General features: G+C 70.8%; 53 protein-coding genes and 1 pseudogene. 36 read left to right on the forward strand and 18 right to left on the reverse strand.

The genetic code is table 11. The features are described from left to right. Positions 1–87: 87 nt before the first annotated feature. The 9 genes from ACZ6SA_RS47755 to ACZ6SA_RS47795 form a co-directional block, all read right to left on the reverse strand. Entirely contained in the window at positions 88–612 is a 525-nt protein-coding gene (locus ACZ6SA_RS47755) for a hypothetical protein (RefSeq protein ID WP_347649311.1), read from the reverse strand. A 4-nt stretch (positions 613–616) separates the two neighbouring features. Further along, positions 617–1,729 carry a hypothetical protein gene (locus tag ACZ6SA_RS47760; RefSeq protein WP_465835996.1) on the reverse strand — a complete coding sequence of 371 codons (1,113 nt, stop codon included), beginning with the start codon at positions 1,727–1,729 and terminating at the stop codon, positions 617–619. Between the two features lie 23 nt (positions 1,730–1,752). Then, complete coding sequence (locus ACZ6SA_RS47765; RefSeq protein WP_347649309.1) at positions 1,753–2,169, reverse strand: FixH family protein; 417 nt, start codon at positions 2,167–2,169, stop codon at positions 1,753–1,755. Further along, positions 2,166–3,506: a hypothetical protein gene (locus ACZ6SA_RS47770; protein WP_465835997.1), complete on the reverse strand. Its 1,341-nt coding sequence runs from the start codon at positions 3,504–3,506 to the stop codon at positions 2,166–2,168. The genes ACZ6SA_RS47765 and ACZ6SA_RS47770 overlap by 4 nt, the downstream gene beginning before the upstream one ends. A gap of 114 nt (positions 3,507–3,620) precedes the next feature. Then, positions 3,621–4,808, reverse strand: a complete 1,188-nt coding sequence (locus tag ACZ6SA_RS47775) for a sensor histidine kinase (protein WP_465835999.1) — start codon at positions 4,806–4,808, stop codon at positions 3,621–3,623. Next, the gene (locus ACZ6SA_RS47780) at positions 4,805–5,509 is read right to left on the reverse strand and encodes a response regulator transcription factor (protein ID WP_347649306.1); all 705 of its coding nucleotides are present in this window, start codon (positions 5,507–5,509) and stop codon (positions 4,805–4,807) included. The genes ACZ6SA_RS47775 and ACZ6SA_RS47780 overlap by 4 nt, the downstream gene beginning before the upstream one ends. Positions 5,510–5,667: 158 nt before the next feature. Then, on the reverse strand, positions 5,668–6,450 hold the full coding sequence (gene thyX, locus ACZ6SA_RS47785) for an FAD-dependent thymidylate synthase (RefSeq protein ID WP_132331865.1): 783 nt from the start codon (positions 6,448–6,450) through the stop codon (positions 5,668–5,670). A gap of 64 nt (positions 6,451–6,514) precedes the next feature. Further along, a complete protein-coding gene (locus tag ACZ6SA_RS47790) occupies positions 6,515–6,829 on the reverse strand; it encodes a DMT family transporter (RefSeq protein ID WP_347649305.1) in 315 nt (104 codons plus the stop codon). After that, positions 6,826–7,452 (reverse strand): FMN-dependent NADH-azoreductase, encoded by a 627-nt coding sequence (locus ACZ6SA_RS47795; protein WP_347649304.1) that lies wholly within the window; start codon positions 7,450–7,452, stop codon positions 6,826–6,828. The genes ACZ6SA_RS47790 and ACZ6SA_RS47795 overlap by 4 nt, the downstream gene beginning before the upstream one ends. A gap of 74 nt (positions 7,453–7,526) precedes the next feature. On the opposite strand from ACZ6SA_RS47795, the gene ACZ6SA_RS47800 reads away from it, so the two are divergent. From ACZ6SA_RS47800 to ACZ6SA_RS47810, 3 genes are all read left to right on the forward strand, one after another. Further along, a complete protein-coding gene (locus ACZ6SA_RS47800; RefSeq protein ID WP_465836003.1) occupies positions 7,527–8,081 on the forward strand; it encodes a TetR/AcrR family transcriptional regulator in 555 nt (184 codons plus the stop codon). A gap of 95 nt (positions 8,082–8,176) precedes the next feature. After that, positions 8,177–9,361, forward strand: a complete 1,185-nt coding sequence (locus tag ACZ6SA_RS47805) for a sensor histidine kinase (RefSeq protein ID WP_465836005.1) — start codon at positions 8,177–8,179, stop codon at positions 9,359–9,361. After that, positions 9,358–10,044: a response regulator gene (locus tag ACZ6SA_RS47810; RefSeq protein WP_465836007.1), complete on the forward strand. Its 687-nt coding sequence runs from the start codon at positions 9,358–9,360 to the stop codon at positions 10,042–10,044. Before ACZ6SA_RS47805 ends, ACZ6SA_RS47810 begins: the two co-directional genes overlap by 4 nt. A gap of 26 nt (positions 10,045–10,070) precedes the next feature. Here ACZ6SA_RS47810 and ACZ6SA_RS47815 read toward each other — a convergent pair whose 3' ends face one another. Then, positions 10,071–10,574: a hypothetical protein gene (locus tag ACZ6SA_RS47815; RefSeq protein WP_465836009.1), complete on the reverse strand. Its 504-nt coding sequence runs from the start codon at positions 10,572–10,574 to the stop codon at positions 10,071–10,073. 205 nt (positions 10,575–10,779) lie between these two features. Between ACZ6SA_RS47815 and ACZ6SA_RS47820 the strand changes: the two genes are divergently transcribed. From ACZ6SA_RS47820 to ACZ6SA_RS47830, 3 genes are read left to right on the forward strand one after another with little or no spacing between them, the layout of a single operon-like run. After that, the gene (locus ACZ6SA_RS47820; RefSeq protein WP_465836011.1) at positions 10,780–11,475 is read left to right on the forward strand and encodes a hypothetical protein; all 696 of its coding nucleotides are present in this window, start codon (positions 10,780–10,782) and stop codon (positions 11,473–11,475) included. Beyond that, positions 11,472–12,152 (forward strand): DUF4166 domain-containing protein, encoded by a 681-nt coding sequence (locus ACZ6SA_RS47825; RefSeq protein ID WP_465836013.1) that lies wholly within the window; start codon positions 11,472–11,474, stop codon positions 12,150–12,152. The genes ACZ6SA_RS47820 and ACZ6SA_RS47825 overlap by 4 nt, the downstream gene beginning before the upstream one ends. Then, entirely contained in the window at positions 12,149–12,775 is a 627-nt protein-coding gene (locus tag ACZ6SA_RS47830) for a TetR/AcrR family transcriptional regulator (RefSeq protein WP_347649297.1), read from the forward strand. The genes ACZ6SA_RS47825 and ACZ6SA_RS47830 overlap by 4 nt, the downstream gene beginning before the upstream one ends. 242 nt (positions 12,776–13,017) lie before the next feature. Here the strand turns inward: ACZ6SA_RS47830 and ACZ6SA_RS47835 are convergent, their stop codons facing one another. After that, entirely contained in the window at positions 13,018–14,196 is a 1,179-nt protein-coding gene (locus ACZ6SA_RS47835; RefSeq protein WP_465836015.1) for a DUF455 family protein, read from the reverse strand. 267 nt (positions 14,197–14,463) lie between these two features. Between ACZ6SA_RS47835 and ACZ6SA_RS47840 the strand changes: the two genes are divergently transcribed. After that, positions 14,464–14,772 (forward strand): hypothetical protein, encoded by a 309-nt coding sequence (locus ACZ6SA_RS47840; protein WP_465836017.1) that lies wholly within the window; start codon positions 14,464–14,466, stop codon positions 14,770–14,772. 8 nt (positions 14,773–14,780) lie between these two features. Here ACZ6SA_RS47840 and ACZ6SA_RS47845 read toward each other — a convergent pair whose 3' ends face one another. Next, complete coding sequence (locus ACZ6SA_RS47845) at positions 14,781–15,782, reverse strand: helix-turn-helix transcriptional regulator (RefSeq protein WP_465836019.1); 1,002 nt, start codon at positions 15,780–15,782, stop codon at positions 14,781–14,783. Between the two features lie 236 nt (positions 15,783–16,018). Here ACZ6SA_RS47845 and ACZ6SA_RS47850 point away from each other — a divergent pair, with 236 nt between their 5' ends. The 15 genes from ACZ6SA_RS47850 (at position 16,019) to ACZ6SA_RS47920 (ending at position 32,510) form a co-directional block, all read left to right on the forward strand. Beyond that, on the forward strand, positions 16,019–17,290 hold the full coding sequence (locus ACZ6SA_RS47850; protein WP_465836021.1) for a helix-turn-helix domain-containing protein: 1,272 nt from the start codon (positions 16,019–16,021) through the stop codon (positions 17,288–17,290). Further along, positions 17,287–18,279: a threonine ammonia-lyase gene (locus ACZ6SA_RS47855; protein ID WP_465836023.1), complete on the forward strand. Its 993-nt coding sequence runs from the start codon at positions 17,287–17,289 to the stop codon at positions 18,277–18,279. The genes ACZ6SA_RS47850 and ACZ6SA_RS47855 overlap by 4 nt, the downstream gene beginning before the upstream one ends. A gap of 94 nt (positions 18,280–18,373) precedes the next feature. Then, on the forward strand, positions 18,374–18,526 hold the full coding sequence (locus tag ACZ6SA_RS47860; protein ID WP_443156654.1) for a hypothetical protein: 153 nt from the start codon (positions 18,374–18,376) through the stop codon (positions 18,524–18,526). Positions 18,527–18,701: 175 nt separating this feature from the next. Further along, positions 18,702–19,943 carry a coproporphyrinogen-III oxidase family protein gene (locus tag ACZ6SA_RS47865; RefSeq protein WP_465836025.1) on the forward strand — a complete coding sequence of 414 codons (1,242 nt, stop codon included), beginning with the start codon at positions 18,702–18,704 and terminating at the stop codon, positions 19,941–19,943. Further along, positions 19,936–20,736, forward strand: a complete 801-nt coding sequence (locus ACZ6SA_RS47870; protein ID WP_465836027.1) for a class I SAM-dependent methyltransferase — start codon at positions 19,936–19,938, stop codon at positions 20,734–20,736. The genes ACZ6SA_RS47865 and ACZ6SA_RS47870 overlap by 8 nt, the downstream gene beginning before the upstream one ends. A gap of 1 nt (position 20,737) precedes the next feature. Next, on the forward strand, positions 20,738–22,087 hold the full coding sequence (locus ACZ6SA_RS47875; RefSeq protein ID WP_465836029.1) for a radical SAM protein: 1,350 nt from the start codon (positions 20,738–20,740) through the stop codon (positions 22,085–22,087). Continuing rightward, on the forward strand, positions 22,084–23,601 hold the full coding sequence (locus ACZ6SA_RS47880; RefSeq protein ID WP_465836031.1) for an amino acid--tRNA ligase-related protein: 1,518 nt from the start codon (positions 22,084–22,086) through the stop codon (positions 23,599–23,601). Before ACZ6SA_RS47875 ends, ACZ6SA_RS47880 begins: the two co-directional genes overlap by 4 nt. Then, complete coding sequence (locus ACZ6SA_RS47885; protein WP_465836033.1) at positions 23,598–25,055, forward strand: DUF885 domain-containing protein; 1,458 nt, start codon at positions 23,598–23,600, stop codon at positions 25,053–25,055. The genes ACZ6SA_RS47880 and ACZ6SA_RS47885 overlap by 4 nt, the downstream gene beginning before the upstream one ends. Further along, entirely contained in the window at positions 25,045–26,262 is a 1,218-nt protein-coding gene (locus ACZ6SA_RS47890) for an MFS transporter (protein WP_347649652.1), read from the forward strand. The genes ACZ6SA_RS47885 and ACZ6SA_RS47890 overlap by 11 nt, the downstream gene beginning before the upstream one ends. Beyond that, complete coding sequence (locus ACZ6SA_RS47895) at positions 26,259–27,308, forward strand: hypothetical protein (protein ID WP_465836036.1); 1,050 nt, start codon at positions 26,259–26,261, stop codon at positions 27,306–27,308. Before ACZ6SA_RS47890 ends, ACZ6SA_RS47895 begins: the two co-directional genes overlap by 4 nt. After that, a complete protein-coding gene (locus tag ACZ6SA_RS47900) occupies positions 27,305–28,321 on the forward strand; it encodes a hypothetical protein (RefSeq protein WP_465836038.1) in 1,017 nt (338 codons plus the stop codon). Before ACZ6SA_RS47895 ends, ACZ6SA_RS47900 begins: the two co-directional genes overlap by 4 nt. Position 28,322: 1 nt before the next feature. Further along, on the forward strand, positions 28,323–29,267 hold the full coding sequence (locus tag ACZ6SA_RS47905) for a hypothetical protein (protein WP_465836040.1): 945 nt from the start codon (positions 28,323–28,325) through the stop codon (positions 29,265–29,267). After that, positions 29,267–30,148 (forward strand): radical SAM/SPASM domain-containing protein, encoded by an 882-nt coding sequence (locus ACZ6SA_RS47910; protein ID WP_347649648.1) that lies wholly within the window; start codon positions 29,267–29,269, stop codon positions 30,146–30,148. The genes ACZ6SA_RS47905 and ACZ6SA_RS47910 overlap by 1 nt, the downstream gene beginning before the upstream one ends. A 156-nt stretch (positions 30,149–30,304) precedes the next feature. Further along, the gene (locus tag ACZ6SA_RS47915) at positions 30,305–30,973 is read left to right on the forward strand and encodes a TetR/AcrR family transcriptional regulator (RefSeq protein WP_347649647.1); all 669 of its coding nucleotides are present in this window, start codon (positions 30,305–30,307) and stop codon (positions 30,971–30,973) included. 151 nt (positions 30,974–31,124) lie between these two features. Further along, positions 31,125–32,510 (forward strand): tannase/feruloyl esterase family alpha/beta hydrolase, encoded by a 1,386-nt coding sequence (locus ACZ6SA_RS47920; protein WP_465836043.1) that lies wholly within the window; start codon positions 31,125–31,127, stop codon positions 32,508–32,510. Here ACZ6SA_RS47920 and ACZ6SA_RS47925 read toward each other — a convergent pair. Continuing rightward, positions 32,503–33,396 carry a LysR family transcriptional regulator gene (locus ACZ6SA_RS47925; RefSeq protein WP_347649645.1) on the reverse strand — a complete coding sequence of 298 codons (894 nt, stop codon included), beginning with the start codon at positions 33,394–33,396 and terminating at the stop codon, positions 32,503–32,505. The genes ACZ6SA_RS47920 and ACZ6SA_RS47925 overlap by 8 nt on opposite strands. 133 nt (positions 33,397–33,529) lie before the next feature. On the opposite strand from ACZ6SA_RS47925, the gene ACZ6SA_RS47930 reads away from it, so the two are divergent. Both ACZ6SA_RS47930 and ACZ6SA_RS47935 read left to right on the forward strand, forming a co-directional pair. After that, positions 33,530–34,717, forward strand: a complete 1,188-nt coding sequence (locus ACZ6SA_RS47930; protein ID WP_465836045.1) for a CaiB/BaiF CoA transferase family protein — start codon at positions 33,530–33,532, stop codon at positions 34,715–34,717. A gap of 18 nt (positions 34,718–34,735) precedes the next feature. Next, positions 34,736–36,133, forward strand: a complete 1,398-nt coding sequence (locus ACZ6SA_RS47935) for an SLC13 family permease (protein WP_465836047.1) — start codon at positions 34,736–34,738, stop codon at positions 36,131–36,133. Between the two features lie 140 nt (positions 36,134–36,273). Here ACZ6SA_RS47935 and ACZ6SA_RS47940 read toward each other — a convergent pair whose 3' ends face one another. After that, the gene (locus ACZ6SA_RS47940) at positions 36,274–37,809 is read right to left on the reverse strand and encodes a pectate lyase family protein (protein WP_347649642.1); all 1,536 of its coding nucleotides are present in this window, start codon (positions 37,807–37,809) and stop codon (positions 36,274–36,276) included. A gap of 253 nt (positions 37,810–38,062) precedes the next feature. Between ACZ6SA_RS47940 and ACZ6SA_RS47945 the strand changes: the two genes are divergently transcribed. Then, on the forward strand, positions 38,063–38,734 hold the full coding sequence (locus ACZ6SA_RS47945) for a GNAT family N-acetyltransferase (RefSeq protein WP_347649641.1): 672 nt from the start codon (positions 38,063–38,065) through the stop codon (positions 38,732–38,734). Positions 38,735–38,744: 10 nt separating this feature from the next. Beyond that, on the forward strand, positions 38,745–38,870 hold the full coding sequence (locus tag ACZ6SA_RS47950; protein WP_465836050.1) for a hypothetical protein: 126 nt from the start codon (positions 38,745–38,747) through the stop codon (positions 38,868–38,870). A gap of 92 nt (positions 38,871–38,962) precedes the next feature. On the opposite strand, the gene ACZ6SA_RS47955 is transcribed toward ACZ6SA_RS47950, so the two are convergent. Further along, complete coding sequence (locus ACZ6SA_RS47955) at positions 38,963–39,472, reverse strand: CGNR zinc finger domain-containing protein (protein WP_465836052.1); 510 nt, start codon at positions 39,470–39,472, stop codon at positions 38,963–38,965. Positions 39,473–39,567: 95 nt separating this feature from the next. Here ACZ6SA_RS47955 and ACZ6SA_RS47960 point away from each other — a divergent pair, with 95 nt between their 5' ends. Beyond that, positions 39,568–40,437 carry an alpha/beta fold hydrolase gene (locus ACZ6SA_RS47960; RefSeq protein WP_443156543.1) on the forward strand — a complete coding sequence of 290 codons (870 nt, stop codon included), beginning with the start codon at positions 39,568–39,570 and terminating at the stop codon, positions 40,435–40,437. A 100-nt stretch (positions 40,438–40,537) separates the two neighbouring features. Continuing rightward, a complete protein-coding gene (locus ACZ6SA_RS47965; RefSeq protein WP_465836054.1) occupies positions 40,538–40,975 on the forward strand; it encodes a glutaredoxin domain-containing protein in 438 nt (145 codons plus the stop codon). Between the two features lie 44 nt (positions 40,976–41,019). Here the strand turns inward: ACZ6SA_RS47965 and ACZ6SA_RS47970 are convergent, their stop codons facing one another. Beyond that, a complete protein-coding gene (locus ACZ6SA_RS47970; RefSeq protein ID WP_465836056.1) occupies positions 41,020–41,910 on the reverse strand; it encodes an NAD(P)-dependent oxidoreductase in 891 nt (296 codons plus the stop codon). Between the two features lie 28 nt (positions 41,911–41,938). Here ACZ6SA_RS47970 and ACZ6SA_RS47975 point away from each other — a divergent pair, with 28 nt between their 5' ends. From ACZ6SA_RS47975 to ACZ6SA_RS47985, 3 genes are all read left to right on the forward strand, one after another. Further along, positions 41,939–42,310, forward strand: coding sequence for a winged helix-turn-helix transcriptional regulator (locus ACZ6SA_RS47975; RefSeq protein ID WP_347649635.1), 372 nt, complete (start codon positions 41,939–41,941; stop codon positions 42,308–42,310). A gap of 104 nt (positions 42,311–42,414) precedes the next feature. Next, on the forward strand, positions 42,415–42,648 hold the full coding sequence (locus ACZ6SA_RS47980) for a hypothetical protein (protein WP_465836058.1): 234 nt from the start codon (positions 42,415–42,417) through the stop codon (positions 42,646–42,648). A 238-nt stretch (positions 42,649–42,886) separates the two neighbouring features. Next, complete coding sequence (locus ACZ6SA_RS47985; RefSeq protein WP_465836060.1) at positions 42,887–43,528, forward strand: class I SAM-dependent methyltransferase; 642 nt, start codon at positions 42,887–42,889, stop codon at positions 43,526–43,528. A 131-nt stretch (positions 43,529–43,659) separates the two neighbouring features. On the opposite strand, the gene ACZ6SA_RS47990 is transcribed toward ACZ6SA_RS47985, so the two are convergent. After that, positions 43,660–46,491, reverse strand: coding sequence for an ATP-binding protein (locus ACZ6SA_RS47990; RefSeq protein ID WP_465836062.1), 2,832 nt, complete (start codon positions 46,489–46,491; stop codon positions 43,660–43,662). A 242-nt stretch (positions 46,492–46,733) separates the two neighbouring features. Between ACZ6SA_RS47990 and ACZ6SA_RS47995 the strand changes: the two genes are divergently transcribed. From ACZ6SA_RS47995 to ACZ6SA_RS48010, 4 genes are all read left to right on the forward strand, one after another. Next, positions 46,734–47,090: a VOC family protein gene (locus ACZ6SA_RS47995; protein WP_347649631.1), complete on the forward strand. Its 357-nt coding sequence runs from the start codon at positions 46,734–46,736 to the stop codon at positions 47,088–47,090. 100 nt (positions 47,091–47,190) lie between these two features. Next, positions 47,191–47,802: a glyoxalase gene (locus ACZ6SA_RS48000; RefSeq protein ID WP_465836064.1), complete on the forward strand. Its 612-nt coding sequence runs from the start codon at positions 47,191–47,193 to the stop codon at positions 47,800–47,802. 47 nt (positions 47,803–47,849) lie between these two features. Continuing rightward, positions 47,850–48,302 carry an iron chaperone gene (locus ACZ6SA_RS48005; RefSeq protein WP_347649629.1) on the forward strand — a complete coding sequence of 151 codons (453 nt, stop codon included), beginning with the start codon at positions 47,850–47,852 and terminating at the stop codon, positions 48,300–48,302. Between the two features lie 46 nt (positions 48,303–48,348). Further along, positions 48,349–48,732 (forward strand): DUF7134 domain-containing protein, encoded by a 384-nt coding sequence (locus tag ACZ6SA_RS48010; RefSeq protein ID WP_465836067.1) that lies wholly within the window; start codon positions 48,349–48,351, stop codon positions 48,730–48,732. Positions 48,733–48,776: 44 nt separating this feature from the next. Here ACZ6SA_RS48010 and tnpA read toward each other — a convergent pair whose 3' ends face one another. Then, positions 48,777–49,205 (reverse strand): IS200/IS605 family transposase, encoded by a 429-nt coding sequence (tnpA, locus tag ACZ6SA_RS48015; protein WP_347649627.1) that lies wholly within the window; start codon positions 49,203–49,205, stop codon positions 48,777–48,779. A gap of 23 nt (positions 49,206–49,228) precedes the next feature. Between tnpA and ACZ6SA_RS48020 the strand changes: the two are divergent. Then, positions 49,229–49,447: pseudogene (locus ACZ6SA_RS48020) on the forward strand (RNA-guided endonuclease TnpB family protein); the annotation flags it as partial.

The following is a 49,447-nucleotide window of genomic DNA, read 5'->3' on the forward strand; positions in this document are numbered from 1 at the left end:
TTCCCCCCGCCCCTCCCCCCCTCCCCGAGCCAAAGACGACACTCTCCCTCCCCCCCCCCCCTCTCCCCCCCCCCCCCCCCCCCGCTTTCAGGCTGCCGCCGATTCGCGCGGGCGGACGCGCCGCCATCCGACGACGATCAGGGCGACCAGGCCGAGCAGCGGTCCGGTGCTGATGGTCCAGCTGATGCCCAGTGGTGGGCCGGGCTGCTCCAGCAGGTCGAGCGTCAGCTCGCCGGCTCCCCGTCCTTTCGGGCCGTCGACGGCGAACCGGAACGACCACTGGCCCTGCTCGTCGAGCGACTGGACGTCCAGGCCCCACACGTCGCGTCGGCCGGGGTGGCGGACGAGCGGCATCTCGTGGCCGACGCCGTCGGGGCCGGTCACGGTGAGCGTGCCGCTCTTGCCGTCGATGCCGCCGTCGGGCATGAACGTGAAGTCGAGCGACTGCATGGCTTTCAGCGGCCACACGCTGAATCCGACGGTGACCCGGTAGGGCCCGGCCTGAACCTGTTCGGTGTGTACGGCCTTCACCGGCTCTTCGGCCTGTGCCGTTGCTGTCAAGGTGAGCATGAGCCCGATGACGCCGAGCACCACGATGACGATCTTCCGCATGGCGCTACCGCCCTTCCCTGGCCGGGGCGAGGAACTGCAGGATCTCGGCGAAGCGGACACCGAGGAAACCGGCGGCCACGCCGAGCGCCGTGCCGGCGGCAGCCGTCGCCGGCAACACGGGGAGCTCGTCGAGCGTGCCGCCACCCAGGAGCAGCGCGGACTGCCCGGCCACCGCGACGGTGACGACCAGCCCTCCCACGCCACCCGCAACCATGGCGGAGCCCACGGCACGCCCGTCGTCGGTACGGGCCAGCACCGGCCCCACCACGGCCGCGACCGGCAGGAGGATCATCGGTATCAGGGCGGGCCCCACCGGCACGCCGCTCGGGTCGTCGCGGAAGGGCTGGGCGATCGCGTCCGCGTACACCCGGGTGGCCCACGGGCAGAACCACCAGAAGGCCGCCTGGAGCGCGACCAGGATCGAAGCGATGCCGATCGCGCCGGCCGCCCGTCGGACCAGGCGTGCGCCCACCACGAGAATCAGCACGGACATGAAGGCCATCCCGGCCGTACGGAGGTCGACCACGCTCACGCCGAAGGCGCTCAGCCCTTCGACCACGATCGAGCCGAACCCGAGGAGCAGCGCCAGCCCGATGACCGCGGTGATCGCCCCCCACCTCCGGCCGACGGCGGCGGCGGACACCATCACCGCTCCGGCCATGGTCAACGTGATGGCCAGCAGGAACCCGATGTGCGGAGGGGATTCGATCACCGCGTCGAAGCCGTACAGGCCATGCCACCACTCGTCGAGAAGGCCGTAGACCAGGAACAGCGCGGCGCCGACGCCCGAGACCAGGTAGCCGATCGGAGCGGCGAACGTACGGCCGAACACGCCGATCGCGGCGCCGCCGACGGCGGGGTCCACCGGGCGTCCACGCCGTTCGGCCATGGTGGTCGCCAGCACCACGACCAGGCTGGCGATGCCGGCGATCGTGCTGCCGGAATACAGCACGAGATGTGGCGCGGTGAAGAAGGTGTCGGGCCCGACGTCGTAGTGCCATTGGATGTCCCAGACCATCCCGGTCAGCGACAACATCGCACCGCCGAGGACGAAGGCCGCCGCGGGCAGCCCTTTCGAGCCGGCTTCCGGCCTGCGGGTCGTTGGAGTGCTGGTCATGCTGATGTCCATATGTCGTCCTTTCATGGGACCAGGAGGGTGAAGGCGGCGTGCTGAACGTCGTTCGCGCTGCGCAGCGTGACGTTGAGCCGCCAGTAGCCGGTCATCGCCAAGACGGTGTCCTTCGCGCGGTAGCGGCCAGGACCGGTCCGTACGGCCGTGACAGGCGGGTACGCGTGGCCCATCTGGGGCATCACGGGCTGGAGGGTGACGTCGTCCAGGTCGGCGGATGCGCCGTCCCTGGTCGTGACATCGAGGTCGAACGTGTTGGGGCCCTCGCGTGGCCCGTCGGTGGACAACCGCACGGTGTACGCGGCGGTGGCGGCCGTCATCGTCGTGCCACCGGCGCCGGCCAGCCAGGGCGGGACCACCAGCAGGCCTGCCGCGATCATCGCCACGGCCGCCGCCACCAGGGCGAACTTGGTCTTCGTGCGCATCATGCCGGCCTTCCTGGCTCGGGTACCTCCACGGTCATGGGCGCGGTCCGCACCGCGTAGCCGCGCTCGGCCTGCACCCACACGAGGTAGCGGCCGGGCAGCGGAAAGGTGTAGGTGAACGGCACGTCGGGTCCGAACGCGGCGACGCTCTCGTCCGGCTGATCCGGCCGGTTCGGAATCATCGCGTGCACGTGAGCCCAGATGGGCGCGTCCGCGATCCCGTGGCCGACGGGCCCGGCGACGATCATGTGGCCGGCCATCCCCAGCCACGGCTGCAGGTCGCGCGTGCCGAACCTCGCGTTGAAGGTGCTGGGCGAGCCCGCGGGGGCGATGCTGCGGTCCACGCGGAAGTTCTCCGTGGCCGGCGCCGTGCCGCCCGCCGCATCGAGGGTGATCGTGGTGCGGAGCTGTTGCCTGCCGCCCCCGCGCCGGGCGAGCTCGGCTATGACCGCGTAGCGGCCCTTCTCCGGCGCGGCGAACGTCACCCGGTAGTCACCGGGCGCCACACGGACCGGGTGAAGATGCCAGAGCCCGCCCGCGGGGGACACGACGACCAAATGGATCAGCGCGCTGTCGTGCAGCAGCAGGTCGTCGACGGGGTGCCCGGTCGAGCCGTCGGTCAGCGCCAGCCGCAGGGCCCCGTCACGCATGTCCGTGACCAGGTTCACCGGCGGGCGCGAGCCGTCCACCGGGGCCAGGCGCGCGGCGCCGTACGGGTCGGCGATGCTGTCGGCGGTCGGGTCCAGCCGCGAGCCCGGCGGCGGGAGCGGCGGTGCGCTCCACGAAAGGATCACCGCCGTCACCGCCACGGCCAGCGCCGCCACCGCGCCCGAGGCGGGCACCAGCGCGGTCATACCCGGCCGGCGGACCGCGACCACCAGCGTCGCGATCATCAGCACACCCGCCCCGACGAATCCCGCGTTCGTCGCCTGCTCCAGCGGCGACAACACCTGTGCGGGCACGACGAACGGGATCGTCGCGATCCGCGTGCCGTCGTCGATCGTCAGCTCCCACAGGCCGGCGCCCGACACCGAGAGCGCGCCGGCGCGGTAGAAGCCCGGCCGCGCGCCCAGCCGTACGGAGGTCGCGCCCGTCTGCCGGCCGTCCTTACCGAGCCGCAGCGCCAGTGAGCCGGGCGGGCTGCCCGCGTGCGCGACCACGTCGACGTGGAGCGGACCCGGCACCGGCTCCATCCGGCGGATCACCACCGTCAGCTCGCGGTCGCCGAGGGACTGCGCGACGTGGATGTCCCCGCCGTCGGCCGCTCCGTCGGCGAACGCGGGGGCCGCCATGACCCAGGCGACGGCGAGGGAGCACAGGAGCGCCGCCACCGCCTTCACGACGGCCCCGCTTCTGCACGGTGTTCTCTGGTGAGGTGATGACCATCCATGTCCGGCATGCAACCGGAGGGCCGTGTGGCCCGTACGACGCGGACCGTGAAGCCACCGTGAAGATCAACCGCGGCCGGCCGGCCCGTCCTGCCGCAGGGGAAGACGGACGGTGAAGGTCGCCCCGCGGCCCGGTCCCCCGGAGGCGGCGGTGAGGTCGCCGCCGTGGGCGCGGGCGATCCCGCGGGCGATGGTCAGGCCGATGCCGCTGCCGCCCGCGGGAGCCGGGCGGCCGGGGTGCTCCACCCGCTCGAAACGGTTGAAGATGCGCGTGAGGTCGTGCTCGTCGATGCCGATGCCGCCGTCCTCGACGGCGATCTCGACGTACGGCGCCGGCGCCTGTCCGGTGCGCACGCTGACCGACACCCGGTCGCCGGCATCGCAGGCACGCAGGGCGTTGCCCATCAGGTTGACCAGGATCTGGGCGATGCGGCCAGGGTCGAGCACGGCCGTGACCGGCGGACGGGGCACGACGGCGAGCGTGACCCCGCCGTCGTCGAACTGCGGGCGCAGCCGTTCGGCGGTCCGCCCGGTCAGGGCGACCACGTCGGTGGGCGCGACCTGGAGGGCGAACGCCCCCTCCTCGGCCCTGGACAGGGTGGACAGGTCGTCCGCGAGACGCCGCAACCGGGCCAGGTCGTCGGTGAGGGAGGCGAACATGGCGTCGTCGCGGGTGAAGATGCCGTCCGCCATGCCCTCGATCTGGCCGCTGAGGATGGTGATGGGCGTACGCATCTCGTGGGCGATCTCCGAGACCAGGCGGGCGCGGCGCCGTTCGACGTCGGCCAGCGCCGCCGCCAGCCGGTTGACGTCCTCGACCAGCGCGGCGAGCCCCGGCTCGCGGGGGACGTCGAGGACGCCGTCGTAGTCGCCGTCGGCCAGGCGGTGGGTCGCGGCCCTGACCTGGCGCAGCGGCCGGAGCAGGAACCGGGAGAAGACGAGGGACAGCAGGAGTGCCGCGGCCATGCCGACGGCCAGCGCGGGCCAGAGCAGTTCGAGGTCCACCTCGCCCTCGCGCCGCGCGGCCAGCGCGGCGAGCAGCCTTTCGAAGTCCGTACGCCCGGCGGCGGGGGAGGTCTGACCACCGGTGCCGTCGACGACGCTGGCGGCGACGTTCATCGCCGTGAGCGCCACGACCAGGACCGCCAGGTGGGACAGCACCAGGCGGACGGTCAGCGGCAGCGGCGGCAGCCGGCGCACCAGGCGGGCCGCCCAGCGTGTCGCCCCCGCGCTCGCGGGTTCTCCTGGAGTCATCCGGCGGGGCGGGCCAGGAAGCGGTAGCCGATGGCGCGCACCGTGCCCACGAACCGCGGGGTGCTCGCGTCGTCGCCGAGCGCGCGCCGCAGCGTGCGGATGTGGACGTCCACCACGCGCTCGTCGCCGAAGAAGTCGTGGCCCCACACGTGCTCGATGAGCCCGCGGCGGGTGAACACCCGGCCCGGGGCTCGGGCCAGCGCCACCAGCAGGTCGAAGTCGAGCGCGGACAGCTCCGGCGTGTGACCGGCGTCGACGGTGACCGTACGGGCGTCGGGGTCGATGACCAGGCCGTCGAAGCGCAGGGCCCGGTCCTCGGCGGCCTGATCGGGGATCTCGGCGCGGCGCAGGATGGCCCGCGCCCGCAGCGCGAGTTCGCGGGCGCTGAACGGCTTGGTGACGTAGTCGTCGCTGCCCGCGGTGAAGCCGATGATCCGGTCGACCTCCTCCGTCCGGGCGGTAAGCAGGATCACCGGCACCTGGCTGGTCGCCCGGATCCGGCGCAGGACCTCGAACCCGTCGAGGCCGGGCAGCATCACGTCCAGCACGACCAGGTCGGGCTGTTCGCGTGCGACCGAGGCGAGGCCGAGCGGCCCGTCCGGAGCCTCCAGGACTTCGAAGCCGTCCGCCTCCAGGTAGCCGCGGAGCGTCATCCGGATCTTGGGCTCGTCGTCGACGACCAGAATGCGCTGTGTACTCATGCTGCCTCTGCCATCGGTCAGCGGACGGATCTGCGCCTTAGGGGGAGCCGCAGGCACCACACCGGTGTTGTCCATACCCGGACAGCCAACCGGAGCATCATGTGGCGCGTACCCGCCGGACCGTGAAGCTTCGGTGAAGCCGGGGGGCGTCCGCCGGGTCAGACCTTGCGCCAGCCCGGCACCCAGGCTCCGTCCTCCACCACGTAGTCGCCGAAGAGGGCGGGCGCCTCCTCGCGCATGAGCTCACCGATGCGCTGGAACAGCAGGCGGATCTCCTCCTCCGCGCCGACGGCGGTGCGAGCCTCGATCGTGTGCCGCAGCGTGCGCACGTTGGCGGTCCACACCAGCCCGGTCGCCAGGCCCTCGGGGGCGAACCTGCGCATGAACGACGTGCGGTGCTTCTTCTCCGAGAACGGCACGCCCTCCTCGTCGAGCCCGAAGTGGCCGGCCATCCACCGCTGGAACTGCTCCAGCTGCTCCAGGACGGCTGTGGCCCGCTTCATCAGCTCGTCGTCCTCCTGCGCCCATTCGGGGAACCAGAACGGCAGCTCGTCCAGGCGTACGAACCGCAGCGACTCCTGGGAGATCGCCACGCCGGGACGGTGCCTGACCAGCTCATGGGTGAGGACGCGGCTCACGTTGTGCAGCACGAAGCTGAAGCTGATGTGCTCGAGGACCGAGCCGTGCGCGCTGGCCAGGATGTTACGCAGGTAGTCGTCCTGGTCTTTCCTGATCCGGACCACGTTGGGATTGAGCCCTGGCTCGAAGGAGCGGTAGCAGAGCCGGCCGGCGAACTCGGCGAGGTTCTGTGCGTCGAGGTCGCCGCGGTCGAGCCGCTCCAGCCAGCTCTCCCCGCCGACCTCCGCGAGATAGCGGGCCAGCTCGTCGTAGTCGAGCGACGGACGGGCGACGACGAAGACCTGGGGTTCGACAGTGCGCATGGAAATCCCCCGTATGGAGCGACCGCGTGGTGACGGCCCCAGTCAACCAGGTCCCTGCTCGGCTTCACGTGGTGACCCTGGCCAACACTATCCCGCCGACTATCAGGGCGAGCGCCACCATCCTTCCCGCCGACACGGGGTCGTCGTTGACGACGATGCCCAGGGTGATCGCCCCCACGGCGCCGATACCGGTGAAGACGGCGTACGCGGTGCCGACCGGCAGCGTGTTCATGGCCTGGGACAGCAGCCAGACGGCGGCGGCCATGAGGACCAGGCAGATGAGTGTGGGCAGTGGCCGGGTGAAGTTGTGCGTCGGCTTGATGCTCTGTGACCAGGCCACTTCGATCAGACCGGCCAGCATCAGGATCAGCCAGTTCATCGGGCCGCCTCCTCGAGTGCCGCGGCCAGTGACTTCTCGTGCTGCTCGCGCAGGTGCGCCAGCGCCGGGTCGAGGCGGGCGTTGACCAGTTCGGCGTGGATGAAGGTCGCGTTCTCCACCTGGAAGTGGCCTTTGAAGAAGTCGCGCAGGTAGCGCTCCTGATGGTCGTACGGCTCGCGGGGCGTGCCGGGGCCGTACGCGCCGCCGCGCGCGCTCGTCACCACGAAGGAGCGGCCTTCGAGTGACATCCGGGGAAAGGTGATCTGGTCGAGCCAGGCTTTGAGCGTCGAGGGGATCGAGTAGTTGTACATCGGCGTGCCGATGAGGATGACGTCGGCCGCGACCACCTCGTGGAGCAGCGGCTCCACGACGGCCCACGCCTGGCGCTGGGCGGGTGTGCGGACGGCCTCCCGATAGCGCGCGATGTCGGTGATCTCGTGCTTCAGGATGTGGTCGCACAGCTCCGTCCACGCCTCGCCGATGTGCGGCACGGGGTGTGCGGCCAGGTCGCGGTGGACGTACGCGGCCTGGGGGTGCGCCGCGCGCCAGGTCTCGGCGTACCGGCGGGAAAGCTCGCGTGAGAACGACGCCCGGCGGGCGCTGGAGTCCAGGTGCAGCAGCATGATCTCTCCTCATTAAGTGGACACAGTGTCCGTTTGAGTATAAGTGGACGATGTGTCCACATACAATCGAACGCATGGAGAGAGCCGACGCCGCGCGAAACCGGGCGCGGATCCTTGAGGCGGCCGCGCAGCTGTTCTCGCAGCGGTCCCCGGAGGACGTGACGATGGACGACATCGCCAGGAAGGCCGGGGTGGGCCGGGGCACGCTCTATCGCCGCTACCCCGACAGGGCCTCGATCGCCGTCGCCCTGCTCGACGCGCACGAGCGGGAGCTGCAGGAACGCCTGCTGCGCGGCGAGCCGCCGCTGGGCCCGGGCGCGCCGCCCGCCGAGCGGCTGGCCGCCTTCTACGCTGCCATGGTGGACCTGCTGGAGGACCACTCTCACCTGGTGCTCGGCTCAGAGGTGGGCCGCTCCCGCTTCGAGACGGGCGCATACGGCTTCTGGCGCGCCCACGTGCGCGCCCTCCTGGCCGCCGCCGGCACGCCCTGCATGGACGCGCTGGCCGACGTCCTGCTCGCCCCCCTCGCCCCCGAGGTGTACGGCTACCAGCGCACGGTGCTCGGTCTCACGCCGGAGCGGATCACCGAGGCGCTGACCAGGCTCACGAAGACCCTCGACCCGCCGTGAAGGTGTGCGGGGCCGGAGCCGCGGGGCGAGCCCGGCGCCACGGCCGGCGCGGCACCCTGGCGCCCGGTGGCGGTGGGCGCAGCTAGTCTTGCCGGGTGTTCGCGAACGTCCCGGGCGCCGTCCGCTCCTGGCCGGGCTTCTGGCGTGCTCGCTCCACGTTCGCCAAGGACGGCACGCTGGCTGTGCTGCTCACGCTGCTGGCGTTCGTACCCACGCTGTCCGCCATCGCGGCGCAGCTCGGCGACCTGCCACGACGCCCGGCGGACGCGCCGGCCGTGGCGCTGGTCCTGGCCCAGTCCGCGCCGCTGGCCGTGCGCCGTCGCCGGCCCGCGGCCTGCCTGGCGGTCATCGGCGCCGCCTTCGCCGCGCACCAGGCGCTGTCCTACCCGCCGACGTTCGCCAGCATCGGGCTCTATCTGGCGGTGTACGCGGCCGGAGCCCACCAAGAGCGGTTCCGTCCCGGCCTCGCCGCGGCGGCGAGCGCCGGCTATGCCACGCTGGCGGTCGTCCTGAGCAGCCTCGGGTCGCCCACTCGCGTCCAGGATTTCCTCGCGTTCTACCTGACGCTGGTGGTGATCTGGATGGCCGGCGTGGGGATGCGCCGCCGGCAGGCGGAGGAGGCCGAACGCCGGCGGCTCGCCGCGGACGTGGCCAAGGCCGCCGAGCGGGCACGCATCGCCCGTGAGCTGCACGACGTGGTCACGCATCATGTGACCGCCATGGTGGTCCAGGCCGACGCGGCACAGTTGGTGGTCGGAGCGGCGCCCGACCGGGCCGAGGCCGGGCTCGCCTCCATCGGCGACACCGGGCGGCGGGCTCTCACGGAGCTGCGGCACCTGCTCGGCGTGCTGGAGGCGACCGGCGAGTCGGGCGCCGCGGACGACCGCGCGCCGGCGCTGGACAGGATCGGCGACCTCGTCGAGCGGGCCCGCGCGTCCGGCCAGCCCGTCGAGCTGTTCCAGTACGGCGAGCCGCGCCCCCGGGCCGTGGACGTGGAGCTGGCCGCCTACCGGGTGGTGCAGGAGGCGCTCACCAACGCGATGAAACACGCGACAGGACGGCCCACCCGGGTCACGGTGCACCACGATCCCGACCGCATCGCGATCGAGGTGACCAGCGACGGGCCCGCCGGCGCGGCCCTCGCGCTGCCCTCGGGCGGGCGCGGTCTCGACGGGCTGCGCAGGAGGTTGCGCACGCTCGATGGCGATCTGGTCGCCGCAGGCGGCCCCGACGGCGCTTTCCGTGTCCGCGCCTCCATCCCCACCAGGAGCCAGGCATGACCGACACCCCGATCAAGGTGCTCATCTGCGAGGATCAGGAGCTCGTGCGGGCAGGCTACGTCACCGTCTTCTCCGCCCAGCCCGACATGGAGGTGGTCGGTGAGGCCGCCGACGGCCGCGCCGCGGTGGAGGCCGCGCGGCGGCTGCGCCCGGACATCGTCGTGATGGACATCCGGATGCCCGTCCTCGACGGCATCGAGGCCACCAGGCAGCTGGCCGGGCCCGGCATCGCCGCTCCGGTGAAGGTGCTGGTCGTCACCACGTTCAACGTCGACGAGTACGTCTACGAAGCGCTCAGGGCCGGGGCCGCCGGCTTCCTGCTCAAGGACGCCAGACCGGCGGAGCTGGTCAACGGCGTGCGGACGATCGTCCGCGGCGAGTCCCTGCTGGCCCCCGCGGTCACCCGCACCCTCATCGGCCACTACGCGGCCCGCCTGCGCCCCGCCGACACCGCCAACCCGGCCAGGCAGGAGGTCGTACGCGCGCTGACCCCCCGCGAGCTCGAGGTGCTCGTACAGATCGCCGGCGGCCTGTCGAACGCGGAGATCGCCGCGGAGCTGTCCATCACCGTCGAGACCGTGAAGACCTACGTGTCACGGATCCTGATGAAACTCGACCTGCGCGACCGCGTGCAGGCGGTCGTCCTCGCCTACCGGGTCGGGCTCGTCCCCGCCGCCGGCTGAGCCACGACCCGGTTCGCGCGGCGCCGTCAGCCGCAGTTGCCCCACTCGTCGCGGCTGCCCGTGGCGAGTGGGCCGCCGTGGCCGCCGCTGCTGATCGAGCCGAGGAACCGCACGCAGTGTCCTGAGGTCTTCTGGGTGATCGCGGCGTAGTGGCCGTACTGGCCCTCGTCCTGCACGACGCCCTCGGCGCCGCTGCCCGAGCTGCGGTAGTGGAGCTCGGCGTTGGTCCAGGTGGGGGTGCCGTGCCAGCTCTCCTTGCGGGTCACCACGCAGTTCTCCCCGTACGTGCCGCTCCACAGCAGGTACACCGTGCCGTACCTGGAGCCGTTGCGGTTGACGGCGGAGCGGGAGTCCTGGTTGGTGTAGGACCCGGATGACCAGCCGCATCCCTCCGACGAGCGCACGATGTCGGACAGGGAATGTGCTGAGGCCGGTGCGGGCGCCAAGCCGATCACTGCCGCTGAGAGCAGGAAAGCGGCTGCCCCTGTGCCGGCGGACCGCCGCAGTGGGCGGCGTGAGATTGCGAACATGACCTGCTCCTCGATGTGCCGATTCGTTCGGTCCCCCCTGGAACCGGCCTCCACGTTAGATCGGTAACTAGTGGAAATACTCGGTCATATCGGGACACATACCGAGCGGATAAGGTCATGCGCTTGCGACCCGCCCCCTGTTCGAGCGGGCGCTCAAATCGTACACTTCGGTTTTGAGCGATCGCTCAAACAGGGAGAGGCGGCCATGCAGCTGTACGTCGAGGCACGCATACGCGCCGACCTGGACCTGCTCTGGCACCGCACCCAGGATCCGGCACACCACCAGCGCTGGGACCTGCGCTTCACCCACATCGACCACCTGGCCCGCGCGGAGGGGGAGCCGCAGCGGTTCAGGTACGGAGTCCGCCTCCTGCCGGGCCTGCTCGTCTCGGGAACGGGCATCGCGGCGGGAGAGAAGCGACGCCCCGACGGCACCCGCACCTCGGCTCTCCGCTTCGCCTCCCCGCACCCCCTCTCACCGATCGCGCGAGGCCGCGGCTACTGGCGCTACCTCCCCGGCGGGGACGGCATCCGCTTCGTCACCGGCTACGACTACGAGCCGCGCTGGGGGCGCCCCGGCCGGATCGCCGACCGCCTCGTCCTGCGCCCGCTCATGGGGTGGGCCACGGCCTGGTCGTTCGACCGGCTGCGGTTGTGGTGCGAGCGCGGCATCACGCCCGAACGGTCGCTGCGGCACGCGCTCGCCGGCGTGGCGGCACGCGCGCTGGCCGTCGGAGTCGCCGCGGCGGTGGCGCCGCCGGCCGCCGTGCCGGTGGCGATCGCCGCGCTCTGGCTGCCGCCGTCGCGTGACGCTCCGGCGGCCCGGCGCTGCCTGCGCCGCCCGCCCGGAAGCGGAGCCGCCACCCCGCCCGCCCTCCTGAACTCCTTGAGGTGGTCATGACCTCGATCTTCCAGCAGGCCCTGGGCGCCGGCTTCGACCGGCTGCACCCGCGCATCCAGCGACGCTTCTCCGCAGGCCTCGGCAGCGGCGAGGCCTGCGTCGGCCGCGGCGTGATGGATCGCGTCTGGCACGGAGGCGCCTGGCTGCGGCCCTTCCTGGCGCTGGGCGGCACACGGCACATCCTGGTGCCGCGCAGCGGCCGCGACATCCCCTTCACCATCGAGAACGTCCCCTACCGCGACTCCTTCGGCCGCGAGACGGTCACCTTCGTCAGAACCTTCGCCTTCCCCGGCCGGCCGCAACGCTTCGACGCCACGATGATCTTCAGCCCCGAGCGCGGCTGCGTCGTCGACTACCTCGGCACGCACCAGCACCTCGCCACCGACCTGCACGTCCGGGCGGACCCGAGCGGCGCCCTGGTCATCCGCTCCGGCGAGCAGCGTTTCCGCGAGGGCCCGGTCGACGCCCGCGTGCCGGCCCTGATCAGGGGCGACGCCCTGGTCAGGGAATCGTACGACGACGAGGCGGGGCGCTTCCGCATCCAGGTCACCGTCTCCAACCGCTACTTCGGGCCGCTCTTCGGCTACGAGGGCTCCTTCACGGCCGAGCACATCGACGTGGCCGCCCATGGCGTACGCACCGATCTGCGGCCGGTCCGCGAGGAAGCGCGAGCATGAGCAACGACACGCGGACGAAACTGCTCGAAGGCGCGCTCGCGACGCTCACCGAGCAGGGCATCGCCAAGACCTCCGCGCGTGCCGTCGCCGCCGCGGCGGGGGTCAACCAGGCGCTGGTCTTCTACCATTTCGGCAGCGTCGACGAGCTGCTGGCCGCCGCCTGCCGCCACGGCGCCGAGCAGCGGGTCGCCGCCCACCGCGACCGCCTGAACGACGTGCGCACCCTCGGCGAGCTCCTGGCGCTGGGCCGGGACCTGCACGCTGCGGAGCGCGACGGCGGCCACGTCGCCGTCCTGGCCCAACTGCTGGCCGGCGCGCAGACGCAGCCACGGCTGGCCCCCGCCACCGCCGCCGGGCTCGCGCTGTGGACCGAGGAGATCGAGCAGGTGCTCGTACGGGTGCTGGCCGGGAGCCTGCTCGCGGAACTCGTCGACGTCGCCGGGCTGGCCAGGGCGGTCTCTGCCGCGTTCGTCGGGCTGGAACTGTTCGAAGGCGTCGACCCGGCCGGCGCCGGCCATGCCTTCGCCGCACTCGACCAGATCGCCGACCTGGTCACCGCGCTCGAAGAACTCGGGCGGCTCACGCGGCCGCCCGCCCGCGACGCTCCACCGACCGCCGGCTAGCGGGCTCCCGGGCGACACGTGACGGGCTTCGACCGCTGGGGGTGGCACGGCGTGCAGGCCCTGGTCACCTCCGAATACTGGACGGAGCACGGCGACTCGGGTGCCGGCGCGACGATCGTGGCCGCGCGTGGCGGGCTGCTGGCCGAGGTCACGTGGGCCTGGCCGTTCGAACCGGGCGGCGAAACCGGACCGGCGCCCCGCCGGAACGGCGGACGACCGACGGGCAAGGAGTTTCGCACGACTCAGGTGCCGGGGCGTAGCTCGGCCAGTTCGGCTTCGGTGAAGCCGGCCAGGACACGATCCTCGACGTTGAGCGGCATCGGGCTGACGGTGGGCCAGTTCGCGGCGGCCAGGAGCCGGCGGGTCTCCGCGTCGAGGGCGGCGACGGCTTCGTCGCTGCCGAGCAGTTCGCGGAGCCAGCGGTTGCCGTTGCCGACATGGGTGACCTCGTCCGCGTTGATGTAGTCGAAGAGCAGGGCGGTGCGTTCGTCGCCCATCTTCTTGAGGGCGCGGTAGATCACCATGCCGCCGTCCAGTCCGATGCCCTCGCCCATGCGCTGTTCGATGTTGATGCGTTCGGGCAGCGTACGGCCGAGGGTGAACTTGTCCCACACGTCGAATTTGATGGGATGGTCGCCGATCTGGCCGCCGAGCTCGGAAATGCGGTTGGCTATCAGCTCGAAATGGCGCCCTTCGTCCCGAACTTGTTTGGCCAGGTCGTACCGCAGGCCCCATGGAGCCTCGGGGTGATGGGCGATGAGGGCCGCGCAGATCTCGGCAGCGCAGATCTCGATGCCGAAGATCATGTCGTGCAGGTGCCGGACGAGTCCGGAAGCAGAGGAAGCGCCTTCGGCGAGTCCGGCCTCCCGGCCCGGCCGGCGGGGAATCGACTCCAGCGCGGACAGCGGCGGAGGGATCTGCTCGTCCCGGTCCAGGCCCTCGATGCCGCGCGCCAGCTCTCCCCTCCCACCGGACGTGGCGCCGCCGGTCGGCGGGGTGAGCTTGTCCAACTGCTCCGCCACGCTCTTCAGACACGACACAGAAGCCTCGTCCGCCAACTGGTCGTGCCGGGCCTGACAGAGGCAGACGACGTCGCGCAGCTCGGGAAACGCCTGCGACACCAGGAGGTCGTACTGCTCCGCCGGATCGCTGATCCGGATCAAGCCGTTGGTGAACTCGGCGTATCCGGCGACAGGCGTCATCGCCTCAGCGGAGGAACGAAGGCCGGGCAACCGCCGGCCGAGGTGGTCGGCCGCCTGCGCGAGGCTCCACACATCGCGCGAGAGGGCCACCTTGGTTTGGGAGTCGGCGACCCTCACCAGCGCGCCGGCCGAGATTTCCAGCAGGCGGACGCACGCGTACCGGAGAATTTGCAGTGACCGGCGGCTCTCCGCCACATCAGGGGGAGCTTTCTCCGTCATTCAGAACCTCCTTTGCCGGGCGGTCACCATACGAGCCGCATCATTCGTGCTGACCACGTTCACCGGTCGTCCCGGCGTTGCGTGCGTTTCCTGGCGCATTCTGACTATTACCAGAGCTCGCCCCCGAATCAGCGTGCTGTGACTGGCAGGTGTCTGCCTGGCAGCAACCGTCCATCTCTCGTCAAGCCGGTCGGCCATGGACAGGATTCGCCTGTGGCAGGAATTGACCACTGCCGAAGGCGGTGGGGGAATGTTCTCTTTGAGGGCGTGACGCGGTTGCCCACCGGCTCTGAGAGCCTGACCATGTACCGCGTTCTCATCGTGGTGGACACGCCCGGCCGGCGAGCATCGGAAACCGGCCTGCGTGCCGCCCTCACCGATTCAGCCGCCGGTAACGACTGCACGGAGCACATCTTCACGGAGGCGCGGGACGGCCTGCTCGTCCTGGTCGTGTATCTCCGCGCCGCGGACCCGTACGCGGCCCGCTTCACGGCCGAGCAACTGTGCCGTCGTGCGACGGCCGTCGCCATGCCGCCGGACGTCCTCTGGGTGATCCGGCCGGCGATCGTCCTCTGACGGGTGACCTACTCCAGGTCGTCCTGGTCGATCCAGCCCAGGGCGACGGCTCGCGCGCCGACCTGGAATCTGCTCTTCGCGTCGAGCCTTTCCTGCAGCGCGGACACGGTGCGCCTGACCGTGCGGACCGACACGCCGAGCCGCCTGGAGACCATCTCGTCCGTGTGGCCCAGGCCGAGGAGTCTCAGGACCTGCTTCTCCTGTGCGGTCCGCCCGTCGTCGTGCCGCCGCCGCCGTGTGCCGAACGGCACCGCGTTCTTCCACGCGAAGTTGAACAGCGCGACCAGCCCCGTGAGCAGGCCAGGATTGGCGACCTCCACGGCAGCGGCGCAGGGCCTCTCCATGTCGACGGGCACCACCGCGATCCGCCGGTCCACGATGAGCATGCGCATGGGGAGCACGGAGGTCGTGCGGACCTCGCTTCCCATGTCGCAGAGCCACTGGGCGTAGGCGCAGGTCGCCGGGTCGTTACGGACGCTGTCCAGATAGATGGTGCGAAGCCGGACCCCGCGGTCGATCGCGTCCCTGTCCAGGGGTCTGCTGGCGGCCATGCTCGCTTCCGGCTGGGCGCCGCCGTACATGAAGGAAGCGACCTCCCATGTGCAGGTCTCGGACAGCTCGCGGAGCCTTGCCCTGACGGTGTCGACGCCCTCGAGCCGGTCGATCCCGGTTGCGGACGTGTGCACTCGGCTCTCCGCGTACACGTCCAGCAGCGCCGTGAGCGAGGCCCTGCTCTCCTCGAGCTCCTGCTGCCGCTTGGCGATCTCAGTCTGCTGCCGGGCGAGCAGGGCAGCGAGCCCGGTCTTGGGGTTGACGGGCACGAGAACCTCGCCGGCGGATCCGGAGATGCGCAACAAGGACATGCGTGCCAGGTCGTCCAGGGCCTGACGGACCTGGTGTTCCTCCATGCCGAGGTTCCGCATCAGGTCTTCGACTCCGGCCTGGGGATGTTCGAGCATCGCGAGGTACACCGTTTCGGCGACATCGTCGATGCCCAACGCCTCGAACATGAGCCCTCCCTGCGCTCTGGACTCCTCCGTTCCGCCCTGTCTAGCGAGAGGCGATATGAGGCGGCTATGAAGTCGCTATACGTCGGGCGGCAACGCGGGTGGCCGCTTCATGCCATAGGCAGCATTTGACCACTTACGCGGGCGAACGCGAGCGTCCAACGATGGAGGCCGCGGGCAACACCGCTGATGTTTGCCACGGGAGGGATTCCGTGCCTTCTTCTGCACCATTCGACAACATGTTCGCCGAGCCTGTGGTGAGGCCTCTGGGGCTCGGCGACCTCTTGAGAGAGCACAGGGAGCAACGTGGACTGAGCCAGCAGCACCTGGCGGATCTGTCCACCGTGAGCGTTCGCACCGTTCGCAATATCGAGTCCGGGTGCATCAGAAAGCCGCGGCGGCAGACCCTCGACCTGCTCGCCGGCACGCTCAAGCTGGACAGGATCTCGTGCGCCCTGCTGAACGATGCCGCCGCACGAGCCGAGCCCGCCGACGGCGGCCTTGATCCCCGCCCGCCGCACCCTTTCAGTTCGTTCGTCGGCCGCCTCGGTGACCGGGACGCCCTCAGCCGTACGCTGACCGCCGGAGACAGCCGGCTCGCGGTGGTCAGCGGCCTCGGCGGCGTGGGGAAGAGCCGGCTGGCCATGGAGGTGGCGCTGCGCCTGCGTGAACAGAACGGCTGGCCCGTCCTCTGGGTCCCTTTGGGGGAGGGTACGGACGGCGGGCTGCCCCAGGCGCCCGCCGTGGTCGTCGCCCTGGACGCGATCCGCGGTGATGCCGGATCGAGCGCCAGGCTGGCCCGGCTGATCGGCGGCAACGACGCGTTGATCGTTCTGGACGGGCTGCCCGGCGGCTCCTCCGTCGAGGGCTTCGCCTTCGCCCTCCTCCGCGCCTGTCCGCGGCTGCGGGTGCTGGCGACCACGGCCGCTCCGTGGCGCGCCAGGGGAGCGCTGTCGCTCCGGCTGGCGCCGCTCCCCGTTCCGCCGAGGAGGAACGCTCCCGCCCAGCTTGCGGAGCCGGACTCCGTCCGGCTGTTCTTCGATCGCATGCACCAGGGGCGGACCGGTTCGGGCCTTCCCGATGCCGACCCGGCGACCGTTGCCGAGGTGTGCCGGAACCTGGACGGCCTCCCGCTCGCCCTGGAGATCGCGGCCGCCCGCAGCGCGGAGCTCAGCGTGGAGGTGCTGCTCCACGACCTGATCACGGCCGCGGATGGTACGCCGGACCGGGCGTTGCCCGGCGAGTTCGGTCCCGTCTGGGAGGCGGTCGCGAACAGCTGCGACGTCCTGACGGGCCACCAGCGCGAGCACGCGCGCCGGCTGGCGCGAAGCGCTGCGCGGTGGTCCATCGAGGACGTCGCGGCCGAGCTGGAGCTCTCCCTCTCCGCGGCCATCGACCTGGTCGACGCGATGGCCGCGGCCGGACTCGTACGCGTGGAGAACCGAGGTACGTCACCGGAGATCGTCCTGCTGAACCTGGTGCGTCGCGTCCTGCTGGCCTCCATACCGTGACCGGAGATGGCGAGAGCCTCATGGAGCCCCCCCTGGCCGCCGCCGGCGCCGTGGTCCTCGACGATGTCATCGAGGCGGCTGAACGGCTGGAGCCGCACCTTCCCCGTACCCCGTTGCGCCGGCTGGGGACGGCCGGGAACCGGCCGGTCTGGCTCAAGACGGAACACGGGCAGCCCACGGGCTCCTTCAAGATCCGCGGAGCCCTCTTCGCGATGTTGAAGCTCCACGACGCGAGGGCGCTGCCAGGTGCGGTTGCGACGTCGTCGGGCAATCACGGACGTGCGGTCGCCCATTCCGCCGCGCTCCTGGAGGTCGCGGCGACCGTCGTGGTCCCGCACAGCGCGCCGCAGGTGAAGGTCGACGCGCTCAGATCGCTCGGTGCCGATGTCGTCGTCACCGATCCCGACTCCCTGGACGCCGTCGCGGCGAACATCCGCGATCGACGCGGTCTCGCGCTGATCGGCTGCGACCTGCCCGAGGTCATCGCCGGGCAGGGCACCGTGGGGCTGGAACTGGCGGCGCAGTGCCGGGAACTGGGCACGGTCTACCTGCCCACGGGCACGGGAAGCCTGCTGGCGGGCACGGCGGTCGCCCTCAAAGGGCTGGGGACGACCAGGGTCATCGGGGTCGAGCCGGAACTGGCGGCGGACGCCTGCGAGAGTTTCCGGCGGGGGGAGCTGACCGCCTGGCCTGTCGCCGACACCTACAGAACCGTCGCGGACGGGTTGCGGGTGCCCAGCCTGGGCCACCACGCGTGGCCATTGGTGCGCAGGCTCGCCGATGCCATGGAGACCGTCTCGGAGACGGAGATCGCCCGGGCGGCGCGCCTGCTCGCCGAGTCCGAGGGCATCGTCGCGGAGCCCAGCGGGGCCGTCGCCTGCGCGGCGATGCTCCGGGGGCGTAGCAGGGACCGCGGACCGGTCGCGGCCGTGATGTCGGGCGGCAACGTCAGCCCCGCCTGGCATCGGTCCCTGCTGGATCCGCGATAGTGCCGGAAATGCCGCATCTTGCCGAAGTAATTGCCGGTTGCCAGCTGCAGTGAATCCTATGCTCGAAACAGCAAAAAACAGAGGAGGTGTCAAAATGCTGAAGTCAAAGGTTATCGAGATGTCCGCCCCCGAGGGCAATCCGTGTTCCCGGTCCGGGCACATCATCACTTCCGACTTCGCCGATTTCGGAGATTTCGAGCAGGAGCTGATCAGCGCCATCGCTGACGGCCGGCAGGAAAACGACTAGTCGCATAGTCGTCGATGCAGCAAGGGGCGGCGCTCCCCGGCCCGACAGATCGGTGGGCGCCGCCTGACCCGCCTGTGACGATTCTCGAGGATCTGCGCCCATGACCGACGACCTGAGCACGAGCAGGGGAGCGAGTAAGACTTCCCTGCCCTTTCCTGTCAGATTCCAGCCGAAAATGCCGAGCACTGAACAGCAGGTCGACCAGGTGCGCAAGGTTCGCCTCGGATCCGACCCGCTGGCACTGTACGTCCATGTGCCGTTCTGTGTAACGCGATGCTATTTCTGCGATTTTGTGACCGTCGTCGGGAAGAGCGTGACTCCCGAACTGATCGACCGGTACGCCGGAGCGCTGAACACGGAGCTGGATTTCCACGCCGAGGACAGCGCCTTCCGCGACGCCTCGTTCGAGACCGCCCAACTCGGCGGCGGGACACCCACCATGTTGAGCCCCCGCCAGCTGGACGACCTGCTGGCTCGGATGCGGCACTACCTCAGGGGCAGCCCGGATGCGGAAATACTGGTCGAGGGATTCCCCACGTCCGTGACGCCGGACAAGCTGGAGGTCCTCAAAACCGCCGGCAACATCAAGTTCAACATGGGCGTGCAGACCTTCAACGACGAGGTGCTGGAGGCCGTCGGACGCCGGCACGAGCGTGACGACGCGATGCGCGCCATCACCCAGTCGAAACAGGCCGGCCTGCCCTCCGTCGGCATCGACCTGATCTACGGCCTGCCCGGTGGCGGAACCGAGGTGATCGCGGCCGACGTACGGACGGCCCTCGACTTCGAGGTCGACCACATCGCGCTGTACCCGTTGTGGGTCTATCCGCAGACGCGCCTCAACTCGCTCATCGCGACCGGCAGGCGGTCCAGCACGGAGTTCATGGAGCGGCAGGAGCAACTCCTGGTCGCGGACTCGATGTTGCGGGCCGCCGGATACGAGAGATACACGAGCTTCCACTACAGCCGCGGCCCCGAGCACCACCACCAGTACGGGTTGTGGCAGATGAGGGGACAGGACTGGCTGGGCGTGGGGCAGGCGGCCGCGAGCCAGCTGAACGACGTGGTCTACGAGAACGATCGCAACATCAACAGCTATGTGGCACGGGCCGGCACCCGCGCCGAGACCGCCGTGACGGCCGATCACCTGGACCATCGGGCGCGGATGGTCCGGCACCTCTCCTACGGCATTCGCGAACGGCGGTATTCACTCCACGCGTTCGAGGCCCGGTTCGGCGCGTCGCCGCACGACGTCTTCGGACCCGAGATCGAGTGGATGGCCGCCGAGGAACTGGTCGAGGCGACTCCCGATCATCTGGAGCTCACCTTGCAGGGAGTTCTGCGGCTGGGCGACATCGAAGAGGTTCTGGCGCCCGCCGACCCCTTTGTGGCGGAAGCGGGGGCGTGTTGTGGCTGACGACACGGGAAACTGGTACGGGGACGAGCTGGCCGCACTCTACGACCACTCCCCGCTGCTGGCCGACGGGGAGGGCAACCCGGCGATCGACCACCTGCGTTCGCTCGCGGCCAAGTACGGCGGCCCGGTGCTCCAGATCGGGGTGGCGACCGGCCGGTTCGCCCTCCCGCTCGTCAGGGACGGTCACGAAGTCGTCGGGATCGACCTCTCGGAGAGCATGCTCGGCGCCGTACGCCGCCGGATGGCGGCAGAGCCCGCCGACGTGCGGCAGCGGCTGTCGTTGCACACGGGCGACATGCGCGACCTCGACCTCGGCCGGCGCTTCCCGCTCATCACGATGCCGGGGAACGTCTTCCTCTACAACCTGACGCAGCGTGACCAGCTGGCGACGCTGGCGACCATGCGCCGCCACCTCACCGACGACGGGGTCGTGGTCATCGACATCTTCACGCCGGATCTCCGCCTCCTGGCCGACGGGTCGGCCGCCGCGCAGTCCCACCGATTCCAGACCCGCGACGGCGCGGAATACCTGGCGGAGCAGACCGTGCTGGTGGAGCCGCTCAGCCAGCGGGAGAAACTCCGCATGACGCACCGGCGGATAGGGCCCGACGGGGTGCTCGGCCCTGCGCTGTTCACGGAACTGACCATGCGTTACGTGTATCCGGCGGAAATGTTGCTGCTGCTCAAGGCCGCCGGGTTGCGCCTGTGCGAACTGGTGGGCGACTACGCCACCGGACAACGGAAGTCGACGTATGACGGCCCGCAAGTGGTCGTGGCAAGGCGAGGTGAGTGACTTGACCATCTACAAGCAGTCGAAGTACGGGCACGTGCTGCCTCAGGAGGCGGGTGTCACGTTCTTCAACAGCCTCACGCTCGAGGTGCTCGAGGGCGATCAGGACGACGCGGACGTGTGGCGCTCGTTCGAGCGGCCGCGCCCGATCGAAGCCGCGTCAGCGGCGACGGAGCAGGTGCTCGTGGACTCTGGCCTGCTGGTTCCCGTGGACCGGGTCGAAGAGCGCCGCCTGCTCGACAAGCTCACCGACATTCGCCTGGCGCAGCGCAAGACCCGCGACGGCAAGTTCAGCTTTCTCCGCATGTCCCTGACGGAGCGGTGCAACCTGAAATGTGACTACTGCTTCGTCGAAGAGGTCATCTACAAGGATCTGCCCAAGCAGCCGGCCCCGGCCGAGCGCTTTCTCGAGCATGTCGAATGGCTCATCCAGCAGAACCTCGGCGGGTGGCCGACCGTGCAGTATTTCGGCGGGGAGCCGATGCTGAGGTGGGATCTGATCCAGGACACCACCCGAGTGCTCGAAGAGGCCGTCGCGGCCGGGCGCATCGCGGGATTCACCCACGAGATGACCACGAACGGCACGTTGATGACCGGCGAACGCGCCCGGTGGCTGGCCGAACACGACATCAGCCTCACCATCAGCCTGGACGGCTGGAAGGAGATCAACGACCGCCATCGCGTGTTCCACAACGGCCGCGGCAGCTACGACCTGGTGATCAAGGCGGTGAAGGAGATACGGGCCGCCGGCGGTGAGCCGCGCTTCCTCATCACCTTGTTGCCCGAGACCGTGGAGATCCTGCCGAAGATCGTCCGGTTCGTGGTCGAGGAGCTCGGCGCGCAGAGCGTGGCGGTGAACGCCCCGCAGCCGACGGCGGACGGCTGGGAGGTGGACGGACTGTTGCTCTCCCGGTCCGTGCAGGAGTCATGGCTGTTCTGCAACAGCCGCGGGGTGGAGTTCCACTCGCTGGGCGCCTTCCTGGTGGAGCTCATCAACAAGCGCATGCCGCAGCCCGACCGCTGTTTCGACGGCAACCCGACGGGCAAGGAAGCGCACTGGGGCGGATACGTCGCAGCGGACGGGTCGTTGTCGTTCTGCATCGTGTGGCACCAGGACGAACGGGTCACCACCCCGAGCGTGCACCAGATCTCGCAGAAGCGCGTGGCCGACTGGCACTACGACGCCACGACCGTGGACGACTGCGACGGCTGCGTCGCCGGCATGGTGTGCGGCGGACCCTGCACGCTCGAGCGCCTCTTCAACGGCGGCGGTCTCAACCCCGACCGCTGCAAGTTCTTCAAGACCATGGTGCCCTTCGTGCTCACCAGGCCTTCGATCGGTACGCGACGATGACCCCCCGGACCATGGCCGCCGAGGCGGCGGGGGTGCCGCCGGGCAGCAGGATCCGCGTGTGCGGCTGGGTGACCGGCCGGACCGCGGACACCGTACAGGTGGCCGACTCGACCGGGTCCATAGCCGTCGTGCCGTGCGCCGAGCTCGCCGGCGTCCGGACCGGCGACGCCGTCGAGGTGCGGGCGACCAGGTCGGCCACGGGGTACGTCGGAGCGTCGGCACGTGTCTGGCCCGCGACGGCCGCCCTGCCGGAGGACGTGAGCGGGAGCGATTCCCCCTACTCCTATCTCAGGTTCAGGAGCGGCGAGGCGGTCGACCTGCTCAGAGCCGCCGATCGGGCGGTCACGGCCGCCAGGAGCCATCTGGCGGAGCACTACTTCGTCGAAGCCAACACGCCGCAACTATGGCGGGCCACCAGGGAGTACGGCGAGTCCGAACTGCGGGTGACCGGCCCCGCCGACCCGGAATCGGGCAGCTGGCTGTTGCAGTCGCCCACCGTGCCGGCGATGTTGTGCGCGATCGGCGGCATAGACCGCGCCTTCCAGTTCAGCCGGTGCTTCCGCACGGAACGGAGCGCGTCACCGCTGAAGGCGTACGAGTTCACCCAGCTCAACCTCGCGGTCACGTTCACCTCGGTGGAGGAGCAGTTCCGCCTCCTTGAGGGTCTGTTCGAGAGGGTGAGCGGCGCCCTGGGCCTCCCCTCGTGGAGGAAGGCGCCGTTTCCCGTCATCGACTACGACGCCTGCATGCGCAGGTTCGGCTCGGACACCCCCGACTACCGCTACGCCGCCTTCCCCACGCCCGTGCTGGACGGGGATGCTTTCGGCCGGCCTGGCCAGCGGATTCGGGCGCTCATCGTCCCCGAGTGCGGCGCGGACGTCGCTCGTGCGCTGCGGAGCACGGCCGAACGGCACCTGGGCGCGGAAGCGGTCTTCCAGCACGACTCCGACGGGTCGGGCACGCTCGGCGCCCTGATCGCCGACCTGGTCCCGTCCGGACCGGTGGCTCTGGTGGGGTGCGCGGACGGAGCGCGAGCCGAGGCCTTCGTCCGCATGCTCGCGCAGGCCCTCCACCCGCTCGTCACGAACGAGCAGCCGCCCGCGTTCGGCCCGGTGTGGATCCGGCGCCAGCCGTTCCTGTCCGACGAGAAGCAGGAGGAGCACTCGCACCACAGCAGGTGCCTCTTCGGCCGACGAGTGGGCCCCGAGGGAGAACTCTCCGATTCGTACGACCTGGTCGTCAACGGTGTCGAGTTGCTGAGCGGCAGCCAGAACGAAGTGGATCACGAGCAGGCGCTGAAGAACTTCTCCGACGCGGGGGTGGCGGACCCGGAGGAGACGTACGGGTACTACCTCGATGCCCTACGGTTCGGCGCGCCGCCGCTGCACAACACCTCGATCGGGTGGGAACGGCTCATGGCCCTGCTGCTCGGCGTCCCCATGCGAGACGTGATGATCATGCCGAAGACGGGATCGGGGCAGTGCGCGGTCACCGGGCTGCCGGTCCAGGGATGACCACGACCTGGGCCGGCCTCGTACAGCGGTACTTCACGGTCGCGGTCACGCACCATCCGGGATACGCGCTCGCGTGGGACGAGTTCGCCATCGAGCCCACGCCCGTCGCCCCCGCCACGCTGAGCGAGGCGTACCGATCGATCAGCGACCAGGTGGATCAGATGTCCGGCTCGGCGGACGATCACCAGGTGCGCCTCCTGCGCTGGTGCCTGGACGGCCGCCGCTTCGAACTGGACACCGCGCTGAGCTGGCGGCGCGATCCGCAGTTCTGGGTGGATCGCCAGTGTTACGGGGTCCTTGCCCAGATGGCCGCGGGCAACCTCCGCGATCGGCCGCTGCCGCCGTCGTGGGTCCGTGCCTTCCTGGCGAATCTGCCCGGCCTCTTCGGCTCGGCGATGCGGAACCTCGACCGCGAGGAGTGCGGCCAGGCCGACGTCCGGCGCGCCGTACACCATCTGGCCGCCGGCCGTCGCCTGGTGCGGCAGGTGGGCGATGCCGCCGGCGGGGGATGCGCGGACGAGACGGCCCGTGCCGATGCGGCCATCGACGGGTTCTCGGCATGGTTGTCCCGGGCCATCGGGCCAGGCCGTGCAATGCGTCCCATGGGAGCGCAGGTCTGGGAGACGGGCCTGCGGGCTCGTACCGGCATCGCCTGCGGTCCCGACGAACTCGAACATGCCCTGCGGCGCCGGCTCGACCGGTGCAGGCGGGAGATCGCTCGCACACGGGCGCCGGTCTCCGGCTTGGTCCCGGGGTCCGCGGACGAGATCGGCAAGCTGATCGCACGGCTCCCGGACATCTTCGCACCGAGGTTCGGCGGCGGCGAATGCCTCGACACGTTGCGCCTGGACGTGTCCGACGACGCCGTGCCCGGAGTCACCTCGGCGAGCTACCAGAACGCCGGATCACGTGGCGGCGGATCGGCGGTCGTCTTCGTCCGGCCGGCCGTTTACGCGTATCGGGCCGACCTCGAACTGGATCTGGCCCACGAGTGTTTCCCCGGCCATCACTGGCAGCACACCGCGCAGGCCCGTGGTCACCAGGGTCACCTGCTCTGCCTCCGGCACGGCAACCGGGCGTTCGTCGAGGGATGGGGACGCTGGTGCGAGGAGCTGTACGCCGCTGCCGCCCATGACCCCTCGGTGACCGCCCGGTTCCACGCGAGGATGGCGAAGTACTGCGGCCAGGCGCTCGCCGCCCTGCTCGTCCACGCACGCGACAGGCCGTTCCGAGAAGTGGCGGAGCACCTGACCGCGATGGAGGTGTGCGGCTCGGCCGACGCCCCCTCCCTCGTGCTGAGTGCCTACTTCGATCCCTGGCGGGCAACGGCGCCGATCGTCGGATATCTGGCGCTGCGCAAGGTCGCCGCCGAGCGCGGCGAAGGAGAGATGGAGGCCACGGTGGCCCAGCACGGCGCCGTCGACCTGGTCGGAAGGGGTCTCAGTGAGGAATGACCCATCGGTGCGCCGGCTGGCCCTGTCATTCGGCCTTTTCAGCGTACTGATCAGCGTCGTGGACAAGCTGTTCGGAACGGGCTACATCCTGCGCATGAACGAGCAGGGGCTCGGGCCGGCGGAAATAGCCTTCGTCCTGACCCTCGGGTCCGTGGTGCTCGCCGTGGTGGACTTCCCGGCCGGCAACCTCGCCGACCAATGGGGCCGCAAGCGCACCGCGGCGGCCGGAGCGGTGCTCGTGGGCAGCGGCCTGCTGATGTACGGCTTCGCCACCGACACGCCCGGCTTCGTCGTGGCCATGGTGGTGTGGGCCGCGGGCATGGCACTGATCACCGGAGCTCCCACCGCCTGGCTCGTCGACCGGCTGGAGAGCGCCGGTGCGGGGGCACGGCGCACGACGGTCCTGTCGCGGGCCGCCACCATCTCCATGATCGCCGGCGCGCTGGCGGCGCTCCTCGTGGGAACTCCGCTGCTCAGCCACGGCGCGCACCTGGTGCTCTTCACCGCCGCCGCGCTGGCGTTCGTCACGGCGGCGGTGTTGCTGGGGGGCACCGACAACCGTGATCCGCAGGGCAGGCTCGTGAACCTCCCCGCCACGGTGTGGACCAACGCCCGGCTGGTCGTCCGCGATCCCACGATGAGGCTCGTCCTGTACAAGAGTGCACTGGTCCATATCGGCTTCACCAGTTTCCTGCTCAGCTACCAGCTGTTCGCCACCCAGGAGCTCGGACTGCCGGAAAGCGGCATCGGCGTGGTGCTGGCCGGTTCGATCGCGGCGATGGCGGTGGGGACCTGGCTCGCCGGGTTGCTCGACCGCCGGTGGGGCCTGGCGGCACTGTCCGCGGCGGGCGTGCTGGCGTGCGTCGCCGGATACCTGATGATGAGTCTCGCCCCCCACTGGCCGCTGTGGGCGGTCGGCCTGGTCTGCTACGAGATCGGGCTGGGACTTGACCTGATGGCCTTCAGCAGCTGGCTGCACGACCTGGTCCCCGCGGAGAAGCGGACGAGCTGGACGTCCGCGAGGTCGAGCATCCAGACCCTGGTCGGCGTCGTCGGCACGCTCGGCGCCGGCGGGCTGATCTCGGTGTTCGGTTTCCGCGAGGTCTGGCTCGCGGCGACGGCCATCACGGCGCTCGCTCTGCTGCCGCTCCTCGCCCTTCGCCGGCGCGTCGCCGTGCCGGCGAAGCTTGAGGAGAGCCTGTCGTGAGAACCAGGAACCGCGCACTCGTGTCGGCGAGCCTGCGTGCCGGCCGCGACGTCCTCCACGTCGAGACGCGGATCGAGCGCGACCCCGGTGACGTGCTCGTGGTGTCGCTGAGCCCCGGCTGCCAGGTGCTGGAATGCCGCGGAGGGGACGGCTCGCCGATGTCCTGGCGGCACGAGGAGGACCGGCTGACCCTGGCCGGCTCGCACGGCGCGAGCAGCGTACGCATCGCCTACACCATCCCCCTCGGCGCACGAGTCGGCCTGGTGCCGGAGCAGCCGTGGCTGGCCCGCCCGGCCGGGCGTGACTTCCACGTCGCCGGGGTCACGACCCGGGTGATCGGCGAGGGCGGACTCATCTCCGGCAGGGATCCGCACCACGGAGCCCCGTTCATTGTGGCCTGGCCACCAGGCGACGAACCCCGCCTCCGTGTCGAGGTGCGGCAGGGAGAGGTCGTCGCGACCGACCGGCGCGCGGGCAGCGAGGTCACGCGTGTTCTTCGGACGCTCACCGGCTGGCTGGGGCCGATCGACGACGTCAGTGTCGTCGACGTGGCGGTGCCCGGCGCGTACGCCTACAGCTACCCGGGCGTCGTCGCCGTCCACCCCGGCCTGCTCGACTTCCCCGCCACGCTGTTCGGCCAGTACCTGCCGCACGAGCTGTCCCATCAATGGTTCGGCAACCGGGTCCGTTTCACCGGCCCGGGGTTCCTCTGGCCGCAGGAGTGCCTGCCGGAGGCGCTGCAGGCGTTGTACGTCAGGGAACGCTGGGGAGGCGCGGCCTACGACGTGATCACGCGGTCCTACCTCAGGCAGCACGATGAACGCCTGCTGCAGCAGCTGTTCAGCGTCGGGCCCGCCGAACGCGCGCGCCTGTCCCTGGACCGCTATCACGACCTGCTCGCGGCCGGCACCCGGCGGTGGTTGTCCGCCTTCCAGGCCTGCTCCCGCGCTCTGCACGACGTCGTTCGTGCCCTCGCCGCCGAGCCGGCCGAGTTCACGGGGGCACAGGTGGCCGCGATGGTCGGGGAGGCGGTGGTGCTGCCGTGAACGCGGGGGCGGCACGTACCCATGCCGGTTGGCTCGTCAGGGACAAGGGTTCGTTCTATCTCGCGACGGCCACCGGCTGGCTGCGCCTGCTCGGAGTCGACTCCGGCCTGCTGCGCGACCTCGGGCTCCGGCCGGAGTCACCCGTTCTGGTCCTGGGCTGTGCGGGCCCGCGGAACACCCTGCGGGTGGCCAGGATCGAAGGGCGCGGCGGGCGCCGGCTCGGCCGCCCGGTGCGTCCCCGCTTCATCGCCGACCCCGTCCCGCATCTCGAGGCGGCCAGCGACCTCAGGATGGCCTGCCACGTCGAGCTCAGAAGGCGGGAGTTTTTCGAGGTCAGCCTGCCCGTCGCGGCGGGCGACGCGGCCGTCGGGGAGGCCGTCGGCGGCGGTCTGGAGCGTTTCTTCGCCTTCCTCCCGCCCTTCCCTGACGGCTTCGCCGGCGACGAGGCCGGAGAGGACGGCGGACGGGAGGAACGGCTCGTGGTGGCGGATGCGACCGCCGAGCAGGACCAGCTGGCCGACCTCGGCGCCGGGCTGATCTGCCGGCTGGCGGAGACGGCGGGTGATGGTGTGCCGGTTGCGGCGTTCGGCCGCTTCACCACGCCGGAACGGTCGCCGGCGTTCTTCGATCCCCCTCCTGCCTGGCCCGCCCGAGCCCATGCCGTGCTGACCGGACGGCTGCACGCCGTAGGGGCACAGCCGGTCGAGATCCCGCTGCGCAGCGGCGGGACCCGGCTGGCGGTGCGCGGCGGTGACCCTGTGGCGGTGGCCAGGCTCATCGACCTCGCAGACAGCACCGCGCTGCGGGAGGACCACGGCCTGGCCCGCCAGTGGTGTCCGACCTGGGTGTCCCCCGGGGACGGCACGAGCCGGGACTGGCTGCATCTCGGCGGATACCGGGTGGCCGAGTGCGACAGGGCCGTCCTCCACGTGTTCTGGGAACGGCTCATCACCGTCCTGTGCGGCCTGCGCAGCCCGGCCGACGCCCGGCTCCTCCCGGCGCGGCAGGGCTGAGATGTCCGTGCTGCCACCGGAGAGGCAGGCGATCGCCGCGATCGCGGACGCGGTCACGCGACTGGACCGGCGCACGGCGACGGTCCTGCTCGTGCGGCGCGGTGACGATCCGCTCTGGACCGGCCTGCCGGCAGCGCTACGGGAGCTGGGCATGGAGGTCGGCGATGTCCGGCTGCCCGCGCGGGACCGCTGCTGGGCGCCTCCCGCTCCGGACGGCCGCGGACGCCTGATCGCGGGCGGCCGCGCCTACGCCGCGGACGTGCTCATCTATCACGACCCCTTCGGCCCCGGGGGTGCCGGCGCTGACCTCCGGGCCCTCTACCGCCTGCTGGACTGCGGGATCAAAGTGGTCTTCGTCGACTTCCCGCACGGAATGACCTCCGCCGTTGCCGCCGATCCGCTGCGGAACGCCTACCTGAGCGCGCTGTCGGCCGACGTGGAGACCGTGGTCGCGGCCGGCGCGGAGTTGCGTGCCGTGCTCCAGGACAGTACACGGCTCAGGGTGCGATCGGGGAACGCGGAGGTTCTGGAGGTCAGCCGGCCGTTCGAGGTGAGGGACGATTTCACCTCCGCGCTCCTCGACGTTCCCGTGCTGCAACTGCCGTACGGAGAGGTGTGGGTCGTGGCTCCGCCGGAGTCGTTCGACGGAGCCGTCGAACTGTCCGTGGGCCGCGGCGGGCACGTACGCGCCCGGGTTCGTCGCGGACGGCTCTCCCCGGAGGAGGGCTTCGGGGCGTTGCCCGCGTTCGACGCTCCGATGGTGGAGGTCGGCATAGGCATCAACAAGGCAGCCCGCTGGCTCCCGCCCGTCACGTTGTTCGAAAAGAGCCATGGGCGGTTGCACGTGGGTTTCGGCGACAGCGGGCTGATCGGCGGCCGCCGCCGCGAACGGCTCCACTTCGACCTGCCGCTCTCCCGTGGCTCCTCCCTCGACAAGGAGTGGTGATGCTCACCCATCAGATGTGGATGGTGGCCGACCAGTGCAACCTGACCTGCACCTACTGCTATTTCGAGACAGGGGAGTACAGCTACACGCCCAGCCGGCTCGCGGCTTCCGACTACGACGGCTGGCTGCGGCGGTGCACGGCTCACCTGCCCGTCAGGAGCGTGGCGCTCACTGGTGGCGAACCCCTGCTCCGTCCGGACCTCGTGGAGCTGGCGGCAGTGGCGCGCCGGCACGTGGACACGGTCCGCGTCTTCACCAACGCCGTACGCGTGACCGACGAGATCGCCGAGGCGCTGTCGCGGCTGGGATGCGGCGCCGACGTGAGCATCGACCATGTGAGTTCTGACGCGGCCGACCAGGTTCGCGGTGGCACGAAGGCGACCCTGGCGGGCATCGAACGTCTCGACGCGGCGGGCGTGCCGCTGCAGATCGTCATGGTGGTGACCAGTCTCAACTGGAGGGAGGTCGAGGAGCTCGTACGCCGGGCGCGGGAGCGGAAATGGCAGGTCGAGCTGCTCGCGGTGTCGGTGCCGTCCCGCCATCCGCTCAGCATGAGCACCCTGACCCCCGCTGAACGCACCGAGTTGCTGCGCGTCATCGACGAGTCGGCGGACGCCTTCAAGAGCCGGGTCTATTTCGAGAGGCTGCGGCATTTCCTGATGTCCGGCCGGATCCCCATGATCCGGTCGTGCGTGACGGGCCAGGAAGGCGTGTTCGTGAATTCCGACGGCGAGCTCTGGGTCTGTGCCCATCGCGGTGACACGTCGCTGGGGAACGTCAGGGACGTGTCGCCGCGGGAGCTTCTTGCCGGCAAGGGCGCGGTGCTCGCGCGCCGCCCGGCTGGTCCCTGCGCGAGCACGGGATGCCTGTCGCTCACCTGATCGCGGGCTCGCCGCTCCCGGTGATCCGGGCGGACTGATCAGCCAGGCGGCTGGGCGCATGGTCGCTCGTAGAATGCTCGTGGCGGGGCAGGGCCGGCCTGTCGGGCGGGCGGCATCGAAACCATGCACCCGGAGTCGAAGGGGCGAGGGTCGCGGATGGCCAGACGGCAGGCCCGATTCACCGCACAGGACTTGGCGGACGATCCCCGGCTGCGAGACCATTCCCCCGGCCTGTGGAGGCAGGACCTGGGGGAGGTGCAGCGCCGCCTGTTGTCGTCGGCGGTGCGCTGCTTCGCCACGAACGGTTTCCACGCCACGACCACGCGCGACATCGCCGGGGGCGTCGGGCTCAGCCCGGCCGCCCTCTACGTGCACTTCCCCTCGAAGGAACTCGTCCTCTTCGAGATCATCCGGGTCGGTCACGAGCGGGTCCTGGAGCGCGTACGCGACCCGTCCATCCTGGCGGTGGAGAGCTCGGCGGACCGGCTGCGCGCCATCGTCTCGGCGTACACCGTGTGGCATGCCCGCCACCACGTGACCGCGCGGGTCTGCCAGATGGAGCTGAACTCCCTCACGGCCGAGCACTACGGCGAGATCGTGGAGCTGCGCCACCGGACCAACGGATACTTCCGGGAGGCGGTCGCGCGCGGCGTGGCCGACGGGACGTTCGCGCAGGTCGACGTCAGGCGGGTCACGCGCGCGATGTTGTCGCTCAGCATCGATCTGGTCCGCTGGTACCGCCTCGACGGCCCCGACTCGCCGGAGCAGCTCGGTGAGTTCTACGCCGGGCTCGCGCTGAAACTGGTCACCCCTGCGGGCACGTAGGCCCCGCGCGCGCTGCGGAGGGTCACTGGTTGACAAGTGACCATCCGCACCTGACTATGCGCTTAGTAACCTCCGTGATCAGACAAAAGGCCCCCATAGCGCCTTGAACCACGCCGGTCTGCGCGTCGGACCGGACCCCAGGGAGTCGCACATGCCCCTTCTCCTTCGCAGATCTGCTGTCTTCTCGGCCCTGCTGGCCTCGCTCGTTGCGGTCCCTCTGGTGCCGGTGGCGTCGCCCGCGCGGGCGGACACCCGCTGCTCCCGCATGGGCAAGGTCCACGTACCGGGCGCGCAACACCAGGTCGCCACCTGCCTGGACGACCTGACCACCGCCGGTACGGTCGCCTCAGGGCACACCGACGCCGCCGACTGGGCGGGGCTGCACGCGGCGGCCACCCGCAACCCGAGCGGCGTGCCGGGGATCCAGATCGACGGCTACTTCCCGGACGACTCCACGTCCAACCCCACCCACGGCTGGAACCACGACTCCCAGTTCGTGATCCGGCTGCCGAAGAAGTGGAACGGCGGGCTGGTGGTCGCGGGCGCGCCGGGAAACCGCCGCCAGTACGCCAACGACTTCACGATCTCCGACTTCGTGCTGGCCAAGGGCTACGCCTACGCCTCGACCGACAAGGGCAACGGCGGCACGGAGTTCTACAAGGACGGCAGGCGGCCAGGCGACGCCTACGTCGAGTGGTACCACCGGATGCCCCAGATCACCGTCGCCGCCAAGGCCACCGTCGCCCGCCACTACCGCAAGCCGCTGCGCAGGACGTACGCGGCGGGCATCTCCAACGGCGGCCAGCTGGTGCGCTGGGCGCTGGAGAACCACCCCGAGCTGTACGACGGCGGCGTCGACGCGGAAGGCACGTACTGGCCGCCGGACAATGGCCCGAACGCGCTGGTCTACCTGCCGGTGGCGCTGCGCAACTACCCGAAGTACGCCGAGAACGGCGACCCCGAGGCGCACGCCGCGATGCTGCGGGCCGGTTTCGCCCCCGGCTCGGAGTTCCTGTGGGAGTTCAACTACCGCAACATCTGGGACGGCACGCAGCGCCGCGCCCGCGAGGAGATCGACCCGGAGTACGACGGCGACCTGGAGGCGGGCATCCCGTTCTGCGAGAGCGGCACGCCCAACTGCGACGCCGACTACGACTACTACGCGCGCCCGAAGAGCGTGCACAAGGTGGTGCGGCGCGCCTCGATGAGCGGCCGCATCGGCAAGCCGCTGATCACCGTGCACGGGACGCTGGACACTCTGCTGCCGATCGCGGTCCACAGCGACCCGTACGCCGAGCTGGTGCGCAAGCAGGGCAGGGCTGCCCTGCACCGCTACTACAGGATGGAAGGCGCCTCCCACCTCGACATCGAGTACGACATGTTCCCCGACCGGATGCGGCCGCTGCTTCCCTGCATGCGGACGGCGTTCGAGGCCCTGGAACGCTGGACGGCCCCCGGCGGCCACAAGCCCCCGCCCAGTGCCACCATTGCCCGCCAGACCTCCGGGGACGTGGTCAACACCTGCTCCATCAGCTGACCGGGCCGCCGGCCAGCTCGCCGGCCCTGGCGCGGATGAGCCGCTGGACGATGAGGGCCGACGGCGAGGGCCGGCTGTCCTGACGCTGGGTCAGGCACAGGTGGACGGGCTGCGCGTCGGAGATGGGGAGCCAGACCAGGTCGGTGATGTCGGCCGAGGTGTCGAAACCGGCGAGGACGCCGAGGCCGACGCCCTGGCCGACCATCACCTTGACGGTCCGCGCCGACATGGCCTGCACGACGACGTCCGGGGCCGCCACGTGCCGGTGCAGCGTCTCCCACATCACGGTGCCCGCCCGCATGGTGACGATGGGCCACGTCTCGAGATCACGCCAGTGGATCTGCTCGCGCCCGGCCAGCGGATGGTCGGTGCGCGCGTACGCCCCGAGGGGCGCGGAGATGAGCGGGATCCGGCGCAGCCCCGGCGCCGCCGGGGCCAGCGGTGTGGTGATCACCCCGAAGTCCAGCGCGCCGTCCAGCACGGCGGTCTCGACGGCCGACGACGCCCCCTCGCGGACGGCGAAGCGCAGCCCCGGATGGTGCCGGCGCAACCGGCCCACGACCGGCGCGATGATGGTCTCGACCGTCACCGTGACGCCGCCGATCTGCACCCGGCCGCGGTAGGCGCCGCTCGACCGCATCGCCGACTCGCGCACCGCCTCCTCGGCCTCCACCAGCCGGCGCAGCGCCTCGATCAGGGCCTGACCGGCGGGGGTCGGGCGCACGCCGTGCCGGCTGCGGGTGAGCAGGACGACGTCGAGATCCTCCTCCAGCAACGCGATCTGCTGCCCGACCGTGGGCTGGCTGACGCCGCACCGGGCGGCCGCCGCGCGCAGCGATCCCGTCTCGACGGCGGCCAGGAAATAACGTGCCCGTTCCACCCGCACCGCGCCACCATAAAGGCAAAACCTTCCACCTGTGAACTCCATCCAGGTCTTCCCCGCACGCCGATGGCACGGCATGGTGACGACAGTCACATCGATCCCGCTACCGACGCTCCCCAGGTGAAAGGAATATCCAGTGGCCAACGGTCCGCTCAGCGGAGTGCGCGTCCTGGACGTGTCGACGATCCTGGCCGGCCCTCTGGCGTCCTCGCTGCTCGGCGAGTTCGGCGCCGAGGTGATCAAGGTCGAGCACCCCGCCACCGGCGACCCGGCGCGCCACTACCCGCCACTGGAGGACGGCGAGTCGGCCGCCTGGGCGATGCTCGGCCGCGGCAAGCGCAGCGTCACGATCGACCTGCACCACGCCGAGGCGGCCGGTCTGGTCGGCCGGCTGGCCGCGGCCGTGGACATCGTGGTGACCAACTTCCGCCCGGCGACGCTGCGCCGGTTCGGCATCGACTTCGACGACCTCAGGGCCTACCGGCCGGATCTGGTGATGGTCCAGGTGAGCGCGTTCGGCCGCACCGGCCCGTACGCCGACCGGCCCGGCTTCGCCCGCGTCGCGGAGGCGTTCGCGGGTCTGACCTACCGCACGGGCGCCCCGGAACGGCCGCCGCTCTTCGCCGGCTATCCCGTGGCCGACGGCGTCACCGGCATCTACGCCGCGTTCGCCGCCATGCTCGCGCTGCGCCAGCGCGACCTCACCGGGCAGGCGCAGCTGGCCGACATCCCCCTCTACGAGCCGCTGCTTCGGATGATGGAGGACTTCATCGTCGAGTACGGTGCGACCGGCGAGAACCGCGAGCGCCAGGGCAACCAGAACCCGCACATCAGCCCCAACGACCTCTACCGCACCCGTGACGGCCGCTGGCTGGCCCTGCCCGCCTCGACCGAGCAGATGTGGCGCCGGCTGGTCAAGGTCATGGACGCCCCGGACCTCGCCGTACACGACTCCATGACCGCCCGGCTGGAGCACCGCGAGCAGATCGAGGCGCGGGTCGCCGCCTTCGTCGCGGCGCACGACCTGGAGCCGCTGATGGTGTTGCTCGTCGACGCCGGCGTGGCCGCCGGGCCGGTGAACTCGGCGGCCGACATCTGCGCCGACCCGCACATCCGCGCCCGCGGCTCGGTGGTGGAGGTGCCGGACGACAGGACGGGCCGCCCGCGGCTCATGCAGGCGCCCGCCGGACGCTTCTCCGGCTTCGACGCCACGATCGGCCGCACCGCGCCGGCCCTCGGCGAGCACACCGCCGAAGTCCTGCGCGACCTCGCCGGGATCGAGGAGCAAGAGATCCATGACCTGCGCCACCGAGGAGTGGTCTGACCGAGAAAGAGCGTGCTCATGACCGTCGCGACTCTGTCCATCATCGTGCTGGCCGCCCTGCTCGCGGCGACCCTGATACCCGGCTTCGACCTCGGGCTGGGCGCCCTGGCGGCGGCGTTCATCCTCGGACTCGCCGCCGGCGTGCCGGCGAACGACGTGACGGGGTTCTTCCCGGCCGACTTCTTCGTGCTCATCGTGGGCGTGACGGCCCTGTTCGCCGTCGCCCAGCGCAACGGGACCCTCGACTGGTTACTGGACGTGCTGCTCCGGCTGGCGGGCGGCCGGCTGGTGCTGATCTCCCTGGTTCCCTTCGCCATCGGCGCCGTGCTCACCGCCGCCGGCACCCTGCCCGCGGCCGCGACCGCCATCGTCTCGCCGATCGCCCTCGGGTTCGCCGCGCGGTACCGGACCTCGCCGCTGATCGCCGCCGTCCTGGGCGTCACCGGGATCATCAGCGGGCTGCTCTCGCCGCTCGCCGTCTACGGCGTCACCGCACGCGAGCTGAGCACCAAGCTCGGCATCGGCCTGCCCGGCTCGGGCCCGGTGGCATTCCTGGCCGGCGGGCTGCTCGCCGGCCTGGTGGTGTGCGCGGGCCTGCTGGTCGTCGGCCTGTGGAGCGGCGGCATCCCACGCGGCCGGGCCGCGGTCTCCGCCACGGCCCACCCTGCCGGGCCGGGCGCCACCGTCCAGGACCCGGGACCGGGCACCGCCGCGCCGGAGCCGGCCGGCACGGCATCCCCGCAGCCGGAGCCGGAGCCGGAGCCCGCGTCCGGCGGTGGCGGCACCCGGACGGCGACGGTCGCCGCACCCGCGCCCGCCACACCGCAGACACGGCCCGGAGCCCGTGGCTTCACCCTGCTGTGCATGCTCGCCGTCGTCGCCCTGTCCGTCGGCTTCGACATGAACGTGGGCTATCTCGGCCTGACCGCCGCGCTGGTCCTGCAACTGGTGTTCCGGCTGCCGGTCGACGCGATCGTGTCCAGGATCCCGTGGAACGTGGTCCTGCTGATCGGCGGCCTGTTGACGTACGTGGGCCTGATGCAGCACCTGGGGGCGTTCAAGCAGATCAGCGACCTGCTCACGATCGAAGGGTCGCCGCTCCTCAGCCTGCTGGTGCTCTGCTACATCGCCGGCGTCACGTCCTTCGCCGCCAGCTCCATCGCGGTGTTCGCGACCGTCATGCCGCTGCTGCCCCCGCTGGTGGCCGCCGGCGTCTCCCCGGTCGGCGGCGTGCTCGCCCTCGCCCTCGCGTCGGTGCTGGTCGACATCAACCCGCTCGGCATCACCGGCGGCCTCATCCTCGGCGCCGCCGAGCCCTCGGTCCGGCCGCGCCTGTTCCGCCAGCTGCTCACCTACGGCCTCGTCTCGATCGTGGTCGCACCTCTCCTCGCCTGGCTCGCCTTCGCCTGGTGGTGAAGGGTGCGGTCCGCCTGGCCCGGCTCGCCTGGAGGTGTCCCCCTCGTGTCGGAAGATCACGACACCAGGGGGACACGCTTCGCGTTCGGTGTACGGAGCGGCCTCCGGTTCCGGGACGCTCCGTGGATCAGCAGACGGAGCTACGAGGCGTAGGTCTCGAACTCGGCGACCCTCGGCGTGCCGTTCGCGCCGGTGATCCTGAAGGTGATCTTCTTCAGCGAGGTCGGGGTGAAGGTGATGGCGCCCGCCCCGCTGCCGGACTTCAGGACGGCCCCGGTGTCGTGGTTGACGAGCTGCCAGGATCCGATGGCGCCCGAGGAGCCTGACGCCTCGCGGATGACGACCCTGCCGACCGTCGTGGCGGAGCCCCACTTGACCGAGATGTCACCGGTCGAGCCGGAAGGCGACCAGTAGGTGCTCATGTCGCCGTCCCGCACGTTGCCGTAGCTCGTCCCGCTTGCCTTGCTGGAGCCGTCGGAGCCGGCTCCGATGCTGAGGTTGGTCCCGCTGGGCGGCGGCGTGGTCGGCGGGTCGGTGGGATCGGTCGGGGGCGTCGTGGGCTCCTGCGGGTCGGAGCAGTTGCCGGGCGACACCAGCATGCCCTTGTTGGCGCCGGCCGTCTGCTGGACGACGTCCGGGACGCAACCGGCCTGGTCGAGGCTGTAGGAGTAGGGGATGCTGACCGAGGTGTTCGACTGCGGGTCGGGGCCGGCGGGGTTGTTCTCGTCGCCGCGGCTCGACCAGGTCACGTTGTCGAAGATGTTGCCGCCGACCTGCCAGTAGCCGGCCTCGTCGGTGTAGAAGGTGCCGAGAACGTCCTTGGAGTCCTCGAAGTAGTTGTTGTCCACCCTGGCGCGGCCCCCGGCCCGGGAGTTGATGCCGGATTCGTGCAGGTCCACGTAGTGGTTGTTGTAGATGTGGGCGATGCCGCCACGCAGCAGGGGGGTGCGGGAGTCGATGTTCTCGTACCGGTTGTGGTGGAAGGTGACGTAGCCGTTCGAGCGGTCGCTCTCGCTGGACCCGATGAGCCCGCCGCGGCCGGAGTTGCGCAGGATGCTGTAGGACAGGGTCACGTACTGGGTGTCGTTCTTCATGTCGAAGAGGCCGTCGAAGCCTTCAGACTCCCCGCCCGAGGCCTCCAGGGTGGCGTGATCGACCCAGACGTTGCGGACGCTGCTCTCCATGCCGATGGCGTCGCCGCCGTTGGACGTGGGCGAGCCCGACTTCTTGACGTTCCGGATGGTCACGTTCTGGATGATGATGTTGCGGGCCTCGCGGATGTGGATGCCCAGCTGGTCGAAGACGGCCCCGTTGCCGACGCCGATGATCGTGACGTTGCTGATCTGCTTGAGCTCGATCACGTCGTCGGCGGTGTTGCAGCTGTCACCCGACACCTTGCTGGTGTTGCCGTGGTTGATGGTGCCCTCCACCTCGATGGTGATCGGGGTGGAGCTGCTGGCCCGGTTGCACAGCGCCGCGTGGATCGCGGTGCCGGTGGTGGCCCGCACCGTCTGCCCGCCCGCACCGCCGGTGGTCCCGCCGTTGCCGGTCGCGTAGCCGGTGGCGCTGCCGGCCGCCGCCGAGGCCTGGGTCACCGGTAAGGTCACACCGACCGCGGCCGCGGTGGCCAGTGCGGCCAGCGCCGCATGGAGTCGCAGCGCGACTGCTCGTCTCATCTCGTACCACCTTCGTCGTCGTGGACGCCCACACCGTAGGAAAGCGCTTTCCGCCTGTCAATGAAGGGTGAAACTTTCACGCCGTACCGGCCCGCCCCGGTCACGGCCGGGCGGGCGGGCGATGGCGAGGACCGGCGCATGGACGCCGATGCCATCGCCGTCAGGAAAGGTGCAGGAAGGTGCAGAAACGTTCGTCGAAATGCTCGCGCGTTCTTGCGGACGCGCCGCCGCCCGTCGTGGGACGCTGTGCCGCATGGCAGATCCGCCACCGGCCGGCGCCGCCGGCGTCCGGTTCACCACGCGCCTGCGGCTGGAGCCGGCCGGCCCCGCTCACGCCTCCGACCTCTGGCTCGTGCACGGCGACGAGGAGGTCTGGCCGTGGTACGGCGCCGGCAGGCCGAGCTTCGAGCAGGCGGAGGAACGGGCGAGGTTCATGGGTGACTCGTGGCGCCTCCACGGTGTGCACAAATGGGTCGCCTACGACCGCGTGAGCGGCCAGGTCGTCGGCCGCGGCGGACTTTCGCGCACGCCGGTCGACGACGACTGGGGTCAGCTCTACGCGTTCCTTCCGGCGGAGCCGTGGGTGCGCGACGCGCACGAGGCCCGCCACCCGTTCGTGGCGCACGCGCACTGGCTCGAGATCGGCTGGGCGCTGCGGCGGGAGTTCTGGGGGCGCGGGTACGCCTCCGAGATCGGCCGCGCCGGGCTGGCGTTCGCGTTCGACGTCCTCGGGGCGCGAGCGGTGGTGTCGTGCACGGCCCGCCACAACGGGCGTTCACGAGCGGTGATGGAGCGCATCGGCATGCGGTACGCGGGCGAGATCCGCACCCGCGGCCCGGTCGAGGGGATGCGCGGAGAGCAGGACGACGCGCCGTACGCGGTGTGCGTGCGGCTACGCGACCCCGGCGCGGCCGGAAACGGATGAGCCGCTGGTAGTGGCGCCTGCGGGGTGCTGCCGCCGGGCGATCGCGCGCGTACGCGACGAGTTGGGCGAGGTCGACACCCAGGATCCGGCGCGGGTCGGCGCCGCGCTGCACGAATGGTTCGCTCGCACGCTGTAAGGAGGCGGCGCGGCGTTGTTTCTGATCGCGACGCCGCGCTGGGCGGTCCCCGATGGTTCGAAGGCCGCGGCGTGGCCTGGCGGCGGCTCGTTTCAGCCGGCCGGCGGCTGGTGCGTGCGCTGATAGTGCCGCCGCGCCTTCATCCGGTTGCCGCACACGGCCATCGAGCACCAGCGTGCCCGGTTGGTCTTGCTGCGATCGAGGAGGAACAGCCTGCACTCGCTGTTGGCGCAGGGCCTCAGCCGCCCGGGCCGGGTCCGCTCCAGCGCGTCCCAGGCCAGGATCACCCTGACGCTCATCGCCCGCCCGGCTGGGACGTCGAGTGACCATTCCACGCCCCGCTCCGACATGGCCGGGCGGTAGGTGGCGCCTTCGAGGAAAGGCCCCAGCGCGCTGCCCGGCAGGTCGCCGCGGAGGATCTCCTGCAACGCGTCCCTGACCTGCCGGACGGCGTCGCGTTCCGGCGATGACCCGTCGCCTCCACGTTGCCGCAGCCAGGTGCGCGCCTCGGCCGGATCGGCGAGGAGGTCCTGGTGGATCCCGTCGACGACCGGAGTGCTGTTGAGCAGGTCCAACAGCACGTCTTCGTCCGTCCATGTCATCGTCTCGAACATTGCCTAACCCCTGATCTGTGCTTGACAGGTTATAGTTGCTTCTGCTTCAGTCTAACCATTCAATCAGATCAAAGGGGTTAGTTATGGCGAACGTCCACCACCGTTACGCGACCGTGCAGGGCCGGCGGCTGTTCTACCGCGAAGCCGGACCCGCGGACGCGCCCGCCATCGTCCTGCTGCACGGCTTCCCGACCAGCTCGTTCATGTTCCGCGAGCTCATCCCGGCGCTGGCCGACCGCTACCACGTCATCGCCCCCGACCACCTGGGGTTCGGGCTGTCCGACGCGCCGCCGGCCGAAGACTTCGACTACACCTTCGACGCGCTCACCGGGCTGACGTCGGGCCTGCTCGACCAGCTCGGCATCTCCCGCTACGCCATCTACGTGCAGGACTACGGCGCTCCGATCGGCTGGCGGCTCGTCCTGGACAACCCGGACGCGATCACGGCGATCATCACCCAGAACGGCAACGCCTACGAAGCCGGTTTCGTCCCCAGCTTCTGGACCACCGTCTGGGACTACCACCGCGAACAGACACCCGAGACCGAAAAGGCCGTCCGGCAGGCGCTCACTCTGGACGCGATCCGCTGGCAGTACCTCACCGGCGTGCCCGACGAGACCCTCGTCAGCCCCGACACCTGGCACCACGACGTCGCCCTGGTCTCCCGCCCCGGCAACGACCGCGTCCAACTGGCCCTGTTCCTGGACTACGCCACCAACCCGCCGCTCTACCCCCGCCTGCACGAAGTCCTGCGCGAACGACGGCCACCGCTGCTGGCCGTCTGGGGCGAGGGGGATGAGATCTTCGGCCCCGACGGCGCCCGCGCCTTCGCCGCCGACGTGCCCGAGGCTGAGATCCACCTCCTCGAAGGCGGCCACTTCCTCCTGGAGAGCGCCCTCGACGAGGTGGCGCGGCTGATCAGGGATTTCCTCGGCCGGAACCTGCGCGCCTGAGACCTGCCGGCAACCCGGCGCCATGCGCTTGATGCGAGCGATGGGACGTGCGACCACCTCGGCATCCGTCGGCCTTCGAGTCACCGATAGCCTGCGTCACATGAACCGCGCATGGGTCCTGCCGACGGTGCTCGCGGTCTGCGGCACGCTGGTGGCGGTCGCCCTGGTGTCCAGGGGTGCTCCCGGCGCGGCCGTCGCGCTGTTGCTGGTGTACGGGCTCCTCGCAGGGCTGCACTCGTCGCTGGCCTTCCCGCGGCCGATCGCCGCGGCGGAGGCAGAACGCCGCAGCGCGGTCGACGGCCGGCCGATCGTCTACTGGAGGCCGGGGTGCAAGTACTGCCTGCGGCTGCGGATCCGGCTGGGCCGCGGCGCCCGCCGGGTGCACTGGGTCGACATCTGGCGTGACCCGACCGGCGCGGCGGCGGTGCGGGCGGCCAACAACGGTGACGAGACCGTGCCGACCGTTGTGGTGGCGGGCCGGGTGCACGTCAACCCCGATCCTGCATGGGTGCGCGGGCAGCTACCCCCACCTGCGTGATCGGTGGCGAGGTCGTCAGCGCGTAGCGGTGTGCCCGAGGCCCCTCACAGAGGGTTGAGGATGTCGGTGGTCCGGAGGAACCCGTCGGTGCCGTACCCCCGTCCGATGGCGCGGCGCGCCAGCCCTTCGGCCGCGCGCATCACGCCCGCGTCGATGCCATGGGACTCCGAGACGTGGACGATATGGGCCATGGACGACACCGCCGACGTGATCGGGTTGATGTCGTCGGAGAACCTGCCGTGGTCGACATCCTCCGCGGCCTGGTCGAACATCGGCGGAAGGATCGTGCCGATGCCCTTGGCGAACGGTGCCAGTTCCCGCGCGGTGACCCCCTCAGCCCTGGCCACCGCCAGCGCATGTGCGTAACCTGCCATCGCGGTCCAGAAGATGTCGAGCAGGGCGATGTCGTACGCGGCCGCCCTGCCGACGTCCTCGCCGAGGTGGGTGTGGGCGCCGCCGAGGGCGTCCAGCGTCGGCCGGTGCTCGCGGTAGAGCTTCTCGGGGCCGCTGTGGAGGAACACCCCGGCGGGCGTGCCGATGGTCGTGGTCGGCGTCATGATCGCACCGTCCAGATACCCGATGCCGTGCTCGGCCGCCCAGGTCGCGGTGTCCCGGGCTCGGTCGGGGGTGTCGGCGGTCAGGTTCACGAGTGCGCGCCCGCGGAGCGCGTCGGTGACCGCGGCACGCCGCACGATGGCGTCCACCGCGTCGTAGTTCACCACGCAGACCACGGTCAGACTGCTCGCACCGACCGCTTCCTCGGGTGATCGAGCGCTGACCGCGCCCCGCTCGACGAGGTCCCGCTGCTTGCCCGGCGTCCGGTTCCAGACCGTGGTCCGTACGCCGGCCTCCAGGAAGGCGCCGGCCAGGGCCCGGCCCATCGGCCCCAGGCCGAGCACGGTGACGGCAGACTGGGCAGTGTTGTGTGAGGTCATGCTGCAACTCCATGGCAATGAGTGAACGGTGACGAAGGGGATGGCGATGACGCGCAGCCGCGCTCAGGACCCGAACGTGTGCGGCGTGACCGCGGCGATCGCGGTCATCGACGGCAAATGGAAAACGGCATTGCTCTGGCTCCTCGAGTCCCGCCCGCACCGCCCCGGCGAGCTCCGCAGGCGGCTGCCGGGACTCACCGAGAAGGTGCTGACTCAGACGCTGAGGGAGATGGAGGCCGACGGGCTGGTCCACCGGGAGGTGTACGACGTACGGCCGCTGAAGACGGTGTACTCGCTGACCTCGTTCGGCCGTGAGCTCTCCGAAGTGCTGGAGCCGCTTTCCGATTGGGGCCATCGTCGCCTGGAACAGCTGGCCGAGCCGTCCCACGCGGTTTCCTGAGACACGGCCGGCCTCCCCGTCCCGTCTGGCTGTCGAGGGCCTTTTCGGCCCGCACGACCAAGCTTCGGCCCGGCCCGCCCCGCTCGACAAGTACCCACAAAAAGGTGGCTATCGCAGCGCTGGCGTTCTTCGTGTTCCCCGATGTGACGCGGTTCGCCGGCGTGCGCCCGCCGGGCGCGCTCCACCAGGCCGTGCACCGCGTGTGGATCCCCCTCGCCGTGCTGGTCGGCTACACCTTCGGGCCGGTCGTGTGGCCGGCGCTCTTCACGGCCGGTCTGGGCTGGCTCACCCGCGTCGCCCTCGATCGCACGCTCGGGCGCGGGCTCGCCTCCTCGTGACGTGAGGGCGGGCCGCTGAACCGCGGTGGCGGACCCGCCACCGGATCCCCGTACGGCGACCGCCCGGTGACGTCCCCCGGGCCTGCCTGCAGCTGCATGCCGTCGGTTCCGTCCCCGGTGGCGTCGATACGGCACGGACCGCCGCTCTTCCCGTGAACTCCAGGCTGGACAACTGTCGTGCCGAACTGTATATCTAGATGCCGTCTCTAGTAATCAACTCTAGAAACAGGGAGCAGTGATGGATCTGGAACGCGCGGCGTGGTCGTACTTCAGCCAGGGAAGGGACGACGACGATGGCAGGGAGATCGCCGTCAAGGAGATGTTGCAGGCCTACTACATGTCCGGCAGGCCACCGTGGGACAGCGGCGTCCCGGCTCCCGAGCTGGTCGACACCGTGGAGGGGCCGGATGCGCTGCCGCCCGGGCGGGCGCTCGACCTGGGCTGCGGCACCGGCACGAACACCGCCTACCTCGCCCGCCACGGCTGGGACGTGGTGGGCGTGGACCTGATCGACCGCGCCATCGAGCAGGCCAGGACCAAGGCCGACGCCGCCGGCCGGCAGGCGAAGCTGCTCTGCGGCGACGTGACCCGGCTGGACGAACTCGCCGTCGGTGACGGGTTCAGCCTGTTCTTCGACCTGAGCTGCTACTGCGGCATTCCCCACCACCGTCGGGACGCCTACGCCGCCGGGATCACCCGTCGTGCCCTGCCAGGAGCGCGGCTGCTGATGTTCGGGTACGGCCCGGAGGGCTTCGACGACGGCTGGAGCGGTGTCACCGCCGATGAGCTGCGTACGCGCTTCACCGGCTGGGACCTGACCGACGTCACGCCCGGCACCAACGCCGTGCCGACATACTGGTTCACCCTGCACCGCCGGTGACCGACCGCGCGGCACCCGGCCTTCGAGCCCGAGAAGTCGCGGCCCTGGGGAAGGACTTCACCCAGGGCCGCACCCTCACCGTGCGAACACCTCGCGAGGACGCTGCACGCCCTCGGCGGCGAGCGTCGGCTTCACCGGAGGGCCACAGGGGCGAGGCCGAGGCCGGCGAGCGCGGCCTGGCCGCGGGCGGCATGGTCGCCGCCGGCGAGCACCAGGGTCCGCGCCGACTGATAGCGGCAGCCGGCGGCATCGAGCGCGTCCGCCGTGGCGAGCAGCCGCTCCTGGTCGCTGTCGAGCAGCGCCTGGGCCCGCTCCACAAGGGCGGTGGCGACCGGGTTGCCGGCCACGACGGTCCGGGCTTCGGTCACGGCGGCGCCGGCGCCGGAGCTCCCGGCGAGCACGGCGGCTTCGGCGCGCAGGGCGACGTACCAGTGGTGCCAGATCCAGGTGACCCACTTCCACACCTGCCTGGGCTCGGGGGCCATCCGCTCCAGCGCCTGCGGCGCCTGCCCGCGGTGCAGCAGCAGGATCGCGTCGAAGACCGCCCCGTAGCCGTAGGTGTGCTCCGGCGGGGTGCCGAGCCGATCCAGGATGTCCTGCCATTCGCGCCGGGCGTCGTGGTCGTCGCGGAGGCCGTGGATCATCGCCACAGCGGCCACCGCCGGGCAGAGGAGCGACACGGTGGGGCTTCCTGCCCGCCGCCACGCCTCGGAGAAGCGGACGCTGCCGGCGAGCACCTCGCCGACGTGGCCTGCCAGCGCGTCGACCATCAGCAGCCGGCACGTGGCGCGGTGACCGACCTCCGCCAGCGAAGGATGGTCGGCCAGCTGGCGTGCCCAACGGCGGGCGCCTGGCACGTCCCCCGCACCCAGGCCGGCCTCGGTGGCTATACCGAGCGCGTCGATCAGCTCGTGGGTGCCGGCCGGCGAGATCGGCAGGGATGACAGGAGGGCGATCCGGCGCCGGGCCGTGGCCGCGGTGGCGAACGTGTCGCCGGCCCAGCTCTGGGCGCCGGTGAGCGCGTCGAGCGCGGCCGACTCGGCGAGCGGGTCGCCGGTCCGGCGGGCGAGCTCGACCGCCCGCTCCGCGCGCGCGACCGTCTCCGGTACGGCGTTGCCGGGCGGGCCCTGGGCGGCGCCGAACGCGTCGGTGAGCACCGCCGCCTCGGCGAGCGCCACCACGGCCTGCGCGGCCGGATCGTCGCCGGCCGACTCCCGCGCCTCGGCCATCAGCGCGAGCGCCTCCTCCCTGGGCGGGAGACGTACGAACGTGGTCGAGAACCGGAACGCGATGGTCGCGGCGCTCGCCAGGTCGGCGGCGGCGCCGGCGGTGTCACCTGCGCTGCGGGCGGCCTGCGCGGCCTCCCGGCGGAGGCGGTACATGTCGTCACCGGCCGTCCGGCAGCCGGCCACGGCCGCGGCCCGCCGGAGCATCGACGCGCCGGCGGCGGGGTCGGTCGCGAGCGCGGCCGCCTGCTCGTAGCGCCGCTGGGACTCGCCGGTCAGGTTACGGGTGAAGGTGAGCTCCGCCAGGCGCCGGGCAAGGTCGTACGCGTCCGTGCGCTGCTCCGGCCGGTCGGCCGCCCACGCCAGGGCCGCGCGGAGGTCGTCGGCCACCAGATCGAACCGGGCCCGCCAGTCCGCACGTACCTCCGCCAGACCGGCGGCCCCGGCCAGGCACCAGCGCAGGTGCCGGGACCGGGTGTCGACCAGCTCGCCGGCCTCGGCGAGCCGCTCCCAGCCGTACTGGCGGATGGTCTCCAACGCCCGGTACTCGGTCCCGCCCGGCGAGGCCGTCACCACCAGCAGGCTCTGCTCGGCGAGCCGGGCCAGTCCTTCGGCGACAATGCCCTCACGGCTCCCGGCCGCCTCCGCGGCACCTTCGCCCATCTTCTCCGCGGCGTCACCGGCCACCTGCGCGGCCGCCGCGGCGGTGAACGGCGCCACGAACACCGACACCCGGCGCAGCAGCGCCCGATCGACTGGCTCCAGCAGGGCGTGGCTCCAGTCCAGCGCCGCCCGCACCGAACGGTGCCGTTCATCGGCGCGGGAACCACCGGTGAGCATGCGGAGCGGGTGGGACAAGGCGGCGGTGATGCCGTCCAGCCCGAGCGCGGGATACCGGGCGGCGGCCAGCTCGATCGCCAGCGCCATGCCATCCAGCCGCTCGCAGATCGAGGCGATCGACTCGCGCAGCAGAGGATCAGGCGGCCGGCCGACCGCCGCGGCCCGCTCCATGAACAACGTGACCGCATCCGACCCGTCATCGGCGGCCAGCGACAGCGGCGGCACCGGATACACCCTTTCGAAGGGCACCATCAGCCGTGCCCGGCTGGTCGCCAGCACCGTCACTCCGGGGCACGCCGCCAGCAGCCGCTCGAGAAGGAGCGCCACCCCGTCCACCACGTGCTCGCAGTTGTCCAGAACCAGCAGCGCATGACGGTCGGCCAGCGTGGCCAGCACGGACTCGGTGATGTCGCTGCCCGGCTGCTCACCGAGGCCGAGCGCCCCGGCGACCGCAGTGGCGATCATGCTCGGATCGGTGACCGGCACCAGGTCGACGAACCACACCCCGTCGGCGTACTCGCCTGCCGTTTCCGCGGCCACCGCCAGCGCCAGACGGGTCTTGCCCACTCCGCCCGGCCCGGCGGCGGTCACCTGGCGGTGGGCACTGATCATCTCGGCCAGCTCGGTCCGCTCGCGCGCCCGCCCGACGAACGACGTCAGCGGGGCCGGCAGCACCGGCGCGGGGTGCGACGGACCGGCGCCGGTCACCTCGGGCGCACGCTGGGCAAGCGCCCGCCGATCCGGCACCTGCAGCTTGCGCAGCAGCGAGGAGACATGAGTCTCCACGGTACGTACCCCGATGAACAGCCGAGCCCCGATCTCGGCGTTGCTGAGGTGCTCCCCGACCAGCGCCAGCACCTCAGCCTCGCGAGGTGAAATATCCGCTCCTGCGACCACTGCCCCATTCTGCCGTAATCACTTCCCTGCTTCAGGCCTCCGCTTTCCGGCTCCGCTCCTGGCTTCGCGTCGGGCTGCGGGTTCGGCTCCGTGCCCGGACCCGCAGCCGGGTCCGTGGTCGGGCCCCTGGTCGGGCCCCGTGGTCGGGTCCGTGGTCGGGTCCGTGGTCGCCACGGATCCGGGCCGGCCGTGTCGGCGGCCATGCTGTTGCACACACCGGAACCGCGACGACAGGAGTGACCATGACCGGCTCTTCCCCCCAGGCAATCAGGACCGTGCTGCACCCGGTGTCCGACCTGGGCAAGGCCACGGCGGTGTACGCGGCCCTGCTCGGTGTGCCTCCGCAGAACGACTCGCCTTACTACGTCGGTTTCGACGCCGGAGGCCAGCACATCGGGCTGGTGCCGGGAGGTGGACCGCAGGGCATGACCTCGCCGGTGGCCTACTGGCACGTGCCGGACATCGAGGCGAAGGTGGCCGAGGTCATCGCCGCGGGGGCCACCGTGAAGGAGGCCGTGCACGAGGTCGGTGGCGGCCGCCTGGTGGCCACCGTCATCGATCCCGATGGCAACGTCCTCGGGCTGATCCAGGACCGGTGAGCAGCGGACCCGCCCCTCCCGGGTCCGCGGCGTAGCGGCCGCCGACACGACGACGAACCCATCGCGCTCAGAGAAACCCACCTCACTCAAAGGACGTGCCATGACCTCCTTCAGATCCGTCACCCTGGAAGTGCCCGACCCCTCGGCCGCGGACGCCTTCTACCAGGCCTTCGGCCTGGGCTCTTATGTGAACGTACGCGCCTCGGATGCGCCGACGACCGGTTTTCGCGGGTTCGCGCTGTCACTCGTGGTGTCCCAGCCGGGAAACGTCGACGCCTTCATCGCCGCCGCCCTCGACGCCGGCGCGACGATGCTGAAGCCGGCCACGAAGGGTTTCTGGGGCTACGGCGGCGTCGTACGCGCCCCCGACGGGACGATCTGCAAGCTGGCGACCTCGAAGAAGAAGGACACCGGCCCCGCCGCGCGGCACATCGACCAGATCGCGCTCCTGCTGGGAGTGGCGGACGTCAAGGCGAGCAAGCGGTTCTACGTCGACCGCGGCCTGGCCGTGGCCAAGAGCTTCGGCGGCAAGTACGTCGAGTTCGACACCCCATCGGCGCCCGTGACGCTGGCCCTCTACCCTCGCCGGGCCCTCGCCAAGGACACCGGCCTCTCGCAGGAGGGCACCGGATCGCACCGGATCGTGATCGGCAGCGACGCCGGGCCCTTCACCGACCCGGACGGCTTCGTCTGGGAGACCACGTCCGCCTGAAACATCCCGGCCCCGAACATCGAGATCCACAAAAGGGGAGATCCGTCATGAGCAGCACCGGCAAGAGCACGTACGAGGGATTCACGGCCGAGGAGCGGGCCGCGATGAAGGAGCACGCCCAAGAGCAGAAGAAGGCGGCGCGCCGCAGCTCACGCGCCGACAAGGCGGCACAGGATCAGCGGGACGTGCTCGCGAAGATCGCCGAGATGTCGGAATCGGACCGGGTCATGGCCGAACGCCTCCATGCCGTCATCACGGCCGGAGCCCCGGCCCTCGCGCCGAAGCTCTGGTATGGGATGCCCGCCTATGCGAGGGACGGCAAAATCGTCTGCCACTTCCAGCCCGCGGCGAAGTTCGGGACACGTCATGCGACGCTCGGATTCAGCGACCTGGCGAACCTGGACGACGGACCCATGTGGGCGGCCGCCTTCGCCCTGACCGAGGTGACGGCCGAGGTGGAGGCGCGGGTCGGAGCGTTGGTGAAGCAGGCGGTGAGCTAGGGGGCGCTGCGGATGCCGGTCGTCCTGCTGATCCAGCCCTTGTAGGCTGCCGCGTCGGTCCACACCCCGGGCCCGACGCAGCGCGCGGCCCGCGTTCCAGTTCGTCGGCGATGTGGCGATCGCCGTGTTCCTGACGTTCTTCGCCGTGGTGGCCACCATCGAGGAGATACCGCCCGACGGGCAGGTCGAGCCGCTGCCCATCCTCGCCGGAGTTCTCACGGGGCTGCCGCTGGCGGTCCGCCGCCGGTGGCCCGTTCCGGTGCTGGCGGTCGTGACCGGCACCAGCATGCTGGCCGTGGCCATGCAGTGGGTGCTACACCATGCGGCCCTCGTGCCCGACCTGCTCCTCGTCTTCGCGATCTACCGAACTGTGGGCCAGTGCTCCGGCGTTCACGCCGGGGGTGAAGGCCCACGCGGGAGTGCCTGCTAGGGCGCGAGCGTGCTCTGACCTGGCAGCGTGTCCGTGGCCTAACCTCAGACGGGTCGTTTCTGCTGCTCGATGTACTGCTTGAGTACGGTGAGTGGTGCGCCGCCAACGCTCCCAGCGAAGTAGGAGCCGGACCAGAAATGACCGCCCCACAGATACCTCTTGACGTGGGGTGCGTATTCCTTGCGCAGCATCCGCGCTGAGACTCCCTTGAGACTGTTCACCAGCTTGGACAGAGCGACCTTGGGCGGATAGTGAACCAGCAGGTGGACGTGGTCGTGTTCGCCGTTGAACTCGCGCAGTTCGACCTCGAAATCGGCGCAGACCTGGCGCATGAGTTCCTCGCAACGGACCAGCATCTCGTCGGTGAACACCCCGCGCCGGTACTTCGTGACGAACACCAAATGAGCGTGGAGAGTGTAAACAACGTGCCGTCCGGTGCGTACATCAGGATTCGGCTTCCATCGCGGTGACATAAACCAAATAATACGATCAGTGTGTGGAGTTGGTGAAGCAGGCGCGGGCACGCATGGCGCGACTCGACCTCAGCGCGGCCCAGGCTGCCGTGGCCGATGGTCAAGCCCATGCCGCTCGCGCCCTGTGGAACCTGCTGCACGAGTACTTCACCTTCCGCCAAGGCCGCTTCGCCTCGCTGAAGGAATGCGACACCGCGATACGCCAAGCCCGCCACGAGATCGACTGGCTGGCTCGACTCCCC

This window comes from Nonomuraea sp. NPDC049378, assembly GCF_055586745.1.

Bases quoted from the DNA above. Each gene is read 5' to 3' on its own strand.
- ACZ6SA_RS47810 (WP_465836007.1), top strand. From the start codon at position 9,358: ATGACCGACACCCCGATCAAGGTGCTCATCTGCGAGGATCAGGAGCTC.
- ACZ6SA_RS48005 (WP_347649629.1), top strand. From the start codon at position 47,850: ATGAGCAGCACCGGCAAGAGCACGTACGAGGGATTCACGGCCGAGGAG.
- ACZ6SA_RS47880 (WP_465836031.1), top strand. From the start codon at position 22,084: ATGACCCCCCGGACCATGGCCGCCGAGGCGGCGGGGGTGCCGCCGGGC.
- ACZ6SA_RS47945 (WP_347649641.1), top strand. From the start codon at position 38,063: ATGGCAGATCCGCCACCGGCCGGCGCCGCCGGCGTCCGGTTCACCACG.
- ACZ6SA_RS47960 (WP_443156543.1), top strand. From the start codon at position 39,568: ATGGCGAACGTCCACCACCGTTACGCGACCGTGCAGGGCCGGCGGCTG.
- ACZ6SA_RS47955 (WP_465836052.1), bottom strand. From the start codon at position 39,472: ATGACATGGACGGACGAAGACGTGCTGTTGGACCTGCTCAACAGCACT.
- ACZ6SA_RS47760 (WP_465835996.1), bottom strand. From the start codon at position 1,729: ATGACCAGCACTCCAACGACCCGCAGGCCGGAAGCCGGCTCGAAAGGG.
- ACZ6SA_RS47780 (WP_347649306.1), bottom strand. From the start codon at position 5,509: ATGAGTACACAGCGCATTCTGGTCGTCGACGACGAGCCCAAGATCCGG.
- ACZ6SA_RS47865 (WP_465836025.1), top strand. From the start codon at position 18,702: ATGCCGAGCACTGAACAGCAGGTCGACCAGGTGCGCAAGGTTCGCCTC.
- tnpA (WP_347649627.1), bottom strand. From the start codon at position 49,205: ATGTCACCGCGATGGAAGCCGAATCCTGATGTACGCACCGGACGGCAC.
- ACZ6SA_RS47860 (WP_443156654.1), top strand. From the start codon at position 18,374: ATGCTGAAGTCAAAGGTTATCGAGATGTCCGCCCCCGAGGGCAATCCG.
- ACZ6SA_RS47905 (WP_465836040.1), top strand. From the start codon at position 28,323: ATGTCCGTGCTGCCACCGGAGAGGCAGGCGATCGCCGCGATCGCGGAC.
- ACZ6SA_RS47830 (WP_347649297.1), top strand. From the start codon at position 12,149: ATGAGCAACGACACGCGGACGAAACTGCTCGAAGGCGCGCTCGCGACG.
- ACZ6SA_RS47935 (WP_465836047.1), top strand. From the start codon at position 34,736: ATGACCGTCGCGACTCTGTCCATCATCGTGCTGGCCGCCCTGCTCGCG.
- ACZ6SA_RS47965 (WP_465836054.1), top strand. From the start codon at position 40,538: ATGAACCGCGCATGGGTCCTGCCGACGGTGCTCGCGGTCTGCGGCACG.
- ACZ6SA_RS47825 (WP_465836013.1), top strand. From the start codon at position 11,472: ATGACCTCGATCTTCCAGCAGGCCCTGGGCGCCGGCTTCGACCGGCTG.
- ACZ6SA_RS47910 (WP_347649648.1), top strand. From the start codon at position 29,267: ATGCTCACCCATCAGATGTGGATGGTGGCCGACCAGTGCAACCTGACC.
- ACZ6SA_RS47800 (WP_465836003.1), top strand. From the start codon at position 7,527: ATGGAGAGAGCCGACGCCGCGCGAAACCGGGCGCGGATCCTTGAGGCG.
- ACZ6SA_RS47820 (WP_465836011.1), top strand. From the start codon at position 10,780: ATGCAGCTGTACGTCGAGGCACGCATACGCGCCGACCTGGACCTGCTC.
- ACZ6SA_RS47765 (WP_347649309.1), bottom strand. From the start codon at position 2,169: ATGATGCGCACGAAGACCAAGTTCGCCCTGGTGGCGGCGGCCGTGGCG.
- ACZ6SA_RS47775 (WP_465835999.1), bottom strand. From the start codon at position 4,808: ATGACTCCAGGAGAACCCGCGAGCGCGGGGGCGACACGCTGGGCGGCC.
- ACZ6SA_RS47850 (WP_465836021.1), top strand. From the start codon at position 16,019: ATGTTCGCCGAGCCTGTGGTGAGGCCTCTGGGGCTCGGCGACCTCTTG.
- ACZ6SA_RS47995 (WP_347649631.1), top strand. From the start codon at position 46,734: ATGACCGGCTCTTCCCCCCAGGCAATCAGGACCGTGCTGCACCCGGTG.
- ACZ6SA_RS47885 (WP_465836033.1), top strand. From the start codon at position 23,598: ATGACCACGACCTGGGCCGGCCTCGTACAGCGGTACTTCACGGTCGCG.
- ACZ6SA_RS47845 (WP_465836019.1), bottom strand. From the start codon at position 15,782: ATGTTCGAGGCGTTGGGCATCGACGATGTCGCCGAAACGGTGTACCTC.
- ACZ6SA_RS47795 (WP_347649304.1), bottom strand. From the start codon at position 7,452: ATGCTGCTGCACCTGGACTCCAGCGCCCGCCGGGCGTCGTTCTCACGC.
- ACZ6SA_RS47790 (WP_347649305.1), bottom strand. From the start codon at position 6,829: ATGAACTGGCTGATCCTGATGCTGGCCGGTCTGATCGAAGTGGCCTGG.
- ACZ6SA_RS47920 (WP_465836043.1), top strand. From the start codon at position 31,125: ATGCCCCTTCTCCTTCGCAGATCTGCTGTCTTCTCGGCCCTGCTGGCC.
- thyX (WP_132331865.1), bottom strand. From the start codon at position 6,450: ATGCGCACTGTCGAACCCCAGGTCTTCGTCGTCGCCCGTCCGTCGCTC.
- ACZ6SA_RS47985 (WP_465836060.1), top strand. From the start codon at position 42,887: ATGGATCTGGAACGCGCGGCGTGGTCGTACTTCAGCCAGGGAAGGGAC.
- ACZ6SA_RS47755 (WP_347649311.1), bottom strand. From the start codon at position 612: ATGCGGAAGATCGTCATCGTGGTGCTCGGCGTCATCGGGCTCATGCTC.
- ACZ6SA_RS48000 (WP_465836064.1), top strand. From the start codon at position 47,191: ATGACCTCCTTCAGATCCGTCACCCTGGAAGTGCCCGACCCCTCGGCC.
- ACZ6SA_RS47835 (WP_465836015.1), bottom strand. From the start codon at position 14,196: ATGACGGAGAAAGCTCCCCCTGATGTGGCGGAGAGCCGCCGGTCACTG.
- ACZ6SA_RS47970 (WP_465836056.1), bottom strand. From the start codon at position 41,910: ATGACCTCACACAACACTGCCCAGTCTGCCGTCACCGTGCTCGGCCTG.
- ACZ6SA_RS47915 (WP_347649647.1), top strand. From the start codon at position 30,305: ATGGCCAGACGGCAGGCCCGATTCACCGCACAGGACTTGGCGGACGAT.
- ACZ6SA_RS47815 (WP_465836009.1), bottom strand. From the start codon at position 10,574: ATGTTCGCAATCTCACGCCGCCCACTGCGGCGGTCCGCCGGCACAGGG.
- ACZ6SA_RS47940 (WP_347649642.1), bottom strand. From the start codon at position 37,809: ATGAGACGAGCAGTCGCGCTGCGACTCCATGCGGCGCTGGCCGCACTG.